Genomic DNA, 57,671 nt, shown 5'->3' on the forward strand with positions numbered 1-57,671 from the left:
TTCAAATAAGAGAAACCCGTTACAGCAATGTGACGGGTTTTTTGCTATCTGCTACTTATCAAAAGCCAAGACCCAAGACCCCATGCCGAACTCAGTAGTGAGACAAAACAGCGCGAAGGCGAGCTTCGTACAAGGCAGAGCGGCACAACGTAGCATCCCATTTGCTATGTGAATTTTTACCGCTGTGGGCACCATGACATTCTACTGCGTAGCCACCGACTTCAAATACGAGAAAGCTGCTTCAGAAATGAAGCGGCTTTTTTACTGTCTGGGGTTTAGTAAACTCACTATCCCTATACTTAACAACTATTTTTCGTGGCTACCTGATAAACAATATAATTAGATATAGAGTATTACCCTAGTAACCTCATTTTGCCCAATTCTCTTAATACACGGAGCTAATAACCTAGACGGTATTCAGAAATACAGCCCCTGTCTTAGATAGCATCATTTAGATTTCAGCAAGTTCCTTATATCTCTCATCGACTCTTAGCAGTTATTGATCTAAGCTAATTAAAAAATAATCTTGCGTACTATATTTCAAGAGTATGTTTGATATAAAAATAACAAAGGCTTTTATATGGATAATTATCCTCAGGGTATTTTTTGTTGGTCAGAACTTTGCACACATAATTGGAAAGAAGGTAAAGCCTTTTATACCTCTCTATTTGATTGGGGATATGATGATCAGCCAATTGGCGATGGTATTTTTTACACTATGCTCCAGAAAGAGGGTGACGACATTGCCGCTATGTACGAAATGCCAAAAGAGCAGATTCAGGAGGGTGTTCCAAGCAGTTGGTTAACTTACATTGCTGTAGATGATGTAGATCATTGTGCAATTAAAGCGAAAGAGCTTGGGGCTAAAATAATTGCGGGTCCGCACAATGTTATGGATGCAGGTCGTATGCTTATGTTTACTGATCCGGGGGGAGCAACCGTTGCATTATGGCAAGGAAAAGATCATAAAGGATGTAAACGTTTATCAGAGCTATCAACGCCTTATTGGCATGAGTTAGCGACGCGAAATAGCAAAGTAAGTAATGAGTTTTACTGTGCTTTACTAGGTTGGAAGAGCGAAATAAAACCTATGGACAACATGGATTATACTTTATTTATGGTAGACGGTAAGCCAATTGCTGGAATGCTGGAAATGAGTAGCGAATGGCCTGATGATGTCCCACCTCATTGGATGATTTACTTTGCAGTTGACGACTGTGATTCTGCCCTTAATAAGGCGAAAAAGCTGGGGGCCCAAGTATGTGTACCTTCTACTACAGTACCAGACGTTGGCCGATTTGGTGTTCTTTGTGATCCTCAAGGTGCTGTTTTTTCGGTGATCCAAACGAAGGATTAAAGCGTTTACAATATGCTGATAAGTGCATGAGAGAGTTGTCTTGCACTTAGCTACTTTGGTTATTGGCATTAACGTTTAATTTTTTGTTATTTTGTTATAATGCCAGTTATATAAATTATGCATGTTGAGTAGACAATGGAATTTGAACAAGATAGCAATTTAACGCTCCCGTTATTTTTATTAAACGAGTCCTTAAGTGAAAGGGATGTAGAGCAGCCTGATTTTGAAATATCAGTAGCGCTCGATGATGAGTTACTTGCTCAAATTTGCCAAAATCCCTCAGAGGACAGCAGCATAGCTATTACAATAACAAGTTATGAGCTGTTAATAGCCGATCCTTCTTACAAATATATGTTAGAACAATCACACCACGCGCAAATAACTTTAAATCATGGTCCTGTATTGAGTGTTGTACTAAATACTGAGAATCAAGATGTATTTATATCTCCGCAAATGGATATGATGCCGACCTTTGATTTAGGTGATGAAGGCGAATGAATAAACTCATAGGCATCGTTACATTAGTTATTTTAAGTGGTTGTGCGTACTTAGGTAATGCTCATTACAATGAGCTATTTGGCACTGAGCAGGCCCAGCAGCGTATCGTATCTCATACTACTGGCGAAGGGGCAAATTTTTTACAGAATGTGAAACCGGTGCTCGATACTCGGTGTGTTGTGTGTCATGGTTGTTACGATGCACCTTGTCAGTTAAAGCTATCATCCCCTGAAGGAATAGATAGAGGGGTAAGCAAAGACCTTGTCTACGACGGAACTCGCTTACTTGCTACAACGCCGAGTAGATTGTTATTTGATGCTACAGCCACAGAGCAATGGCGAGAAAAGAACTTTACTCCTGTTTTAAATGAGCGAGTACAAACTGAGGAAGCTAACTTAGCTGGTAGCGTCTTGTTTAATAGTTTAGTACTGAAACAAAGCCATGAATTGCCTGCAAATGAAATATTAAATAATGAATTTGATTTTTCGCTGAGCCGCTCTCAAACCTGTGCCACTATGGGAGAATTTGATCAATTAGCGGGTGAGCAACCTCATGCTGGTATGCCTTATGGATTACCGGGCGTATCCCGTGATGAATTTAATCATTTGCAGAAGTGGCTCAAAGCAGGCGGTAAAATGGCGCATATTGACCCGCCAACAGAGTTTGAACTTGAGCAGGTAAAGCGTTGGGAAGCATTTTTAAACCAAGATGATTTGAAGTATCAGTTATCGGCTCGCTATATATACGAGCATTGGTTTTTAGCTCACATATATTTTGATCAAAAGACCCCTGATAACTTTTTTAAGCTCGTCCGTTCGAGCACACCTCCAGGCGAAAAAATAAAATTAATAAGCACACGTCGACCTTATGACGACCCTAAAGTTAACCGTGTTTACTACCGATTTTTGCATGATCGCAGCACTGTTTTATCTAAAACTCACTTACCTCTTAAGCTAAATGATGAAAAGTTGACGCGCTTGTACCAACAGTTCATTGCACCAGAGTATACGGTTAAAAGTATGCCTAGCTATAAGGCAGAGTCTGCATCTAATCCGTTTAAAACGTTTGAAGTGATCCCAATTAATTCTAAATATCAGTTTATGCTTGATGAAGCTGAGTTGATTATTATGGGCTTTATTAAAGGGCCTGTCTGTCGTGGTCAGATAGCGTTAAATGTGATTAACGACCACTTTTGGGTTGCTTTTGCTGATCCAAATAAAGTGGCCACCCCAGCGGTTGGACAAATGATAATGCAGCATGAAGACGCACTTGAATTGCCAGCTGCAGAAGAAAGTAATGCGTTCCCTATTGCTAATTGGGTTAAATACTCAGCTCTGGAGCAAAAGTATTTGAAAGCAAAGGTCAATTTAGCAAATGAGATGTTTAAAGGCGGTGAGCATTTAACAACAGATTTATTGTGGAAAGGAGATGGTCATAATAAAAATGCAGCACTGACTATTTTTCGTCATTTTGACAGTGCCACTGTGGTGAAGGGTTTCATTGGCCAAGAGCCAAAAACAACTTGGATTTTAGATTATGCCTTATTCGAGCGTATACATTATTTACTGGTTGCTGGTTTTGATGTTTACGGCAATATTGGGCACCAGTTAGTTACGCGTTTATATATGGACTTTTTACGTCTAGAAGGAGAACAAAACTTCTTAGCATTATTACCAGAAAACAAACGAGATAAAATCAAAGGCCAGTGGTATCGTAAATCACCACCAAGTCTTGCTGAGTTTTTTAAAAATAACCGTGAGTTTAGTCAGCCAAGCGGAATAACTTATAAAACAAACACCCCTCAAAAAGAATTGTATGCACTAATGAAGGAGGCGCTAAGTCCAGTGCTAAGTGAGCACTACGATTATAAGCAAGTACCTAAATCGTTAAGTGCCATTAATGCTATGCCGGCAAAAGCAGTAAATTTATTACCGCAGTTATCGTTTGTATTAGTAAAGCAAGATGACGATAGCCATAAGGCTTACACGATTATTCATCATAACGCGCATTACAATATTTCGAGCTTGTTAAATGAAGACGGCCAACGAGCTTTTGAAGAAGACACGGCAACAATCGTCCCTGGTTTTATAGGTGACTACCCAGCTTCCATTTGGTATTTGAATAATGAACAACAAGTTGAGGCTTTTGCTGAACAGTTACCTATGATGCAAGTAGAAGCTGATTACGCAGCCTTAAAAACTAAATTTGGAATTAGACGTTCTCATCCACAGTTTTGGCAATACAGCGATATTTTACACGCTACAGCAAAAAAATACCGTGGTGTTGAATATGGCTTGTTCGATTACAACCGTTTAGAAAATAGATAGTAAGCCCTCTTATATAGCCCAGCTCTGAGTTGGGCTTTTTTATATTTATAGATTAAGCATAGATATTGATGTAATTGGACTACACTTAAACCAAAAAGTTAGGCTAACTATGTTTGAAGTTGTCGCAAATATTCGCCTACGTAATCGGTGGGCATTAATCGCTATTGCGCTATTAATTAGTGTTTCTGTATCACTAATGCAGTACTTTTTTTCAGTACAGAAAAATGATGCAAACATTATTAACATTGCTGGTAAACAGCGAATGCTGTCGCAAAAAATTGCATGGCATGGTGATAAGTTATTAACCTCGCAAGTTCCTAGTACTAGTCATCAGCAGTCTTTAGATGCATCGCTCAGCCTATTTAAAGCAAACCATCAATATTTATTGTTAAAAAACGATAATGGTCAATATAAATACCTCAGCCCTGAGCTTATAAAGTTGTATATACAACCGCCTGTTGAGCTAGATTTGCGCGTGCAAAAATTTATCCAACAGGTAGAAGGGCTGCTGTATAAACAGGAAAAAATAAACCCCGGTGTGTTTTCTGTTAAGCGCATGGAAGAGTTACTAAAGTATTTAGATCAAGCTGTTGGCTTATTTGAAAAAGCGTCCGTTAAAAAAGTGGCGTGGGTGTCTTCAGCCGAGCTATTTTTTTGGTTGCTAACTATGTTATTGCTTATTGGTGTATTACGTTTTGTGTTCATACCGATGGAAAAGCAGATCACTAAGGCGTTATCAAAGTATCAACAGCAAAAAGATTTTGCGCAGCAAGTGAGTAAAAATAAAGAACACTTTATAGCTCGAGCAAGTCATGAGTTTAGAACGCCCCTACAAGGTTTTGTTACCTCGATTGATTCGTTAGAGGTCAGTAATAGCCAAAAATCGATTAAAACACAGGCCTCTTATTGCGCATCAAGAATAATAGCAATGCTTGACGAACTTCAAGATTTACAGGCGCTTAGTTTGGGTCGTTGGGCATTAAAACCGTCAAATGAAAATTTACTTCAGTCATTCAATAAAGTGCTTTTAGGGTATGAATTTGGTTACAACCAAAAAGACATTGCCTTAGTTAGAGCACTTGATTCGACACTTGACCAAGCTATAAAACTAGATCATCAACGCTTTCAGCAAGTGTTAGCTGAGTTAGTTGGCAACGCATTAAAGTTTACAGAAGAGGGGTCTGTTACTGTTAAGGCTTGTGTTAACAATAAGCAATTAACAGTAACAATAACGGATACAGGTTCAGGATTAACCAAGCCAGTCAGCAGGTTAACCTTTGATTCATCTAATCAAAATAATCACTTTCAAGGGTTAAGAACAGGCCTTGCAAGGGTGCAGTACATTGTTGATGCTTTTGACGGAAATATTGTGTTTGAAAATACATCGCTAAATGGGGTGTGCGTTACGCTGAAAATGCCCGTTGTGATTGATGTAAGTCCACCTTCGTTAAGTGCACTGTTACCTAAAAATATGCATTGTTTAGTTGTTGAAGATAACCCGTTAAACATGCACATTTTAACCCGTATTCTTTCACAGCTTAACTACAGCTATGAATGTGCAAAAAACGGAAAGGTCGCATGCGAGATGGCAACTAAAAACGAATACCAAGTCATTTTTATGGATTTAAATATGCCAATAATGGATGGCTTTGAGGCTATTAAAAAAATACGCATTTTTGACGCTAATACGCCTATTATTGTGGTTACCGCTAATACATCAGAAAGTGATATTGCAATTACCACTCAATTAGGTGCAAATGGGCATGTTTTTAAACCTATCAGCACGCAAGCGTTAGCTGAAGTGTTAATAGGTAGCTTAAACCCTAAATAATAAATTGATTATATAGCGTTATTTTCAGCGTTAATTTAGTAAAAATTATTTGCAATAGGTAATCTAAAACGCTCAATTGGTCTTTTTCAAAGAGAGGTTCTATTTGAGAAAATTACATGTATTTTTTCTGTAAGTGGGATACCAATCCGCCATCGTACTTAATCATCTTGTGGGGCTAAACGTGTCGCCTTCTGCGCTATAAAACGCCTATTTAGAAAAATTGAACAACGAAAATTCAACTTGTTATCAACAGTGTTTTTTAAATCAAAATCGGTTTCTTAATTAGTATTTGTTGAACTTAGCGCATTGATTTACGTTTTTTAATAGAGCTTAAACTAATAATATTAGCAACCCTTAGGGCAATTAATATCACCCTAGGTATAACAATGAGGTTAAAGTCGAGTAACACTGAAACCTTTATCTTTTAACTGCTTTATTAAACCATGCTGCTCTGGTAAGTGCAGCGCGCCTACTGCAATAAATAGCTTTTCGTTATTTAAGCGAGGAACAAGTTGCTCTACCCATTTGTTATTACGATTTATTAGCATGACTTGTTCGCTTATTTCACCATAATTACTATCATCAAAGCTCATGTTGTAATACTCAGTAAGCGTATCCATATCGCCATTTTTCCATGCGTTTACTAGCTTAATAAAGTATGTATTAATATCGCTAAGCTGTTCAAAGGTTTCTTCAATCATTTCATTACTTAATAACGCCATACCATCAAACATTTGTAACTGCTGCTCTAGGGTTTCTAGTTCACCAATTTTAATGTTGTGCTTTTTAGCGTAAGCAAGTACTTGCTTGTCTATGCCTGTTTGATCAGAAAAGCCTGCATTTTGAAACTCAATTTGCATCATAGTCACCATTACAGCCCAAGGTTTGAAGTTGCTAAACATAGCAATATCAATCGATTTTTTTGCAAAGTAATTTTTAAGCTTATTGTAGTTTTGTTTTGATAGTTCTGTTTGTAATGTTTTACCATTTTTTAGCATCATTAATGGCATTGAGCGCTGTTGCATTTGAAATGGAGTCAGTTTGCTAATATCCACTTCTACAATAACGTGTTCGCTCTCATCAATCGCTTTGGTAACGTTTGATGGTAAGCCTTTCATGCTGGCGTCACCTACATGTACGGTACCAAACAAATACGAGCTAGTGCCATTTTTTTCTACTTTATATAAAGCCGGTGCCGCAACGCTATTAAAACTAAGTACTGTAAATAGCACCATAATAAAAAAATGACTAATACGAGGTATCGCTTTCATGGTTTGTCCTTCAAATCCTGTTGTTGAGTTAAACAAATACTAACCTAAATTTGCCTATACAGCAGTGCTAAATTTAGTATTTATCAATCGTCTTTTGTGAGGTTATTGATACTAATATGTGCGCTCAGTGGAGTATTTGTTCTATTTACGTTTTTTGATTTAGTACAGTCGCAAACCATGATTATTAAAACTATTCGGAAGGTCTAAACATTATCTGTATAAAAAATTAATTTAATTTTTACTAAAACTCAAAAATTAATCAAACCATAAATGGGGAATATAAGAATAGTGAATTTCTATACTTTAAATTAAAACATAAAAATTCCGTTATGGTTGTATTTAGTGAATTTTAAAACCACTTAATTTGGTTTTTCGTGCTTTTTTTGAATTGAGTTTGGTGTTGACTTAAGCCGCTCAGCGCGGTACTAATACATAACAGAGCGAAAGATGAACTTTCGCAACAGATTATTTAAATTTGGTGTCAATTACATGCTTACAACTGCACTTAAACTAGTCCTGATTATTATCGTGGTGATTATTCCCGCGAGGGCTTTGTAGTGCTATAAACTTGAGCATTAAAAAGCCCTCCGCACTTAACAGTTCGGAGGGCTTTTTAGTTTTAAGGGTAAAAATTAATTAGGTTGTCACTGAAGAATGAGGATTTATTAATGACAGGCGCAGAACTCACAATCGACTTATTAGCCAAACACGGCGTAAAAGAGGTATTTGGCTACCCTGGTGGAGCCATTATGCCAATTTACGATGCGCTGTATGGTGCGCCAGTCAAGCATTACCTCACTCGCCACGAGCAAGGTGCTGGTTTTGCTGCTGTAGGTTATGCCCGCAGCACAGGTAAATTAGGTGTATGTTTAGCAACATCAGGCCCTGGGGCTACTAACTTAATAACAGCACTTGCAGATGCAATGATGGACTCAGTGCCATTATTAGCAATTACCGGCCAAGTACCGACTGCCGCTATTGGCTCAGATGCATTTCAAGAAGTCGATGTACTAGGTATGTCGCTTTCATGTACTAAACACAGTTACATGGTAGAGCGAGCAGAAGATTTAGCCGAAATACTACAAGAGGCCATGCACTTAGCCCAAAGTGGTCGCCCAGGTCCTGTGCTTGTTGATATTCCAAAAGATATTCAAATGGCGCAAGTGCCGTTTAAACCTTGGTTAGCCGCTGATGAGTACTTACCGCAGCTTGATTTAAACCAAGTAGCCATTGCCAATCAGTTATTAAGCGAAGCAAAGCAACCTGTGGCGTATGTAGGTGGCGGTGTACAAGCCGCTGATGCGCAAAATGAGTTAATGCAGTTTTTAAATAAAACGCAGATGCCTGCGGTATCAACACTTAAGGCATTAGGCAGCGTATTACCAGATTACGAACATTACTTAGGCATGCTAGGCATGCACGGTACACAAGCGGCTAATATAGCAGTGCAAGAGTGCGATGTATTAGTGTGTATAGGCGCTCGCTTTGATGACCGCGTAACAGGTAACTTAGCTAAATTTGCAGCCAAAGCAAAAGTAATCCACTTAGATATTGACGCGGCTGAAGTAGGTAAACGTAAACCAGCTAAAGCCTCATTAATTGCTGATTTAAAAACCTCATTACCGGCACTTGAGTGCTTTGTAACCTCTAAAGCATGGTGCGATATAAATAAGCAGTTAAGCGTAAAACATGCGTGGCGCTACGATTACCCAGGCGAAAAAGTATTTGCCCCGTATTTATTGAACCAATTAAGCCAGCGTATGCCAAAAACAGGCGTAGTGTGCTGTGATGTGGGTCAGCATCAAATGTGGGTAGCGCAACACATGAAATTTAGCCACCCGAGCAACCATTTAAGTAGTGGTGGCGCAGGCACTATGGGCTTTGGTTTACCAGCGGCTATTGGCGCACAAGTAGCACGCCCAGACGATTTTGTAATAACGGTGTCGGGTGATGGCTCAATCATGATGAACATTCAAGAGCTTGCGACTATTCGCCGTAACAATTTACCAGTAAAAATACTAATATTAGATAACCAACGCTTAGGTATGGTTCGCCAATGGCAGGAGCTATTTTTTGAAGGACGTTACTCTGAGACAAACCTTTCAGATAACCCTGATTTTGTTCAGTTAGCCGCTGTATTTGGTATTCCTGGGCAAACAATTACACATGCAAATCAAGTTGATGATGCAATAACAGCATTAGTTAACAGCAAAGGGCCGTACATAGTACATGCCTGCATAGACGATAAAGAAAACGTATGGCCACTTGTACCACCAGGGGCTGCAAATGACGAAATGATTACGGAGAAAGCACAATGAAACACAGCCTAACTATTGCATTAAAGAGCCAAAGTATAGCGGTCGAGCGTTTTTTACGTGTAGTGCGTCACCGTGGTTTTGATCTTACGCATTTTCAGCTCAATATGGATGATGGCCACTACAATGTTGCAATGACGGTAGACAGCGATAAACCAATCCATCTTTTAACAAGCCAGTTAAATAAGCTGGTGGACGTTAAAGAAATCACTTTACAAAATTTACAGCAACAAGCTGTGTAATTGCTAACAACACAAATTTACGAGTAATTGAATAACTGTTACTCACCAATTTTAGAATGAGGAATGCCCGCTTACACAGCGGCAAAACAGAGGTAACTATGGCTAAATTAAGAAGTGCAACAACAACTGAAGGACGTAAACGCGCAGGCGCACGTGCATTATGGCGCGCAACAGGCATGACCGACACCGACTTTGGTAAACCAATTATTGCTGTAGTTAACTCGTTTACGCAATTTGTGCCAGGGCACGTACACCTTAATCAGCTAAGTGAGCTAATGGCTGAAACAATCACGCAAGCGGGTGGTGTACCAAAAGAATTTAATACTATTGCAATTGATGACGGTATCGCAATGGGCCACGGGGGTATGCTTTACTCACTGCCTTCGCGCGATCTCATTGCCGACTCTGTTGAGTACATGGTTAACGGCCACTGCGCCGATGCGATGATCTGTATTTCTAACTGTGACAAAATCACCCCAGGGATGATGCTTGCAGCGCTACGCTTAAACATACCGGTTATTTTTGTATCGGGCGGACCAATGGAAGCGGGTAAAACGAAACTTGCTAACATCGATATTAAATTAGATTTAGTCGATGCCATGGTAAAAGGCGCTGATGAAACAGTAAGTGATGCTGATTCAGAACAAGTAGAGCGCTCTGCGTGTCCTACTTGTGGGTCGTGTTCAGGTATGTTTACTGCAAACTCAATGAACTGTTTATTAGAAGCTATTGGCCTTGCACTACCGGGTAACGGTACAACGCTTGCAACCCATAAAGATCGTAAGCAACTGTATGTAGAAGCGGGTGCTCGCATTGTTGATTTATGCCGTGAGTACTACCAAAAAGATAACCAAGACGTATTGCCACGCGCTATTGCTAACAAAACAGCCTTTATGAACTCTATGGTTGTTGATATTGCCATGGGTGGTTCATCTAACACCGTACTGCATTTACTAGCAGCCGCACAAGAAGCTGGCGTAGATTTTGACATGTCGCACATTGACGAGCTATCTCGTAAAACCCCATTTTTATGTAAAGTAGCTCCAGCAACAGCGCAGTACCACATTGAAGATGTTCACCGCGCTGGTGGCATGATGGCAATTGTGCGTGAGCTAGGCAAAGCCGGTTTAGTTGATTTATCGGTAAACCACGTTGCAGGTATGACTATGGGTGAGCTTGTTAAAAAATGGGATGCGACAGATCCTAAAAACGAAGCGGCACAAAAGTTTTACCGCGCGGGACCAGCTGGCATTCGTACTACAAAAGCAATGAGCCAAGAGTGTCGTTGGGATGAAGGCGATAACGACCGCGAACATGGTTGTATTCGAAGTGTTGAACACGCATTTAGACAAGATGGTGGCTTAGCTGTACTTTCAGGAAACTTAGCGGTTGATGGCTGTATTGTTAAAAGCGCAGGCGTAGTTGACGAAATGCTGCATTTTGAAGGCACTGCAGTGGTATACGAATCACAAGATGATTCAGTAGAAGGCATTTTAAACGACGAAGTAAAAGCCGGTGATGTTGTGGTTATTCGTTACGAAGGCCCTAAAGGCGGCCCTGGTATGCAAGAAATGCTTTACCCAACGAGCTACTTAAAATCAAAAGGTTTAGCTGAAAAGTGTGCGCTGATCACAGATGGACGCTTTTCGGGCGGCACGTCTGGTTTATCTATTGGCCACGTATCGCCAGAGGCTGCAAGCGGTGGTGCTATTGCGTACGTTGAAAATGGCGACAAAATTATTATTGATATTGCTACCCGTGAGATCACGCTTGCACTAAGCGAGGAAGAGCTTGAAGCGCGTAAGCAAAAGCAATTAGCGCGTGGTAAACAGGCGTATAAGCCCCTTGACCGTGAGCGTTATGTTTCGTCGGCATTAAAAGCCTATGCACTACTTGCAACGAGTGCAGATAAGGGCGCAGTGCGTGACTTAGAGAAACTGGAGGAGCTGAGCTAATTATGGTTTCTCAAGAGCTCGATTATTTTCGTGCAATTATTCAAGCAAATATGGAGCCCTTGGCTAAAGTCACTGAGGTCAGTGAAATGCCTGACCTTAGCGCTAAACTTGGCAACCATGTATGGCTTAAACGTGAAGATCAACAGCCCGTGTATTCGTTTAAATTACGCGGCGCATACAATAAATTAAATAAGTTGCCAAAAGGGTCTGTTGTAATTACTGCATCGGCTGGTAACCATGCTCAGGGTGTTGCATTAAGCGCTTCGCATTTAGGGCATAAGGCAACGATTGTAATGCCTGTTACAACGCCAGAGATAAAAGTTAACGCCGTACGCGCTTTAGGCGGTGAGGTCGTATTGCATGGACATCAGTTTGACGTAGCTAAAGCGCACGCGCTAGAGCTTACAGAGCAGCGTAATGGCATTTTTGTCCCACCATTTGACGATCCTGACGTTATTGTTGGGCAAGGTACTGTAGCGCGAGAACTCATGCAGCAGCTCAATGAGCTTGATGCGGTATTTATTCCCGTTGGAGGCGGTGGCTTACTGGCAGGCATGGCTGTTTATATAAAGTCACTTCGTCCTGATATCAAAGTCATTGGCGTAGAAGCTGATGAGAGCGCCTGTTTACAAGCTGCACTTGTAGCGGGTGAACCGGTAGAGCTTGACCGAGTAGGCAGTTTTGCCGATGGTGTAGCGGTTAAAATTATTGGCAAGGAAACATTTCGCTTGGCACAAAAGTTTTGCGACGAGGTAATCACCGTCACTAGCGATGAAATTTGCGCCGCCATGCAAGATATTTTTGTGTCTACTCGTGCAATTGCAGAGCCTTCTGGCGCACTTGCAACGGCAGGACTTAAAAAGTGGAGCCAACAATCGGGCTTAAAAGGGTTGCATTTAGCAGCGGTTCTTTCGGGTGCTAATTTAAACTTTGATCGCTTACGTTATGTCGCTGAACGCACTGCGCTAGGTGAAAAAAACGAAGCGTTATTAGCCGTTACCATCAAAGAAGAAAAAGGCAGTTTTAAACAGTTTTGTGCATCTTTAGGTGGCCGTGCTATTACTGAGTTTAACTACCGTTATGCAGGGCCTGGTGAAGCGCAAATATTTGTAGGTATTGCTCTGCGCCAAGGAGAGCAGGAGCTTAATGAGCTCAAGCTTGATCTAACTAAAAATGATTACGCATTTTGCGACTTATCAGATAATGAACTTGCTAAATTGCACGTACGTTATATGGTTGGCGGTAAAGCACCCGAAAAACTGCATGAACGTTTGTTACGTTTTGAGTTTCCAGAATACCCCGGCGCACTAGCGCGCTTTTTAGATACGCTAGGCAACGATTGGAATATCACATTATTTCATTATCGGAGTCAAGGCGGCTCAATGGGCTATGTATTAGCCGGTTTTGCCATTGAACCTGAGCAATTTGAGACTTTTAACGAGCATCTAAATGACTTAGGCTATAGCGTGCAAGATGAAACGCATAATCCGTGTTTTACACAGTTTTTAACGACGCAACCTCTTTCAGAGAAAACCGCAAAGCTCGCTTCAGTTTAACAGCCATTAAAGAGCAAGTACCTTACAAGGGTGCTTGCTTTATCATTTGTTTTACATATAGTTACTGATACCGTCATTAACTTGAGGAAACTTGGTTGTTACTTAAAGGATTAATACTTGGATTGTGTTGTTTTTGTGGCCAAATTGCGGCGCAAGAATCGGTCACTCTACAATTAAAATGGACGCATCAGTTTCAGTTTGCTGGTTACTACATGGCCAAAGAAAAAGGGTTTTATAAAGATGTGGGTCTTGATGTAACCATAAACCCGGCAGATCTAACAATGCCCGATGCGTTTAGTGCTGTGGCTAATGGCGACGCCGAGTTTGGTGTAGGTCACTCGGGTATTTTACAGGAACGTATAAACGGCCAATCTTTTGTAGCAATGGCGCCTATCCTGCAATATTCACCTTATTGTTGGATGGTCAAAGACACCTCTGATATTTTTCATCCTCGTGATTTTGTAAATAAGCGTATTAGTAAAGTGAGTCACAATGATAGCAATGAGTTAATGGCTATGCTGACACGCAGCGGAGTTAATACGCGTTTGCTTAGTGTATACAACGGTGACAACCCAAGCCAAGCCTGGATTGAAAATAGGCTCGATGCGATGCAAGTTTATTTATCTACAGAGCCCTACAATATGACTCAAAGAGGTATATCACATCGCCTAATATGTCCTCAGCGTTACGGTATAGACGTTTATGCAGATATCTTATATACCACTGGGAAAATGTTAAGCACATCCCCAGAAACCGTTGAAAAATTTTACCAAGCCAGCCTAAAGGGGTGGCGCTACGCAATGATGAATATGGATGAGGCCATTGCGGTTACCCAAATACTTTATGCACCTAAAAAAAGCTTCCATGAATTAGCATACGAGGCTGAAGTATTAAAAGAGTACATTATGCCAGCAACAACTAGCCTGGGGCATATGTCTATTCCAAAATGGCGCCTAATTGCAGACTTGTACGGTATTCACCAAACTGAGTTTGATAAGGTTAAAGCCAGTTTTATTTATAAATATCAGCGACCAGAAAAAATGGAATTATCGTGGATGTTAATTGCAGCGATGATTGTGAGTGTTATCTCTATACCGTTGTATTTGCGCTTAATGTTTAGTAAAAAAATAACCGTTTAATGGCTGTTAATGTTACTGATACAATTGGCTACCTTTCAATAAATTAAGCTGTTATGACATTAGCCGAGCAATTTACTTCACTTGACTCTATTTTAAAGCGTACTCGCATCTATTGGCAGTGCACCGCTTTTGACTTTGATGCGATCCCTTGGCCCGAACTGCGAGGCATATTAAATAGCTTAACAGATGAGCAAGTAGCAACGCTTGACACTAAGCAGAATGAGTTAATAGACTTCTTTAATCCACACATTAAGTTACTTGATGAATTACAGCTATTATGTAAATTACCTCAGGCAAATACCCCCCGATATGATTACCCTTTTTGGATTAGTAACGGCATAAAAGGGCGTAAATTCGAACAACTCCAAGACTTTGTATCTGCGTTGCCAAACACAAAATTACCGGTATTAGAATGGTGTGCGGGTAAAGGGCACTTAGGTCGTATGCTCGCATTTAACGGTGCCACGCAGGTCAGCAGTGTTGAGTTGCAATCAACATTATGCGAACAAGGCCAAAAAGCAGCACTGCAACAAGGCTTGGCAATGCAATTTAGCCAAGTTGATGTATTAAAAGATGATACTACATCACTTTTTAATACACAGATGCATGCTGTGGCGCTTCATGCATGCGGCGCTTTACATCAGGCTATGATGCGCAAAGCAATAGCTGCAAACGTGCAGCAAATTAGCTTTTCACCTTGTTGCTATCATTTATTTACACCTAACGATTACTTACCAATGAGCGAGCTTGCCAAGCAAAGTCAGCTTAGGTTAACTCACCGTGATTTAAAACTGGCTTTGCAAGAAACAGTAACCGCGCCAACTCGTGTTGATAAAATACGAAAAACAGAACTTGAGTGGCGATTGGGCTTTGATGCACTCAGGAGGTCAATTACTAATGAATTACACTATGTTAGTGTTCCCTCTGTTAATAAGGCCGTGTTCTCAGGTTCATTTAAATCATTTTGTGAGTGGGCGGGCGATAAAAAAGCTTTAAAAATACCGCAAGATATTGATTATGAATATTTTTTATCTGTGGGTATGGCTCGAAAAAAGGTCACTGACAGAGTTGAACTGGTTCGACATGTGTTCAGAAGAGCAATTGAGGTTTGGCTTGTGCTCGATCGTGCTTTATATTTGCAACAGCATGGCTATCAAGTAAGTATTAAAACCTTTTGTGAAAAGCAGTTAACGCCTCGGAATATTTTAATTCTTGCCAATACTAACCCTTCAACCAACAACTAGTCGTTTTGGCTTAATAAGAGATGCAATGAGAAAATTAAAAAATTTGTTCGATAATAATAAAAACTGGGCTGCGCGAACAAGCGAAGCGAATCCAGAGTTTTTTAAAATTTTATCTATGCAGCAAAACCCTGAGTACTTATGGATTGGTTGTTCAGACTCTCGTGTACCCGCAAACCAAATAGTTGATTTATTACCCGGAGAATTATTTGTACATCGTAATGTAGCAAATGTCGTTGTACATACCGATCATAACTGTTTATCTGTTATGCAGTATGCGGTAGAAGTACTAAAAGTTAAACACATAATGGTCGTTGGCCATTATGGGTGCGGTGGCGTTCAAGCTGTACTAAGTGATGCAAAGTTTGGTTTTATTGATAACTGGCTTCGACATGTTGGCGATGTAAAAGAAAAGCACATAGAGCAACTTAACAGCATTGACGAAGAGCAGCGCTTAAGTCGCCTTATTGAGCTTAATGTAATAGAACAAGTACGCAATGTATGCCGTACCAATATTGTGCAAGATGCATGGGAGCGCGGCCAAGATTTAACAATACATGGTTGGGTTTATGGTTTAGAAAACGGCCACTTACATGATTTAGAAGCCGTTGTTACGTGCGCGGAAGAAGAGTCGGACAGTTATAAACGTGCAATACAACATGTTTTTAAAAAAGCTGGTTGTGAGTAAATAAATGACAAAAACGGCGGTTGTTATTGGCGCAACAGGTTTAGTTGGGTCTGAGCTTTTAACGGCATTACTCAGTTGCGCTGAGTATAGTCAGGTTGTCGCGATAACACGCCGAGCGTTACCACTTTCCCATCCTCAGTTAACTAATCACGTTATTGATTTTGGAAAGTTGACTCAATACCGCGATTTCTTTAAAGGTGATGTATTTTTTTCGTGCTTAGGGACAACGCTTAAGCAAGCGGGCTCTGTAGATGCGCAGCGTAAAGTGGATTTTGACTATCAATTTATCGCCGCACAACTTGCAGCATGCAATGGCATAAGCCATTATTGTTTAGTGTCATCAAGTGGTGCTAACGCAAACAGCAATAGCGCTTATTTAAAAATGAAGGGGCAGCTAGAGCAACAGGTTGTGCCATTAGCATTTAATAAAATAAGCATTTTTCAACCGTCGTTGTTAATAGGTGAGCGAGATCACTTTAGGTTAGCTGAAAAAGTTGGCAGTGTGATTTTACCATTGCTTACAAAAATTGGTTTTTTAAAGCGTTATAAACCTATAACAGGAAAGCAAGTTGCTTTAAAAATGTTAGCGGTAAGCTTAGAGCAAAAAGAGGCGCAAAAATATTATGTGCTTGATGAGCTATTTATCTAGATTTTTGTTACACATAAAAAGCAGCTCAGGCTGCTTTTTTATGCGTTGAATTAATTATTCTGCGTTTGTATTTTCGTTTAGTTGCTGTTCAAGAATAGCGACTTTAGCTTCTAGCTCAGTTAGTTTTTCGCGTGTACGAATAAGTACTTGGCTTTGAATATCAAATTCTTCTCGGCTAACAAAGTCCATCTCAGCAAGTTTGTTTTGTAAAACTTGCTTTGTTTTACCTTCTAGTGTGTCTGCTAAATTTTTTACACCTTGTGGCATATTACTCGTAATTTGCTTAGCAATTTCTTCTAGTTTTGCTGGGTTGATCATAATTGTCCCTTCGGCCTTGCCTAAAATGAATATAACTAATATTACCTTATACCCACCTCATTTAACACATGATCATGTTTAGGTAATTAATTATGGCAATTGCTATGCCTGTAGTAATGGTTACGTTAAAATTGCGCGTCTTTTAAATCTTTCTGGTCGTTATGAAACTCAATCCAAAACAAGATGAAGCAGTAAAATACATTAGTGGTCCATGTCTAGTACTTGCTGGTGCCGGTTCTGGAAAAACCCGCGTTATTACAAACAAAATTGCTTACTTAGTGCAAAAATGTGAATACAAAGCACGTAATATTGCAGCGGTTACTTTTACTAATAAAGCGGCTAAAGAGATGCGTGAGCGTGTATTACAAACGCTTGGCAAGCAAGAAGCAAAAGGGTTATGGGTATCAACGTTTCATACACTGGGTTTAGAAATAATAAAAAAAGAAATAACTACACTTGGCTTTAAACCTGGTTTTTCGTTGTTTGACGATCAAGATACCAACCAGCTGTTGTCGGAGCTCACTGAAGATGAATTAAAAAAAGACAAAGATTTACTCAAGCTACTTAAAATGGAAATTGGTAGCTGGAAAAACGAATTAGTATTGCCAGAGCAAGCAATACGTGAAGCGCGTGATGCGCAAAAGGCGTTATTCGCGCAGCTATACGCGCGCTATCAAACACAATTGCGTGCTTATAATGCATTAGATTTTGACGATCTAATAATGATTCCTACGTTACTACTTACTAGCAATGCAACATCTCGTGAGCGTTGGCAGCAACGCTTTAAGTATTTGCTGGTGGATGAATACCAAGATACCAACACCAGCCAGTATCAGCTTGTAAAGCTACTCGTAGGTGAGAGAGCACGCTTTACTGTAGTGGGCGACGATGACCAATCGATTTACTCATGGCGTGGTGCACGTCCGCAAAACCTTGTTCTTTTGAGTAAAGATTATCCCGGACTTAGGCTTATAAAGCTTGAGCAAAATTACCGGAGCGCGCAGCGAATACTTAAATCTGCCAATATACTCATTGCTAACAACCCGCACGATATAGAAAAAAAACTATTTAGTGAGTTAGGGTACGGTGAGCCGATAAAAGTTATTGGGTGTCGTGATGAAGAGCATGAGTCGGAGCGTGTAGTTGCTGAAATTATTTCGCATAAATTTATGAAGCGCACCAGCTACAAAGACTACGCTATATTGTATCGTGGTAATCACCAAGCACGTGGCTTTGAAAAGTCATTAATGAGCAACCGCATTCCCTATAAAATAAGTGGCGGTATGTCGTTTTTTGCGCGTTCAGAAATTAAAGACATCATGGCGTATTTACGTTTGCTCGTAAACCAAGACGACGATAACGCATTTTTACGTATAGTAAACACGCCTAGACGAGAAATAGGCACGGTAACACTTGAAAAACTGGGCACTTTAGCCAACGAAAAACATCAAAGTTTGTTTGCTACTTGTTTCGATAACGACCTGAGTTACAGGCTAAAAGGGCGTGGTTTTAACGCTTTAGCTGGGTTTGCTCGATGGATTGTCGAATTGTCAGATAACGCGGTACGCAGTGATACGTTAGAGGCAGTGAAAGACTTAGTGCGTAATATTAATTACGAAGCCTACCTATACGAATCATCGCCCAGTGCTAAAGCGGCCGAAATGAGAATGAAAAACGTCTCTGAATTATATCGTTGGATCACAGACATGCTAACCGGAGACGCTGACAATGAACCGATGACGCTTGCCGAGGTGGTTAGTAAACTTACACTGCGCGATATGCTTGAGCGTAACGAGGAAGAAGATGAGTCCGATGCAGTTCAGCTACTTACATTGCATGCTTCTAAAGGCTTAGAATATCCGTATGTGTTTATGGTTGGCATGGAAGAAGGGTTATTACCTCATCAGGTAAGTATTGATGAAGACAATGTAGATGAAGAGCGTCGACTCGCTTACGTGGGTATTACTCGTGCGCAGCAAGAGTTAACACTTACATACGCAAAAATCCGCCGCCAGTTTGGTGAAACCTCTGAAACAGAGTTAAGTCGATTTGTGCAAGAGTTGCCGCAAGATGATTTGGCATTTGAAAACAAAAAAGCGCCAAGTTCTCAGGCAGAGCGAATGGAAAAAGGGCAAGCCAGAGTCGCAAATTTACGAGCTATGTTTAAAAAACCTGAGTAAAATCAGGCTTTTTTATAACCAAAGCTGGGCTTAAACTGATTGACTGACGTGTTCTGGCTGTGACTCAGGGCAAGCTAAAGTGTGCTGTTTGCCAACAAAATATGACAAGCCATGTTTCTCCAATAAGGCTCTAAAATTAAGAATAGAGGGTCCTTTTGCAATGACCTTCATTTTTTTGAGCTTAGTGATAGGAAGCACACCTTGTAGTTGCAGGTCGTAACTATCTTGTTGCAATATTCGCTTGCTAAAGGTGGAGCTAAGCAATAGATAGTCAAAATTTACATCGGTTAATAGGTTAAGTTCACATCTGTCTTTAGCAAAATTATTTAAGCCAATTGAGTAGCCTAACAAAGATAATTGCTTAAGATTTTCTAGCTGAGTAGCACATGCATGGCGAATTTCTTGCTCATCAAAAAGTAAACAAAGTTGGCTTGGGCCACGTTGTTTATTTAACACATCAACAAATAAAGTAAATTCGTGTTTTTCAAGTAATAAGCAAGAGCACGGTACTAATGCCATTGCCACATTTGCATTTATGGCCTGCGTGTAAGCACACGCTAGCAGTTGCAACTCTACTTTTAAGTGTTGCTCTTTGTCGGTAGCAAATTTTTTCAAAACCTCAAAACTGGTAAACCCTAAAATTGGGTGCTCACCGAACGCTTCAAATAGCGATTCAGATTGCTGTTGCTCGTTTAGTGTAATAATTTCTGAGCTTCTAAAGCTCATTGGCATGACATCAAGATGATGCAGTGCTTTTTGCCCTACATCAGCTATTGATTGAGTGAGTAACGGATGAAACAGCTCGTAACGATTTTTTCCAGAATTTTTTGCATGATACATCGCGGCATCAGCATCACGAATAATTTCGTCGGTATGTTTATAGCTTTGTTTTGAGTAGTTTATCCCAATGCTAGCACCGCTTTGCAGCAAAGTACCTTTAATATTAAAAGGCTTTTTCATTAAATCGATAATACGATTAGCCACATCTTCGGCCTGTTGTGGTTCGGTTAAATGCGTTAGTAAAATAACGAATTCATCTCCACCTAAACGGGCTAATAAATCATGTTCACGAATACATTGTGAAAACAGCTCACTCACATTAATTAAGAACTGATCGCCAGCTTGGTGACCTAGTTGGTCGTTAATATCTTTAAACTTATCTAAATCAATAAACAGAACAGCAAATTGACGCTCTGGAAAGCGCTGAAAATGTTGAAGTGTTTTTTCTAATTGGGTTAAAAATAAACTGCGGTTTGGCAAGCTTGTTAACGAATCGTGATGGGCGTCATGATAAAGCTGCTGCTCTATTTTTTTTCGTTCTTCAATTTGCATTTGCAAATGCAAATTAGTTTGCTGTAGTTCTTTCGTTTTTTCGTTTACTCTAAATTCAAGCTCTTGGTGACTTTTAGCTATAGCCTGATTTGCTAGCTTAGTTTGTAAAACAGCCGCTATTTGGTGCGATACAAACGTAATTAATTCGTTATCGTCTTGACTAAAAATATGTTTATTGTTGTATGCTTGGCACACAATAAGGCCAATAACACCCTGCGATGTTTTTAAAGGTGCACCTAGCCAGCTCGTCGCTTTTTGTTTGTTAGGAACGGGGGCTGAACGTTGTACCACGCCACTATTTAATAATGCTTGTGCTTTTTCTGGGTTAATAAGCTGCGTTTCTTCGGTGCTTATTACTAATTCGCTGTAGCCTTTGGCAAACTGACGGGGCTGAGTATTTTCCTTATATTCATCAACACAGTAAGGGAATGTTATCCAGCCTGAGTCTTTGTCATAGAGTGCAATATAAAGATTTTCTGCGTAGGTAATTGTTTTTATTATGCCATGTATTTTAACGTAAGCATCATCAAGGTTTTTAGCTTGAGTGGCGATTTCAGATACTTTAAATAAAATTTGTTGACGTTGCAGCGCGCGTTTACGATTAGCTACTTCAAGATTAAGTGCATCGTTACTTTGAGTCAGTGCTCGAGTGCGAATTTTTACTTCTGACTCTAAATACTCACGTTTTTTTACACGTTCTATCGCCGTCGCTAAATACAGCGACATCACTTCAAGAAGTTGTACTTGCTGGGAGTTATAACTTTGATTTACGTCATAGCTTTGAGCGGCTAACACACCAATAATATTTTTTTCTTGGTACACAGGTACACCTACCCAATGTTCGGCGGGTGTGCCTAGCGCTTTGAATAAGCCGTTAGCAGCAGCGTCTTGCATTTGTTGCTTTGTAAAGTATGTGGTTTTACCTTCTTTAAATACGTAACCGGTAGCACCTTCATCAAAACTATTAGAGTGGTTTAGTGGTACTGCAATGCCATCTTTTTCATCTGAAAAATAAGAAAGCTCTAATGTTTGGCACTGCTGGTTTTGTAAAACGACATAAAAACTTTTACTGGGGACATACTTTTGTAAAATATCGTGTATAGCGGGATAAAGTAGTGTTAACTCCGCAACCGTACTCGCGCGCTCAGAAAGTTGGATAAGCGCATTTTGCAAATGGTGTGATTGCTTGTACTTTTTGAGTAGGGTTTTGAGGCGTTTATTTTGATACGCTAATCTACGCGATGAAGGGAGTTTATCTTCCAATGATGTAACCGATATTATTATTGTATAGTTATTAGACTTATACTTTCACTTTTAGTGCTTAGCGTCAAGCTGATATTCTAATAAAAATAATGGTTAACGCGGTATTTTGGGCATAAAAAAAGGCTTAACAAGTTAAGCCTTTTTTTATGTATAACTGAGCGTTATTCTGCTGTCATGAAATCGATTGCTGCGCTTATTTCATCGTCAGAACAATCCATGCATGTGCCTCTAGCTGGCATTGCATTAAAGCCGTTAATTGCATGCTCAAGTAGCGTATCTTTGCCTTTGGCAATACGCGGTGCCCAATCGTCTGCAGATTTAGGTGCACCTAATGCGCCTGTACCATGGCATGCAAAGCACGCAGCCTGGTAAACTTGCTCACCAGAGCGAGGCCCTGTTGGCGCGGCAGCTACTGCAGCTTTATCACCTTCAAGGTACACAGCACCAACAGGTGCTAAACGCTTTTTAATTGCATCTTCAGTCATAGAGTTATCATATGGCTGTGCGTATGCTGTAGTTGCTAACACTAATAATGCTAATGCTGTTAATTTTTTCATTTTGCCTTGCTCACTTCGATTTGAACGTGATCAATCACGATATAGATGACGGAAATTACGCCGATTATAACTCTCTGAGGCAATTTATAAAATGCTAAGAGGTATTTTTATTACTAAAAACTGGCTACTTTTTGCGTTAGCTCAACAAAAATAAGTGCCTTGGCGTATTTATTTAGCCAATATACCTGGTCATCCAATAAATAACCTTTGTTACAATCAATTTAATGCTAATACGGATTTAACAAGTTTTTCGATCCCCGCATCTGCTTCAACAATCGATTGCGCTAGCATGTAAGCAGGTGTAGTCACAATTTTATTGTGTTGATCAATTACAACGTCATCAACGTCACAATTTAAGTGTGTTGCGCCAAGCTTAGTGAGTGCGGCTGCTGTGTCTTTATCGTTGCCAATAGTGATTTTTGCATCGTCGTAAATAAATGGAATTAACGCAGGCGCGATACACATATAGCCGGCTGGTTTATTGGCATTAGCGAATTTTTTACAGGCGTTTAATACGTCGTTGTTAATGGTCGCTTGTGCGCCTTTGACCGCAAAGTCACATAAGTTTTTCGCAGCACCAAAACCACCTGGAACTATTAATGCGTCAAATTGATCACTATTAAGGTGGTTAAGCGCTTTTATATCACCTCGGGCAATACGTGCAGCTTCTACTAATACATTACGCTTTTCACTCATTTCCTCACCCGTTAGATGATTAATAGTGTGAAGTTGCTCTATGTCTGGTGCAAAACACTGGTAGGTTGCACCATTTTTAGCTATGTGTAAAAGAGTCAAAATGGCTTCATTAATTTCGGCACCATCGTATACACCATTTCCAGCTAATAACACGGCTACTTTTTTCATGCTTTTGTGCTCCTTGATTTAATTTATTCAGTCTATAGTTTGAAGTTTAACACGGACGAAATTGCCTATTTAAATTAATTTTTGTGTAAAAATTATCCGCTAAGTAAGTTGCAATGCGGCATATGCCATTTCACAATTAGCACCAATAAAAAAAAGTATAAAGGATCGCTATGATCTTCGATCCATTATGCTAGAATACTCCTCCGGTTATTTAATTGGACACGAATAACCAAAGTAGATGATGGCACTAGTAGCCATACAAAACCTTTTTCCACATTGGTTTAAAAATAATAAAAAAAGAACTTCGCATTATCTTTTTTAAATTAAAACATATAGTTAATCATTTTTCTAGGCGTTTAAATAGGCCTTGGAAGAATTATTTGTGCCTGTTATCTACATACTTATCCACAGCTTGCTCTTATTTTAATAAAATACCGAATATCAATTGATAGTCGTTTTATTTTAACCCTTATGGCATGCTTACAATTATCATAATTTTTAGCATTTAGGATCCAAATTCACCATGGCTCAGATCCCCGAAAATCCACTTATTTTAGTTGATGGTTCGTCGTATTTATTTCGTGCTTATCATTCTCCTCCACATCTAACTAATTCTAAGGGTGAGGCAACGGGCGCTATTTATGGCGTTATTAATATGCTGAAAAGCTTGATCAGACAGTATGATCCCTCGCATATGGTGGTTGTATTTGACGCCAAAGGTAAAACATTCCGTAACGACATGTACAGCGAATACAAAGCTAATCGCCCACCTATGCCTGACGACTTACGCACCCAAATAGCACCTATCCACAGTATTATTAAAGCAATGGGGTTTCCGCTTATTAGTATTGAAGGGGTTGAAGCAGACGATGTCATTGGAACCTTTGCGCGAATTGCCTCTGAGCAAAAACGCCATGTACTGGTTTCGACCGGCGATAAAGATATGGCCCAGCTTGTGAATGAGCATGTGACACTCATTAATACGATGACCGACAGTATTTCAGATCCTGACACTGTTGTTGAAAAGTTTGGTGTGGGCCCAGATCTTATAATTGATTACCTAGCACTGATGGGCGATAAGGTTGATAACATTCCTGGCGTAGAAGGCTGTGGCCCTAAAACAGCTGTAAAATGGTTACAAAAATATGGATCTCTGCAAGGTGTAATGGATAACGCAGGCGAAATTAAAGGTAAAATTGGTGAAAAATTAGCAAATGCATTAGATCATTTACCTTTAAGCTATGAGTTGGCGACCATTAAGTGTGACGTTGAGGTTGAGTCAGATCTTGATACGTTTAAATTGCAGGAGCCAAATAAAGACGAGCTAATTGCTTTATATGGTGAATGCGAATTTCGTCGTTGGTTAGCTGAGCTACTAGATAACCCAAGTGATGCACAAACTCACTTAGCAGTTCCATCGCAAGAAACAGAATTACCAAAAGTTGAAGAGGCTCATTACGAGACTATTTTAACAGAGGCGCAGTTTGATACGTTAATAGAGCAACTTAATGGCGCTGATCTTTTTGCTTTTGATACAGAAACAACTAGCCTCGATTATATGCAAGCGCAATTAGTAGGCATGAGTTTTAGCGTTAAAGCAGGAGAAGCTGCATATTTACCTGTTGCGCACGATTACCCCGATGCACCAGATCAACTAAGCCTTGAATTTGTGATGCAAAAGCTTGGGCCAATTTTAGCTGACGCTAATAAAGCGAAAGTAGGGCAGAATCTTAAATACGACAAAAGCGTATTAGCTAATGCCGGCTATGAACTCAATGGTATTAAATTTGACACTATGCTTGAGTCATATGTATTTAACAGCGTAGGTACGCGCCACGATATGGATTCGTTGGCATTAAAGTATTTAGGTCATAAAAATATTAGTTTTGAAGATATTGCAGGCAAGGGTAAAAAGCAGCTGACGTTTAATCAAATTGAACTCGACAAAGCAGCGCCTTATGCAGCAGAAGACGCGGACATAACTCTTCGCTTACACGAAGTACTGTGGCCTAAAATTGAGGCAGATGAAAAGCTTAAATCAGTATTTGAAGAGATTGAAATGCCATTGGTAAGCGTCATTTCAGATATTGAGCGCACAGGGGTTGCGATTGATAGCAACATGCTTGGCGCGCATAGCCAACGTTTAGGTGAGCGCTTAATTGAACTTGAAAAAGAGGCGTTTGAAATTGCAGGTGAACCTTTTAATTTAAGTTCACCAAAACAGTTACAAGTATTATTGTTTGAAAAGCTAGAGCTGCCAATAATTAAAAAAACGCCTAAAGGTGCACCTTCAACCGCAGAAGAAGTACTTCAAGAACTCGCTCATGATTACCCGTTACCTAAGGTTATTATTGAACACCGTGGTTTATCAAAACTTAAATCAACATATACCGATAAACTACCGCTTATGGTTAATGAAAAAACACAGCGTGTACATACGTCATATCATCAAGCTGTAACAGCGACAGGGCGTTTAAGTTCTACTGATCCTAATCTGCAAAATATTCCTATTCGCTCAGAAGAGGGTCGTCGTATTCGAGAGGCCTTCATTGCTGCCGATGGTTATAAAATAGTGGCAGCCGATTACAGCCAAATTGAATTACGCATAATGGCGCATCTTTCACAAGATAAAGGTTTGCTTAATGCTTTTGCAAACGGTTTAGATGTTCATAGTGCGACCGCGGCCGAGGTGTTTGGTGTTGATTTAGATGACGTAACAACAGACATGCGCCGTAAAGCAAAAGCCGTAAACTTTGGTCTTATTTATGGTATGTCGGCTTTTGGCTTAGCACGCCAGTTAGATGTACCACGCCATGAAGCTCAACATTATATTGATAAATATTTTGAACGTTTTCCAGGCGTATTAGAGTACATGGAAACAACACGCGAAAAAGCAGCAGAAAATGGATATGTTGAAACAATATTTGGACGCAGATTGCATTTACCTGAAATAAATGCCCGTAACGGAGCCCGTCGTAAAGGCGCGGAGCGTGCTGCTATAAATGCGCCTATGCAAGGCACTGCTGCTGATATAATTAAAAAGGCTATGTTAAGTGTTAATAAGTGGGTGTACGAACAAGCTCCAAATACCGTGAAGCTGCTTATGCAAGTGCACGATGAATTAGTATTTGAGATTAAAACTGATTGTGCAGAGGCTTACACAAAACAAATTTGCGAGTTAATGTCACAAGCTGCTTCACTCGATGTACCGCTAATAGTAGAGGCTGACGAAGGTGAAAACTGGGAACAAGCCCACTAAACTTTATAAATAATAAAAGCGCCAATAGGCGCTTTTTTTATGTGTATTAAAAATAGTAGTACCTTAACGGTCAATTTTATATAAACAGAATTTAGTTAATAATTGGTTAAAATAGGTAATTATTTATGCCAAATGTTTACATGTTCGTCAATTCTAACTATTAATGCAGAATATGATTGTATTTTTATGCGCGCTTTTGTTAAAGTCCCGCCCGTCCTACTCTGTAGGACATCCTGTTGATGATGCGTCTGTAAAGATGCAACAAATTGTTAGCGACTCCCCAGTTTGCTATATCGGCCTAATAACCTTTTATTAGGCCGTTTTTTATTCCGCACTTTTCAGTATTCTCGACCTAATTATTACTGCTATTGTGATCACCTTTACGTTTAAACTCCGTAATTATAGCGAGTATGAGTTACGATATTACAATCTCATATTTTAGTATGGTTTAAGCTATTTCTAAATGATAGTATTCAATAAGGTTTTACCTTGATCTATGTATTTAAAGGAGTGCGTTATGTTTAAAGCGTTAGTGATTACAGGCCTTTCGTTATCAAGTTTATTTATGTCTAATTTTGCCTTTGCTAATTGGCTGCTAGACAACGATAAAAGCCAAGTAAGTTTTGTTTCTATAAAGAAAGACACGATTGCTGAAGCCCATCACTTCACTGCAATCGAAGGTAAGCTTAACGATAAAGGTGAGTTTAATGTTTATATAGATTTAGCATCAGTAGAAACGTATATACCTATTCGTAATCAAAGGCTTACAAGCCTGTTATTTGAAGTAAATACATTCCCAAAAGCCGTGCTAACAGCTAATTTGAAGCCATCGTTAGCAATAATTAAAAAACCGGGTAGTTACGTATTAAAAGGTATTAGCGCAGAGCTTGATTTTCATGGTAACAAAAAAACACTTTCAATTGATGTGCTGGTAAATAGCAATAAAAGTGGTGATTTGACGCTTGCTTCATTTTCGCCAGTCATCATAAATAGTGGCGACTTTGGTGTGACAGAGGGAGTTAAACAGTTACAAGAGCTTGCTGGTTTGCCTTCGATTGCAACGGCTATCCCAGTTTCATTTGCATTAACGCTTAATAAACAGTGATTTCGCTTAATGAGCTCAGTAAACAGTTAAGTGAGCCGAGTAAGCCCTTTGATAGTTGGCAACCCTCTCATTGTGGTGAGTTGCCAATAGTTATTAACGACCAAGGGGAATGGTTTTACGATGGTAGTAAAATAACAAGACTACCTATGGTCAAATTGTTTGCTTCTGTATTGTGTAAAGAGGGTGCACATTTTTATTTAAAAACACCTATCGAAAAAGTAACGATTACAGTAGAAGATGCGCCGTTTATTATTGTTGATTGGTTTTTAAAGCAAACTAATGAAGGCGAGGCTTTGTGTTGTATTGATAATTTAGCCAGGCAGTGGATTGTTTGCCAGCAGCAGCCCTTACGGGTAAAAAATTATAAGGGCGCTAAAGTACCTTATTTAATATTACCTTTTGGTTGTAGTGCACGTATAGCAAGAAGTGTGTTTTATCAGTGGGCAGAAAAAGCCGAGTCTGATGAGCTCGGCTATTTTATTCAATCTGCAGGTGAGGTGTTTTACTTAAGTTAGCTTGCAGTGTTTGTGTCTGAACTACTTTCGTCAGATACTTTTTCTACAGGTGGTACCGCGATAACGGGGCCTAAATACCATTCGTCTAGTTTTTTAGCTACTTCTGGTAATCCAGTGCCTTTTAAAGATGAAAATGCATGGACAGTAATATCACCGTCCAGCTCGCTTAGTTCGCGGCGAACTTGTAGTACTTGTGCTTTTCTTGCACCTTGCTTTAATTTATCAGCTTTTGTTAGCAGGGCCAATACTGGAATCTCGCTTCCAATCGCCCAATTAATTAAGTCGCGGTCTAAATCTTTTAATGGATGACGAATATCCATTAAAACAACTATTCCTTTTAAGCTTTGGCGTTTTTGAAGATATTCACCTAATGACTTTTGCCATTTCTTCTTCATTTCAATTGGTACTTTGGCAAAACCGTAGCCTGGTAAATCTATTAGGCGCATGTTATCAACATCAGCTAACTCAAACGTATTAATTAACTGAGTTCGCCCAGGGGTTTTACTCGTACGTGCTAATTTTTGATCGGTTAATGCATTTAGCGCACTTGATTTACCAGCATTAGAACGACCCGCAAACGCAACTTCAATTCCCGTATCAGCAGGTAATTTAGTAATGTCTGGAGCGCTTGTAACGAAAGACGCGGTATTATATTTGATACGAGATTTGAGCACAGGCTCTCCTAAAACTTTAAAAATAACGTTAAGTAAACCAAATTTACTTAGGGCACGTATTTTATACTATAAAAGATGTATTAAAAAGCGTATTTAAATACCTTAAATCAGTGTCTGTGGTACATTTAAAGCATATTAAAGCTTCACCTTAGTCAAAACCCTGTAAATTATAAGCTTAATATGTGTAGAAAACGTGCCAGAGAATTTATTATCGTGTAGAATATATGTATTGCAACATCATGATTGTAGATGATACAGGGTCGGGAACAGAGAATTCACCATGAAAAAAATAGCACTATCTTTAACAATATTGCTTGGTGCGTTGTCAGCAAGCAACGCAACAGCATTTGATGGCGATGTAAACGCAGGTAAACAAAAATCAGCAACGTGTGCGGCATGTCACGGCCCAGACGGTAATGCACCGATTACTATTTACCCTAAAATTGCAGGCCAACACCCAGATTATATCCTAAAGCAACTTCAGGATTTGAAACTAGGTATGACATCAGGCGGGAAAGAAGGCCGTATGGATCCTGTAATGAGCGCAATGGCAATGCCACTAAGCGAACAAGACATGAAAGATCTGGCAGCTTACTTTTCGTCACTAAACATGTCAGAGGGTTCAACACCTAAAGACGTCGTTGAAGTTGGCGCTATGCTTTACAAAGCGGGTGATGCAGAGCGAGGAATTCCTTCATGTGCTTCGTGTCATGGTCCTCGTGGTAATGGTTCATCGTTAGCTAAGTTTCCAAAAGTGTCTTTTCAGCATCCAGAGTACATAAAGTCTCAACTTGAAAAGTTTCGTAATGGTACACGCCATAATGACCTAAACGGTATGATGGGTGACATCGCTAAAAAGCTAACAGATAAAGACATCGAAGTGCTTTCTAAGTACTTAGGCGGTTTACACTAAAGTCGTATTTATCTAAATTTAGATACCAACTACAGTGTAATATGAAAAAAAGCAGCCTAGGTTGCTTTTTTTGTGTCTTAAATTCGAGATATCGTCTTTCACTTTGTAAGACATTGACCATGCGGGTGTATGGTAAAAGTCTTATTTTAAATGTCTTTTATTCGTTAAGTTGTTGTTATTTAAATAGGCTTTTAATTATGTATGGCTGTAATGTAAGAAAAAAGATATAAACCAGTTGTAACAAAATTATTAACGAGTAAATTAACAGCTGTCGCAAAGAACAATAAAAAAATGGAAACAGCTATAAGGAAAGTAGCGCGGCACGACTACATAGCACAAAGATTGTGCTACTAAAGGAAATACTACAAAAGAGTCAGGATGACCGAAAATAATAAAATAACTCATGGAAGTTTAATAATAAAAACAAAATGGAATGAAACAAGGAACGTAAAAATAATAACAATACGGACTGATAATAATAAAAATAACAAAGACTAAAAAAGTCGAAGGGAGAAGTGTCCATTTTATGGCGCTCAGATTAGTAGGCGGTAGAGATGTTTTCTCTACCGCCTTTTTATTTGTCCTGTTACAATACCCACCGTTTAGCAATATGCTAGTGCGTCATGTTAAAGAGAAGCCCAACCTCTAAAGCGCAAACTGAATTCTTCTGGCTATGCCAGCATTGCGATGCCTATTAATATACGCCTCGCTCAAAACCTCTTAAGTGAGATGATCAAGATATGAGTAGAAAGAAAAAGTCACGCAAAATCCCCTCAAATGGACCTGTTCGCTTAAGCCAAGATAAGCTTAAAGAAATGCGTGCGTTAAAAGAGCAGCGTGTTAAAAAAACCAAAGGTGCTAAGCCTGGTTCTCGTAATGCGCCAGATTTGGTTGAAGAACAAAACCAAACATCGCATTCAGGTTCGAGAGATAAACGTATTGGTAGTAAAAAGCCGGTGTCTTTAGTGCCTGTTGCTGCTGAACCAAAAGTAGAAATGAAACGTAACTTAAAACCAGTGGTTGAACTTAAAAAAGTAGTTCAGCCAGAGCTTACACCAGAACAAGAGCTTGAAGAGCTTGAAAATGATGTACGCTTACTTAAGTTGGTTGAGCGTCATGAAGGCGGTGAGATGCTGACTGGTAAAGATGCTAAGTACTTTAATAGTCGAATTGCTCGCCATCAGGTTCTATGCAAATTATTAGGCCTTGAGGATGAAGACGAGTTTGATGATGAAGATGACTTTGGCGAAGAGAGTAATTCAGACTTCGACCAGTATTTATCAAACGATCTTGCCAGTGAATGGCTAGACGATGATGAAGACGAAGATAAGTAATTAAGGGTAATCAATGAGTACTGCTGTGATCGTTGCCTTGTGTTTAGGCGCTATTATTATAGCTGGTTTGGCATTTTATGCGGGTCAGTTGTTGTACAAGTTAAGTGCACAAAAAAAGTTAATAGCTAAAAAGCAAGCAGAGCAAAAGCAAAAGCTTGCAGCATCTCGTTTAAAGCGAAATGCTAAGCTTGCCGACAGTATTCATCTAATTGCGCGTGCAATGAAAGAAGATCAATGTGAGTTTTCAGAGGGATGTTTGCGCGTGTGGGTGCTTATGTCGCAATATGGCTTTGAAGACGAGCGAGATTTAACCATACAGTATCCTGGTATTTATAAGATGTACCAAGTAGTAAAAGAAATGCCGACACACGATGCCCGCAAAAAATATTCTAAAAAAGAAATATTTAAGCAAGACACGGCGCGTTGGCGCGCAGAAGAAAGCTACAGTGATGAGATTAAGGCCGATTGCGTTAAAATTATCTCTGAGTTCAAAGCTGCTCCAGGTAGTGAAAACGTAGTTTTTAACTAAATCTCGTATATAACATTAAAAAAGCATACCTAGGTATGCTTTTTTTGTGCCCAAATAATATTTAATTAGGGGGCTAAATGACTCGAGAAAAACGCGTTGCGTTGATTTTATTTTGTAAGTGGGCATCAAAACACATACAAATTATACGAATGAATAAGTTACCCCGTGGTGTGACACTGACGTGATTGTTTTCAATAATCACCATGTTATCGTCTATAAGTGGTTTAAGAGAAACCAATGCCTCCGCAAAGTAGGTATCAAATTCAATATGATACTTTTTAGCAAACTCGTCTATATTTAGTTCAAACTGACAAATAAGCTGCTTAATAGCATCCGCTCGAATAACATCATCATGGGTTAAATGCATACCTTTACTGAGTGCGCAGCCGCTTTGCGTTTCAATGCTGTGGTAGTAATGCTTTAGCTCTTTTTTATTTTGTAAAATAGCGGTGCCAATTTGTGAAATAGACGATGCACCCAGCCCTAATAAATCACAATTACCATGCGTTGTATAACCTTGAAAGTTTCGATGCAATTGGCCTTCATTTTGTGCGATAGCCAGCTCGTTGTCTGCTTTCGCAAAATGATCCATACCAATAAACTGATAACCTGCTTGTGTCATCTGCTCTAAGGTATTTTTAAACATGGTTAACTTGTCGTGAGCGTTTGGTAAGTCGTGCTCTTTTATTTTGCGTTGTGCGGCAAATCGCTCTGGTAAGTGAGCGTAGTTAAATACCGAAACACGATCGGGGCTAAGCTCAATGAGTTGCTCTATTGTTTGTTTAAAGCTTTCGGGGGTTTGCAGTGGAAGCCCGTAAATCATATCGGCGTTAATTGATTTGAAGCCCAGTTCACGTGCCTGAGTAATTAACTGCTTAACGGTATCGGCATGTTGAGGGCGATTAACTGCAAGTTGCACGTCGTCATTAAAGTCTTGAATCCCAAACGACACTCGGTTAAAACCAAGCATTCTTAAATCAACCAACATATTTTCAGCAAGCGATCGTGGGTCAACTTCAATACCGCGCTCTGTTGTGCTGGTAAAATTAAAGTGCTGTTCGAGCAGGGTAATTAAGCGTTTCATTTGTTGAGGGGTTAAAAAGGTAGGAGTGCCTCCACCTAAATGCAGTTGCTCAACGCTGTAGTGCTCAAACAAAGGCGCTTGTGCGGCAATTTCTTTTGCTAAAAAGTCTATATATGTATCGGCTTTAGATTGGTGGCGAGTGATTATTTTATTACAACCACAGTAGTAGCAAAGCTGACTACAAAATGGAATATGAACATATAGAGAAAGCGAACGAGATTGAGATGATTCTACAGCGCAGATTAAATCGTGTTTATCGTATCCCTCATTCAAAGATAATGCGGTAGGGTAGGATGTATACCGCGGACCAGAGACATTGTATTTATTAATGAGAGCTTGGTCCCATTGAGGAAGTTTTATCATCACACGCACCTAAGTTTTAACTAGAGCCGTGATTATAAAAAAGTAACGAAGGAGATATGTTGATCTATAACAAAAAAGGTGCCGAAGCACCTTTTTATCGCAACGTATTACGCGTTAATACGTGACGGTATGCGCATCTTTTAAATACTGAAAAAGCTCTTTATAGCCTTTACCTGGCTTTTCGGCTTTGACCTCTTTTGCTGCATTACGTACTAATTGACGCATTTTTTGACGATCAAGCGATGGGAACTGCTCAATAGTCTCGTTTATAAGACTATCACCTTGTTCTATTAAGTCTGAGCGCAGTTGCTCTATTTTTTTAACCAATACTTCAGCCTGGTTATTTTTATTAAGCATTACATCGATAATAGCTTTAATATCTTCAATGTTTTCTACTGTGCGAAGCGTTTTTGCAATGTAATTTAAATGACGACGATATGCATCACTTTTGTTACTAATTTTATCAGCAACAACCATCGCTTCTTTTAAATCGTCATTTAATGGTAGGCGCTCACGCTGCTTTTTACCCATTTTGGCAATTTCAGAACCTAACTGATGAAATTCTTGTGCTTCGCGCTTAAGCTCTGTTCTTGATACGTATTCAATTTCTTCTTCAATTTCAGCAGGCTTGCCTTTTTTCTTCGCCATGGGGTGCTCTTAAATAAAAATAACTGGCAACATTATACGCCATTCTTTTAGTGATTAATATTAGCTGATGTGGTGCAGTGAGTGTGTTAGCATTTAACTATAAGAAATGCATGCATTATGCCGCTAAGGCTCAGGACTTAATTTATGAAAAGCCAACAAAACGATCCAATTTATTCTCAAATATCGCAGGTTAAAGATGCGGTAGCTGAAGTACTCGAACATGCTAAAAAATTAGGTGCTACAGCAGCTGAAGCAGCAATGTCTAGCACGTCGGGTTTATCGGTGAGTACACGAATGGGTGAAGTAGAAACCATTGAGTTTAACCAAGATGGTGGCCTGGGTATTAGTATTTATGTTGGCAATAATAAAGGGTCTGCCTCAACGGCTGATTTAAACCCTAAAACATTGCGCACAGTAGTAGAAAAAGCCATTGATATTGCAAAGTTCACATCAGACGATCCTTTCAATGGGGTCGCCGATAAAGAACTACTTGAGTTTAACCCACAAGATCTCGATTTATACCACCCTTGGGATGTAAGCCCAGAGCAAGGTATTGAGCTTTGTCATACAGCTGAGCAAGCGGCATTAAATGCTGATGAACGTATTGTAAATTCTGATGGCGCGAGTTTTTCATCGCATCAAGGGCTTCGTGTTTATGGGAACAGCCATGGTTTAATTGCTGGCTTTCCTCGCACTCGTCATAGCATCAGCACCATGGTAATTGGTAAAGATGGTGAACAAATGCAACGCGACTCAGCATACACGGTTGCCCGCGATCAAGCAGGTCTGACTGATGCAGCTGCGGTTGGGCTTGAAGCCGCATCAGAAACATTGGCTAAATTAAACAGCCAAAAATTAGGAACAATGAAAGTCCCGGTTGTATTTAGGGCTGATATTGCAAACTCATTGTTTGGTCACTTGGTTTCGGCAATTGGCGGTGGCGCACTTTATCGTAAGTCGAGCTTTTTACTCGACAGTTTAGGTACGCAAGTATTTAGTCATTGTGTAAATATTGCTGAACGCCCGCATATTTTAAAAGGATTAGCTTCATCACCGTTTGATAGCGAAGGTGTTAAAACGGTTGATCGTGAAATAATTCAAGGTGGTGAGTTACAAACTTATTTATTAGCAAGTTACGCCGCGCGTAAAATGAATATGACCCCGACAGGTCATGCCGGCGGTATTCACAACTGGTTAGTAGAACAAACGCATAATGATTTACAAGCATTGTTAAAAACAATGGGTACCGGCTTGTTAGTTACCGAGCTTATGGGGCAAGGCGTAAACACAGTAACAGGTGATTACTCTCGAGGTGCTGGTGGTTTTTGGGTTGAAAATGGAGAGATCCAATATCCAGTAAGTGAAATTACGATTGCCGGTAATTTAAAAGATATGTTTAAAGGAATTTCTGCTATCGGTGGTGATATTGAGCGCAGAGGCGGCATTCAAACTGGCTCTGTTCTAATCGAGCAAATGCAAATAGCGGGTGCTTAATACCTAATTTAGGCTTAATTATGGACACACTTAAGTTTACTCTAATGGTGCTAAATTTAAGTGTGTAAATAAGTACGAGTTGAGATATTTAATGGCTAAAGATAGATACGCACCAAAACCACTCACCGATATTATGGCGGGCCTAAACAACCGTCTGTCGGCTTACGCAGGTAAAAGCCAAGCTCTTGATACTCAGCAAACTTTACTTAAAGATTTTTTAGGTCCTAAATTAGGGGATAAGTGCCGCGTAAGCAATTATCGCGATGGCACTTTAATGATTGAAGCGGTATCGGCCCCGATAGCGCTTCGGCTTAATTATTTAAAAATGGATATGCTTTCGCACTTTAGGGCGGCAGGTATGGCCGAATTAGGGCAAATTAAAATTACAGCTAATCCACAGGCAACTCAGCGATTAAGTTCGGCCAACAAACCCGCATCAGCCGCCGTCACAAATTCACGTAAAATGAGTGAACAAACAGCCGATTATTTAAATGCGATTGCCGACTCAGCACCACCTTCATTAAAAGAGAAGTTACAACGTTTGGCCCTACACGGTAAAAATAAGGGTTAATTGCCGGCTGCTTTATTAAGTTATTAGTAGGGCAATTTAGAACGCTTATCTCATTCAAAATACTTTGTTACATAATCTATTTCAATGTTCTCAAAATCAGGTTTATCATAGCGTTATTGCACTCAATAATTAGTGTAAGTTGATGCCCATTCCATTAAGTAATAGCTGACTGCTATCTTGTTAAAGAGCTTAATGGAGTTGGTATGAGCAATTTATAAAATTGACTAACAAATGGATTAATTATGAATAAAGTAACAATGGCCGCTGCAAGTATTGCACTTGCGCTTGGCTTAGTGGGTTGTGGCGAAAAACAACAAGAAACCCAAGTAGCCGACACTCAAGCAGCAACAGCACCGGCAGAGAAACCGTTAGAGCTAGGTATTGAATTGGCTAATATGGACAGCTCAGTTCGCCCGCAGGATGACTTTTACTACCATGTAAATGGCACTTGGTTAGCAACAACCGAAATTCCAGGTGACAAGTCTAACTATGGTTCTTTTTCGCAATTATATGATGAGTCGCAAAAAGCGATGAAAACGGCGCTTGAGAACGCCGCGGCCAATAAGTCGGCTGAAAAAGGCAGCGACGAGTATAAAATTGGCGCGTTTTATAAAAGCTATATGAATAAAAACGCCCGTAATGAGCTAGGTGTTACACCGCTGCAACCGTCGCTAGATAGTATTGATAGTGTGGAATCTAAGTCTGATCTAATTAGCCTTATGGCGTCTATTCAACAGCAAGGCGGCACTTTACCGTTTGGTTGGTTTATCAATAACGATGCTAAAAATTCAAGCGAATATGCTTTGTATTTATCTCAATCTGGCTTGGGTTTACCTGATCGCGATTACTACTTAAAAGACGATGAGAAGTTTACTAAAATTCGCGCCTCTTATGAGCAATACATAACTGATGTATTAGCTAAAGCGGGTGTCAAAGAGGCCGCACAAGCAGCAGCAAGCGTACTTGCCTTTGAAAAAAACATTGCTGATGCGCAGTGGAGCCGTGTACAAAGCCGTGATGCAACTAAGTCATACAATAAAATGACCCTAGCAGAGGCTGATAAACTTGCTGGAGAGCTTGATTTATCGACGTTTTTTAAAGAGGCAGGTGTAAACACCGCTGATATTATTGTGCGCCAACCAAGCTTTTTAGAAGCGCTGGGTGGTATTTATCAAAACACCGACTTAGCAACCTGGAAAAACTACCTTAAGTTTCATTTTGTTAGTGGCTATGCGCAGCTATTAAATGATGATTTGGTTGACCTTAAATTTAACTTTTACAGTACTACATTACGTGGTGTAGAAGAGCAAGCACCACTTTGGAAAAAAGCCGTAGATGCGTCTAACAGTGTGTTAGGTGAAATTTTAGGTAAAGTGTACGTTAAAGACAATTTTCCGCCTGAAGCTAAAGCACGTATGGAAGAGCTAGTTGATAACGTAATTAAAGGTTACAGTGTTGCAATTGAAGGTCTTGATTGGATGGGACCTGAAACAAAAATTGCAGCACAGGAAAAACTAGACAAATTTATTCCTAAAATTGGCTACCCAGATAAGTGGAAGGATTACTCTGAGCTTGAAATTAATTCAGACGAGCTAGTAGGTAACTACATCCGTTACAGCCAATGGGCGTATAAAGACATGATTGCCAAATTAGGCAAACCTGTTGACCGTTCAGAATGGTACATGACACCGCAAACAGTGAATGCCTACTACAACCCGGTAAACAACGAAATTGTATTCCCTGCTGCTATTTTACAACCGCCATTCTTTAACTTAGAAGCGGATGATGCGGTAAACTATGGTGCTATTGGTGCGGTAATTGGACACGAACTTGGTCACGGTTTTGACGACCAAGGTTCTAAATACGACGGCGATGGTAATTTACGTAACTGGTGGACTGAAAGCGACCTTAAACAGTTTGAGGAGCGTTCAGGTGCGTTAGTTGAGCAATTTAACAAGTACAAACCGTTTGACGATGCGAATGTAAATGGTGAGCTTACGCTTGGCGAAAATATTGGTGACCTAGGTGGGTTAACAGTCGCATATAAGGCATATCAGCTATCATTAGGTGATAATAAAGCGCCAGTTATTGATGGTTACACAGGCGATCAACGCTTCTTTATGGGGTGGTCGCAAATTTGGCGTCGTAACTACCGCGATGAAGAATTACGTAACCGTTTAATGACCGACTCGCATTCACCAAGCCATTATCGTGTAATTGGTATTTTGTCTAATATGCCAGAGTTTTACGAAGCGTTTGATGTAAAAGAAGGCGACAAAATGTATATCAAACCAGAAGACCGTGTAAAAATTTGGTAATCAGATAATGTTATACCAATCCGCAATAATACTTGATTATTTTTAGGGGCTAAAAGTGTCGTTATCTGCGTTAAAAAATTCTCATTTAGAATAACTAAATAACGAATTTTTTGCCTAGCTATCAACACGTTTATCTATCCTCAAAATAGATCACTTAATTAAGCAGATTGGTATTAGTTAACTAAAAACCAGTTAATAAAAAAGCCAGTAAGTTTAACTTACTGGCTTTTTTGATACGAAATTTTAAACGCTTACTTTATTGTTTCATTAGGGTTTCGTACATCCATGCTTCGTTAACTAAAATGTTTTTATATAAAGCGAGTTGGTTTTGAGTGCGTACTAAATTGTGTTCGGGGTATGCGGTTTTAAAGTACACGTCGTTATTTAAGTAATCTGTTAAAAAGCGCACACTGAGCATCAGGGGCATTATTTTAGCACCTAAAAGTAAACTGCGCTGTTCTTGTTTACTCAATATTGGTTTGAGTGGTGCTAAGTAACCTTTAACGAGTGCTTCAAAAACCTCTTTTCTAATAACAACCTTATCAAGACGTGTCGAATCCTCTGCTTCTGCACAGCAAAATGTACGTACCATATCGCCAAAATCGTGTAATAAAAAACCAGGCATGCAGGTGTCTAAATCAATAACAGCTTTCGCTTTATGAGTTTTACTGCAGTAGAGCATATTATTGATTTTAGTGTCGTTGTGGCAAACTCGAATAGGTAAATGCTGAGTTATAGCTTTAAGTTCATTCACTAAGTGTTGTTGCGATAAGCAAAATTCAATGTCTTTTTTACAGCGGTTAAGCCTGCTTTCATCACTATGCGTCATTGCTGTTTTTAGCTGCTCAAAGCGCATAGCCAAATTATGAAAATCATCAATCACAGTATGCAGTGTGGCAGTGTCAAAATCGTGTAAGGCACTTGCAAAAGTACCAAAGGCCAAAGCAGCTTGATGCGCTTGCTCTGGGTTTTTAACAACATCCTCGCTGTAACTGTGCTCAATATAGTTAAGTACGCGATATGGCTCTTCATTAAGTATGGTTAAATACTCGTTGTTGCCTGTGTTAATGTGTTTAACAATATCGAGCGGATAGTTTTTTTGCTTCTGCTTAGTATTTAGGTGTTGCTCAATAAATTGTGCGTTACTGACAATTTGAGCTGGGTACTTAAATACATGAGTGTTAAGTTTTTGCACAATAAATCGCTGATCAAAATGTGTTAGTAGCCATGTGCTATTGATATGGCCGCTGCTGATGGTACTCAACTGAGTTGCTTCAGGGTTGAGTTTTAGCAGTTTACTCAACGTATTTTGTACAGTGTTATTCATTGTAACTCACTTAATCAAGCGTATCGAGATTGCAGTTTTTCAATTATTTCAGCATTAGCGGCAGGGAAGTCATAGTGAGTTAACTCACTAATATTTACCCATTCACTAGGTTGCCCTTCAGCGCCATGCGCTTCACCGCTAAAGTTACTGACAACGTGAATATCGAGTTTTACGCATTTGTCGCCATAATCATGTTCGATCACCATGAGCTGGCTAGAGCTGTGAATAGTAATACCTACTTCTTCAGCCAACTCACGTTTAAGCGCTGCAAATACACTTTCATTCGCTTCAACTTTACCACCAGGAAACTCCCATAAGCCACCTTGATGTTGGTCATCGGCACGTTTGCAGATAAATATTGCATTATTTTTTTTAATTACACCAACGGCTACATTTACTATTTTTATTGTCATATTTTTATCCCATAAAAAAAGCGACGCAAGCGCCGCTTTTTAATTACTTACAATGCGTGGTTATTTTAATTTACCACAACATTGCTTGAATTTTTGACCTGAACCACAAGGACACGGATCGTTACGACCAACTTTTGGCTCTGTTCTGGCCATTACCGTCGCACTTGGAGGTGCTTCGCCGCCTACATGCTCAGCTTCTTCATGTTGGTACTCGCGAGGGGCATTTTCACTCTTACGGTGTTGCTCTTCTACTTTTTCAACATCTTCTTCTGCACGTACTTGTACTTTACTTAAAATGCTAACTACATCAACTTTTAAGTTTTCAAGCATTTCAGAGAACAGTTCAAACGACTCGCGTTTGTACTCTTGCTTTGGATTCTTTTGCGCGTAGCCACGTAAGTGAATACCTTGGCGTAAATGATCCATCGCCGCAAGATGATCTTTCCAATGTTGGTCAAGACTTTGAAGCATAATTGCTTTTTCGAATTGACGTAGAACTGAATCACCAACTTGCTGCTCTTTTTGCTTGTAAGCTTGATCAACAGCTTCTTCAATACGCTCACGAAGTTTTTCTTCGTATAGTTTATTGTCGTCTGCTAACCATTGAGTAATTGGTAGCTCAATTAAGAAGTCTTGTTTTAAGCGCTCTTCAAGACCTGGTACATCCCACATTTCTGCAAGGCTTTGTGGAGCAATGTATTGATCTATTGTATTGCTTAGTACGTCACCACGAATTGCAGTGATAGTTTCTGAAATATCACCTTCTTCAAGTAATTCATTACGCTGAGAGTAAACAACACGACGTTGATCGTTTGCTACGTCATCGTATTCAAGTAGCTGTTTACGAACATCAAAGTTACGTGCTTCTACTTTACGCTGTGCATTTTCAATTGCGCGGTTAACCCATGGGTGTTCAATTGCTTCACCGCGTTGCATACCTAGTTTACGCATCATGTTAGTCATGCGCTCGCCGGCAAATATACGCATAAGCGCATCGTCCATCGAAAGGTAAAAACGGCTAGAACCAGCATCACCTTGACGGCCAGAACGACCACGTAATTGGTTATCTATACGGCGCGATTCATGGCGCTCAGTACCAATAATGTGCAAACCGCCAGCATCAATAACTGCATCGTGGCGAAGTTTCCATGCTGCTTTAATTTCAGCAATTTTTTCATCAGTTGGATTATCAAGTTTTTCAACTTCGCTATTCCAGTTACCACCTAGCACAATATCGGTACCACGACCGGCCATGTTAGTTGCAATGGTAACAGTACCAGGTAAACCTGCATCTGAGACGATATCAGCTTCTTGTGCGTGGAATTTAGCATTAAGTACATTGTGCTTAATTTTTTCTTTGCGTAAAAACTGTGATAAGTACTCGGAGCTTTCAATTGAGATAGTACCTACTAGTACAGGCTGTCCGCGTTCTTGACAGTCTTTAATATCAACTAAAATAGCTTCGTACTTTTCTTCTTGCGTTAGGTAAACTAAATCAGCGCGATCATCGCGGATCATTGGCTTATTAGTTGGCATAACAACGGTATCTAGGCCATAAATTGACTGAAACTCAAATGCTTCTGTGTCGGCAGTACCGGTCATACCCGCTAATGTTTCGTACAAACGGAAGTAGTTTTGGAACGTAATAGACGCCAATGTTTGGTTTTCGTTTTGAATTTTAACACCTTCTTTAGCTTCCACAGCTTGGTGTAAACCTTCAGACCAACGACGACCTTCCATTGAGCGACCAGTATGCTCGTCAATGATGATAACTTCGTTTTCTTTAACAACGTAATCAACATCTTTTTGATATAATTTGTGCGCGCGAAGTGCAGCATATACATGGCTTAACAAGGTAATACTTGCGGCAGAGTACAGCGAATCGCCTTCTTCAATTAAGCCGCGCTCGCTAAGTAAATCTTCTACTTTAACTTGGCCGCGCTCAGTTAAATGAACTTGCTTAGACTTTTCATCGATTGTGTAATCGCCGTCACCTTCAACACCTTCCTCGTCTTCTTTTTCTTGTAATTCAAGTAAAGGAACGATGGTATTTATTTCAGTGTATAGCTGTGAGCTGTCCTCGGCTGGACCTGAGATGATAAGCGGTGTACGCGCTTCATCAATTAGGATTGAATCAACTTCATCGACTACAGCGTAAAATAATGGACGCTGAACGCGCTCATCAATACTAAATGCCATGTTGTCACGAAGGTAATCAAAACCAAACTCGTTGTTTGTACCGTAGGTAATGTCAGCAGCATACGCTTGCTTTTTTTGTTGTGGCATCATGCCAGGCACATTGCAGCCAACCGTTAGGCCTAAAAATTCAAATAACGGACGGTTAGTTTCAGCATCGCGTTTTGCAAGATAGTCATTCACGGTAATAACGTGAACCCCTTTACCTGTTAAGCCATTTAAGTAAGCAGGTAAGGTTGCAGTAAGTGTTTTACCTTCACCGGTACGCATTTCTGCAATACGGCCTTCGTGTAAAACCATGCCGCCTAGTAACTGTACGTCAAAGTGGCGCATGCCATTAACGCGTTTAGATGCTTCACGAACTACTGCAAATGCTTCAGGTAGAATATCGTCAAGGCTTTGTCCGTTATCGTAACGTTCTCTGAATTCTGCTGTTTTAGCGCGTAAATCTTCATCAGAAAGGGCTTCTAACTGCGTTTCTAGCGCATTGATTAGCGCGACCGTCTTTCTAAAGTTTTTAATAGTGCGGTCGTTGCGACTACCAAAAATCTTGGTAAATAAATTAGATATCATGATAAAACCGTTACAATCAATTCGTTGTTAGCCGCGTATCGGCTAACCCATTTTTAACAATTGGTAATTAATATGTGCTTTTAAGTAACACTTAGTACATATTAATTAGCAATTTTGTATTAAACCATTCAAAAAGCACTGTTTATTACGTGCGCTACTATACCAGACTCTGCCAAACAACAAACTATCTCAGCCAAAAGATCTGTATATAAAATAGAAAAATTTGATCTGCATTCTAAAAAAGCCGTGGTATTAACTCATTACTATAAAAATAGTAATGAGCTATGAATATATGGTGCTTAAAAAATTAAAAACAAGGGGGGCGTTACATTTGTGAACTTTAGAAAATTATGCTCAGATAACAGCATTAAACAATGGTGCGCTTAACGCGAAGGTGTGTTTCAACATGCAAAATAAGGTGAATAAATTAGTTGTATTGGGTGCTGGCTGGTTAGGTCATGCGCTATGTGTTAATGCACAACAGGCAGGTTGGAAGGTGCAGGGTACTCGTCGGTCAAATACACGAGAATTTGATTTTGAGCGCCAGTTTAAATTAGAAGGTAATCAGCTAATACATCAGGTTGATTTAGACAATGCGTTTTGGGTCTGTGCTATTCCACCACGAAGTCGTCATAGCGAGAGTAATTACCCAGAAACACTTACTGCAGCCTTGGCGTTGTCTAAAAAGTTAAATGCAAAAGGGTTTTTATTATGTTCATCCACAGGGGTTTACGACCAAGAACCCGGTGTATACAGTGAAAGTAGCGATATTGCTTGCGCCAATCCAAGGCAAACAAAATTATATCAGGCCGAAGAGCAAGTCCTTGAGCAAAACGGCAAGGTACTGCGTTTAGCAGGATTACTTGGCCCAAACAGAGAGCCGGGTAAGTTTGTTGCGGGTAAAGAGCTTAATACTTCAAGTCAGCAAGTGGTTAACATGGTGCATCAGCAAGATGTAATAAATGCTATTTTTGCGGTAATAGCGCATTGGCAAGTAGGACAAAATATTTACAATATCGTTAACCCCGAGCACCCAACAAAAGCCGATTACTATGCATTAAAGTGTAAGCAGAATGGTGGCGAAATGCCAAAATTTACGAGCGATGAAAAAGCTGAGCGCAAGGTTATTGGCTCAGCGATAGAGGCGTTAGACTTTACTTACCAGTACGGTATTTAACACTTATTTTAATAAGAAGGGAGTGGGTTGTGGTCAATAAAGTCGCACAATTTACCTTCGCTCAATAGGGCGTTAGTTTGTTCTATATCGGGTGCAAAATAGCGATCTTTATCGTAGTAGGTCACGTATTCGCGTAGTAAATTTTTTGCCTTTAATACTTTTTCACACGGGCTTAGCGGTTTTCTAAATTCTAAGCCCTGTACTGATGCAAGCCACTCTATAGCCAAAACACCTTGTGTATTATTTGCCATCTCTTGTAACCGCCTCGCGGCAAACGTAGCCATTGAAACGTGATCTTCTTGGTTGGCAGATGTTGGTAAGCTATCTACAGACGCGGGATGCGCAAGCGATTTATTTTCAGATGCCAATGCTGCTGCTGTTACTTGAGCAATCATAAAGCCAGAGTTTACGCCACCGTTTTCAACTAAAAAGGGCGGTAATTTTGATAAGTTAGAATCAATAAGTAGAGCAATTCTGCGCTCTGCTAAAGCGCCAATTTCAGCAATTGCAACAGCGAGGTTGTCGGCGGCCATAGCGACAGGTTCAGCGTGAAAGTTTCCGCCAGAAATAATATCGCCTACATCGGCAAATACGAGTGGGTTGTCGGTTACACCATTTGATTCGCACAGCAATACATCAGCAGCTTGGCGTATTTGTGTTAAACACGCACCCAATACTTGAGGTTGGCAACGTAAACAATAAGGGTCTTGTACTTTTTCGCAGTTTACATGGGAGTCGCTAATTTGTGATTGAGTATCAAGCAAATCTCTAAACACTTGTGCGGTATCTATTTGACCACGTTGCCCACGAATTTCGTGAATACGTGAGTCAAAGGGAGCGCGGCTCCCCATTGCTGCTTCAATACTTATAGAGCCTATTACACAGCTTTGCGCATATAAATCTTCTGCTCTAAATAACCCCTGTAATGCAAAAGCGGTAGACGCTTGAGTACCGTTAAGCAGCGCTAAACCTTCTTTTGCTGCAAGCGTAAGCGGTTCAAGCCCTGCTATTTTCAAACCTTCAGCCGCACTGATTATTTTACCCTGATGGCGCATCTGGCCTTCGCTTAGCAAGGGTAAGCACATATGTGCAAGTGGAGCTAAATCACCCGAAGCGCCAACAGAGCCTTTTTTAGGAACGCATGGGTAAACTTCACTATTTAGCAACTGTATAAAAAACTCGATGACTTGTAAGCGAATGCCAGAAAAGCCACGAGAAAGTGAGTTGATTTTTAGTGTAATCATCAATCTTACTGTGCTGTCGTCCATGTACTCGCCAATGCCAGCGGCATGAGAAAGCACAATTGAACGCTGAAGTAGCTCAAGCTCGTCATCGGCAATTTTGGTATTAGCAAGCAGGCCAAACCCGGTGTTAATCCCATACACTGTGCGTTGCTCATTAATGACATTTTGAACGGTTTGTGCGCTGGCAGCGATTTGAGATTCGGCATTTTTTTCAAGGTTTATTTTTACACTTGATGCATTAATCTTTCTTAGACTATTTAAATCAAGTGAGCCGGGTGTGAGAGTTAGTTCGACCATGATTATTCCTCGTTCAGCATTGGTAAGTCTAGGTTTTGCTCTTTGGCACAGTTTTTTGCGATGTCGTAACCGGCATCTGCATGGCGCATTACACCGGTAGCGGGGTCATTCCAAAGCACGCGACCAACACGTGCTTTCGCTTCGTCTGTACCATCGGCAACAATAACAACACCTGAGTGTTGGCTAAAGCCCATTCCTACACCACCGCCATGGTGAAGTGATACCCACGTAGCACCGCTTGCAGTGTTAAGCAACGCATTAAGCAATGGCCAATCAGAGACGGCATCTGAACCATCTTTCATGCTTTCTGTTTCACGATTAGGGCTTGCTACTGAGCCAGAATCAAGATGATCACGGCCAATAACAATAGGTGCTTTAAGCTCACCATTTTTTACCATTTCATTAAATGCCAGTGCTAGGCGTGCTCTGTCTTTTAAACCCACCCAGCATATACGAGCCGGTAGGCCTTGGAATTGAATGCGTTCGCGCGCCATATCAAGCCAATTGTGCAAATGCGCATCATCAGGGATTAGTTCTTTTACTTTAGCATCTGTTTTATAAATATCTTCTGGATCGCCCGATAAAGCGACCCATCGAAACGGGCCAATACCTTGGCAAAATAATGGGCGGATATAAGCTGGAACAAAGCCAGGGAAATCAAATGCGTTTGTAACACCTTCTTCAAATGCCATTTGGCGGATATTATTACCGTAGTCAGTGGTTGCTGCGCCTGCTTTTTGTAGGGCTAACATGGCATTAACTTGTACAGCCATTGATTGTTTGGCTGCTTTTACAACCGCTTTTGGATTTTGTTCACGCATTTTTGCGGCGTGCTCCATAGTCCAACCTTGTGGTAAGTAACCATTAAGTGGGTCGTGTGCTGATGTTTGGTCAGTCACTATATCGGGTGTAATGCCACTGCTTACAAGTGTGCTAAATATATCTGCAGCGTTGCCCAGCAAGCCAACCGAAATTGCTTTGTCGTTAACGCATGCGTCAGTAATTAACTGCAGTGCATGTTCAAGATTTGTGGCTTTTACATCAACGTAGCCAGTTTTAATGCGAAAATCGATGCGGCTTTCGTCACACTCAACAACTAAGGCGCAAAAGCCCGCCATAGTTGCCGCCAGTGGCTGCGCGCCGCCCATGCCACCAAGGCCACCTGTTAACACCCATTTACCTTTAGCTTGACCATTAAAGTGTTGTTTAGCCATGGCTACAAATGTTTCGTATGTGCCTTGTACAATGCCCTGAGAGCCAATATAAATCCAAGAGCCAGCCGTCATTTGGCCATACATCATTAAACCTTTTTTATCTAGCTCGTTGAAGTGCTCCCAGTTAGCCCAGTGGGGTACCAAGTTTGAATTTGCAATTAAAACGCGAGGAGCATTGCTGTGTGTTTTAAATACGCCAACAGGTTTACCTGACTGAACAAGCAATGTTTCGTCATCATTTAATCGGTCTAGGGTTGCTATTATTTTATCAAAACTTGGCCAATCACGTGCCGCTCTACCAATACCACCATAAACAACTAATGCGTGAGGATGCTCTGCAACCTCAGGGTCTAAATTGTTCATGAGCATGCGTTTTGCCGCTTCAGTTTGCCAGCTTTTTGCGCTTATCATATCGCCATGCGGTGCACGTATTACGCGACTTGTGTCGAGTCGGTTAGTCATGTGTTGCTCCTGTTGTATATACAAGGTGATTTGTCACAAAATAAGCGCATGATGCGCAATCTTGTTTATCTTATTTTTTAAACGTTAAGTGTCCGCCCAAGCGGTATTTGCTACCAGGCGATACAAGTCGTGCAAAACTTACAATACCGTTAACTGACCATGTTCTGCGAATAACTTGCAGGCAAGGCTCTTCGTTATATAGGTTTAACCATTGGCACATTTCGTTGTTGGGCATAATGGCTTCTACTGTGTGTCTAGCTTGAGTAAGAGGTGCAACACTTGAAAGATACTCATGAGGAGTCGTTGCACTAAAATCTTGTTGTAAATAGCCGCTAGCAAGCGCAGGGTTTACAAAGCGTTCTTCAAGCTGTATTGGACTGTCGTTTTCGTTATGAACCAGTACGCTTCGGTACACGACGCTATCTACTTCTACTCCTAGTGCGATAGCAATAGGGGCCACCGCGTTTATTGATTCAAGTATAAGCACGCTACAGGTGTAGTTGCCGTTACGTTCTTTAACTTCATCGGCAATATTTTTAATTTCAAGTAATGAAGACTGCGACTTAAACGAAGCAACAAATGTTCCAAGGCCTTGGCTACGCGTAAGTATTCCAGCTTCTGTTAATTCGCTAAGTGCGCGGCGAGCAGTCATTCTGCTAACGCTAAATTGTGTGCTTAGCTCGTTTTCAGAGGGAACGCGTTGGTTTTCTTGCCACAAACCGCTGCGAATTTTATCAACAATAAATTGTTTTATTTGCGCAAATTTAGGTGTTGTCATTAACTGGGTAGCTGTATTAGGAGTAATTTATATTAAATAAGATGACACAATCCTCTTGTATATACAAGATGTGTTGTTAGACTATATTTCAATCATGTCAGGGTATGTATGGACTGCAATATGCAAAACACTCAACAAAATAATAACTTAGAAAATATAGATTTACTTTTAATCGATGCAAATATTGCCACAATGGATCCTACTAGAGATACACCTTATGGGATTATCGAAAATGCAGCGTTAGCCATTAAAAACGGAGAAATCGTGTGGCTAGGTGAGCAAGCATCGTTACCGCCATTTGACGCTTTTGCAACGCCAACTTTGAGCATAAAAGGGCAATGGCTAACACCTGGTTTAATAGATTGCCATACACATTTGGTATTTGCTGGTTCTCGTGCGCAAGAATTTGAGCAGCGATTACAAGGCGTAAGCTATGAACAAATTGCAGCGCAAGGCGGAGGCATTGCAAGTACAGTAAAAGCAACCAGAGCTGCAGATAGAGAGCAACTATTTGTTGATGCCAAAGACAGGCTCAATACACTGTTAAAAGAAGGCGTAACAACAGTTGAAATTAAGTCGGGTTATGGGCTTGATACCGAAAACGAAATTAAACTATTAGAAGTGGCAAGACTACTGGGTGAGCATCACCCTATTGATATAAAAACAACATTTTTAGGCGCTCATGCATTACCCAAGGAATACAAAGGCTGTGCAGATGAATATATTGATTTGGTGTGCAACGAGATGCTTGAGCAAGTCGTTGCAGGTGGCCTTGCCGACGCCGTTGATGTGTTTTGCGAAAATGTAGGGTTTAGTTATGAGCAAACTAAGCGCGTATTTGCGGCGGCGGCTAAACATAATTTGCCAGTAAAATGCCATGCAGAGCAGTTATCTAATCAGCATGGTGCTGAGCTGGTGGCCGAATTTAATGGGTTATCTGCAGATCATATAGAGTATCTTGATGAACAAGGTGTAGAAGCCATGGCAAAGGCCGGCACTGTGGCTGTGCTTTTACCGGGGGCATTTTATTTTTTAAGAGAAACTAAACAGCCCCCCATAGAGCTACTTAATCAATATAAGGTGCCAATTGCGATTGCGAGCGACTTTAATCCAGGTACTTCACCGCTGTGTTCGGTGCAATTAATGATGAATATGGCATGTACACTCTTTAGATTAACACCAGAGCAAGCACTGGCAGGTGTTACCAGTAACGCAGCTAAAGCTCTGGGATTAAATGATAGAGGAGTGTTAAAAGTGGGAGCCAGAGCCGACATTGCACATTGGCAAATAAGCCACCCATCGCAATTAAGTTACCAATTCGGCGTAAATAAACTGTCAAATTTATGGATTTTGGGTAAACTTAATTAGTTTGTATTATTTTTGTTCATATTTAACATGTTGTTGTTAAAGTTTTTTTACGAATACGAGTGCCGTTAACTTGAATATATTAACCGACAGTAATTTTCCGATTTTTTTTAGTGGAGCGCTTTTAATGGCGATGATCACCACTTTATTTTCGGTTAAAAATACCAGCATTAAATTTAGTTATTTATGCACAGGTGTTGTAGGTTTAGCTATTTTAAGTAGCGGTGAAGCATGGTTATCTATTTTATTGGCCTTTGGTTTTTGTTTTCATTTATGGCAATCATTCGAACGTAATAATTGGAGTATGATTATTACCAGCTCTGCCGCGGGACTGTTGTTTGTGGTGTTGTTTTCAGCACATTTGTTATTGGATGTGCCGTTATTTTGGGTTGTACTAGCTATATTACTGTGTGCTGTAGTTGGTTTGCTAAATGATGAAAGTGACGAGCCCAAGGTTAGCATGGCCCCAAAGCAGGTCGACGACGCCTTTGTAGAAGAGTCACCCCTTTCAGTATTTGCTAGCAAAAAAGAGTTACGCCAAGGTTACTACGTGTGGTGTGATGATACTCAAGTTGAAGCCGTGCTTATTATTATTCGACTTGAAGGCTTTGAGCAAGTTAATCAGCATATAGGCCGTGGCTTTGGCGATATTTTATTAGCGCAATCAGCAAATAGAATACAAGAACAATTAGAAAGCGAAGAAGTGATTACTTTAGTTGGTAATGAAAAACTTGCTCATTTAGGTGGATTAAATTTTGCGTTTATTTGCAGCTTAGCTAATCACAAGCATTTACACGAACAAATTATTGATACCATACTCGGTGCAACACTTAAGCCTTTTAATGTCGCCAATTGCACGGTTGAGGTGAAAGCGAGAGCAAGCTATGTTGCCTGTAACGAGCAAGATACTAACTTTGACGATTTAATTTCCTATGCCTACTTAGCCCTTGATAGCCAGCCTACTCAAAAAGTGGTGCCTTATCACCAGCAAATGATGATTGAGCAATTAGAACAGCAAGCGCGTTTAAAAGAACTTGCTAACATTGACTTTGCAAGTGAGCTTGAGTTGTATTTTCAACCGGTTATTTGTAATAAAAATGGTCAAATTGAATTTTTAGAATTGTTATTGCGTTGGCAGCATCCTAAACAAGGGATTTTATCTGCTAATCGTTTTATTGATGATATTAGAATTGCAGGGCTTGGTTACCCACTTGCTAAGTTTGTTATAGAACGGGCTGCAGAACTTGCTATGGCACTTAGAATGGAAGGCATAGCTATACCGCTAAGCATTAACGTATTTGGCCCAGAAATGCTTAATGAAGAGTTTGTTGAGTTTGTTGATAATGTAATAACAGAGCACAACTTACAAATGGGGGATTTAATTGTTGAGTGTCCATTACATATATTTACGGGGCTCGATGATAAAGGCAGAGCGATGATCGCAAGGCTGAACAATATTGGCTTAAAGCTTTGTGTTGATGGCTTAGGTGATAACCCTGTACTGCTTTCTAAGTTACCTAGCTTAGCGGTGGAATATATAAAAGTAGCGCCGTCATTAACGGCTGATTTTAGCAACCAAAATAATATCCGCAGTTTAGTTGGCGGTATGGTTGAAATGCATAATCAGCAAAAAACAAAAGTCATTTTTGAAGGGGTGGAAACCCTTGAGCAACTTAAATTTGTTAAAAGTTTAAATGCCTATGCTGCCCAAGGTTATTACTTTGGGCATCCGCTTAGTAGCATAGGCTTAATGAGCTGGTTAAAAGAGTGGCAACAAGCACAAGGTTAATTAGAGAGAGCGCAAAGGGCTTCTTTTTGCGCTACCTCACTGACGTTTCAAGGTTGTAATACAGGAGAGTAATGCAGCTAAGGTTACATTATCTATTAATTTATAGCCCCACATCACGATCAAATTTATTTGAATGAGCACTCGCTTTCTTTTGCCAGTAAGTAGCTATTTACCAATGCACTGATCACTTGTCCTACATGTGTGGCACCTATTTCAGGTCCGTTTGGGTGTTGGCTCGGTGATGCCTCACATAGGTGTAAGTATTTAGCGTTTCGGTTACTTGCTGCTTTATATATAAAATGTTCAGTGTCGCTGACACTAAACCCACAGCACGTATAGGCACTTACAGGCATAAATGTAATACTGTCTAGATCTACTTCAATGCCTAGGGGTAATGAATCAAAACCGTTAATAGCCTTATCAATAGACTGAGTAAGCGTTATGTCGCGTTTTACTTTGAGTGACTGGTAGCTATCAAACGTGAAGTTTGCCTGCGTCATGGCATCAATAATTGCTTGGTTATTTTTCTGCTCGTGTAGGCCAATAACATGGTAATTATTCAGTAGCTTCTCGTTATAAGCATATCGAAACCCATTGCCACTGTGGCGTCCTTCGCATTCTCTAAAGTCAGCATGAGGGTCAAAGTTTATTGCATTAACTGGTGTATACTGTGAACCACTAAGCGCACGAATAATCCCTAAGCAGTTATTATGCCCGCCACCAATCACAATTGGCTCAAGACCCGCTTTAAATATTAGATTTAATACACTTTCTACGCGCTCATCTAACTGTTGGCATAGCAAACGTAATTGCTGAAGTTGTTCAGGGTTTTTGTTGTTTAATTGGTTACTTTGCGCCATTAGGTCATCAACGTGGACTTCGCCAAGTAACAACACTTTTTGAGTGGCAATAAATTGATTATGAGGTTGGTTTAAAAACTTAGATAAAAAAGCAGGCCAGGCTTCACTTGCTCCACCATTGCCTAAATTTGCTTTAGGGCCAATGTCTTCACATATGCCTAAAAGCACATAGCGCATACCAAACTCAGCGGCATCAACAAGGGCTTGTTGAACATCTACGTGAGTGTCGAGTAAAGACATGGCTTGCCATGCTTTTTTTTCGTTTGCGCGGGTAGAGCATAAGGCTTTAACCGCGCTTTCATCATATACTTTTAACTGAGTGGTCACGTTATACTTCTACAACTTCCAACTCAAGTTCCTCAGCAGATAACACAATACCCGTGCTATCGGCATAGATGAAGTCGTCATCGAAAAACGACACACCAGCAAAGTTAACACCAATGCCATTTTCGCCAGCGCCTTCGCTGTCGGCAGCCACAGGGATTGATGCTATGGCTTGAATACCTACATCAAGCTCTTCTAGCTCATCCACATGGCGGACAGCTCCGTACACAACAATGCCATTCCAATTGTTTTCAAACGCTAGTTCAGCAAGTTCAATATCAATAAGTGCACGGCGAGTAGAGCCACCACCGTCAATTAATAGCACTTGTTCTGTACCGTCTTGAGATAGTATTTCGCGGATCAGTTCATTATTTTCAAAACATTTAACCGTTTTAATGCGGCCACCAAAACTGTGTCGACCACCAAAGTTGATGAACATTGGTTCTAGCACGTCAACCACGTCAGCAAAGTGGTCACATAAATCAGAAGTGCTGTAATCCATTATTTTATCCTCAAAAGGTACATTAATTTATAACTCAGTATACCTGCCTTATAACCAATAACAACGACTTAATCGTAGTAAATTTAAGCAAAACAAGGAGTAAATCAAGAATGGCAACAATAGTGTCTTAAAAGCGTCACTCAATTGTTATTTACAACACCTAAGCTAAATCAGTGTTCATATATTATGCGATGAGGAATAAGCAATGGGAAATAATAATATACTTAAAAAAGTAGCTCAGTTTGACGAGCGATTATTTTTAACTTTGTTTAATTGTAACTCACCTAAGTGGCTAAAAAAAATGGCGTTTGGATTATCTAAAAGTGGTGACGGCGGATTGTATTTAGTTATATGTGCAGGTGTGTGGTGGCTTAGTAAAAACGAGCTGCACCAGCTATTACCAATCGCAATAATGCTTGGCTTTATTATTGAGCGGCCCATTTACTTTTTAGCTAAAAAGTATTTTGCACGAATAAGGCCATGCGATTGTTTAGTAACCAATGCCTATATAGTACCGAGTGACAAGTTTAGCTTACCGTCAGGTCACAGTGCTGCCGCTTTTTTAGTTGCTATTATTTTGTGTCACTTTTTCCCTCAGTATGTATGGCTATTTTTAGGCTGGGCTGGTGGTGTGGCAATATCGAGAGTGGTATTGGGGGTCCATTATCCTGCTGATATTATTATTGGTGCACTGATAGGTAGTTCATGTGGGTTATTTGCATTGGCACTAGTGGTGCCAGCATGAAAATATTATACGGTATTCAAGGTACTGGGAATGGCCATATAACACGGGCCCGTGTTATGGCTAGCTGCTTTAAAAAACTAAATATTGACGTTGATTATGTTTTTTCAGGACGTGCAAATAAAGATTACTTTGATATGCACGACTTTGCGAACTATAAAAGCTTTAGAGGGCTGTCGTTTAATACTAAAAACGGGCAAGTAAAAAGCCTTCAAACCGTTAAAAATGCGCGTATTTGTAAGTTAGTGAAAGACATTAAATCGTTCGATGTAAAGCAGTATGACTTTGTGCTTAATGACTTCGAGCCAATTACTGCATGGGCAGCTAAACGAGCGGGTGTTCCTGTGGTTGGTATCAGTCACCAGGCGGCTTTTTTATCTAACAGTGTTCCTATGTTTAGCCGAGGTATTTTACGTAAGTCGTTAATAAAATATTATGCACCTGCTGATACGTATTTGGGGGTTCATTGGCAGCCATTTGCTGAAAACATTATTCCACCATTTATTGCACATCATGAACATAGTAATCCTGTTGCGATTATTAACAAAGTGTTGGTGTACTTACCCTTTGAAAACCTTGCTAGCATTATTGACTACCTAAAGGACTTTCCCGAAAAAGAGTTTTATTGTTATCACCCCGATGCGCAAAATAGATCGGTGGGTAATATACATTTACGTTCGCCTTCAAGATCTGACTTTTTAAATGATTTAGCCAATACAAGCGGCGTGATTGGTAATGCCGGGTTTGAACTTGCCAGTGAGGCATTAAAGTTGGGTAAAAAGTTATTACTAAAGCCGTTAGATGGCCAGTTTGAACAAAGTGAAAATGCACAAACATTACTCACTATGGGAGTGGCTCATGTAATGAATTACTTAAATCCACAAGCATTAGATGACTGGAATAATGCACCTCAAAACAGGCAAATTAATTACCCTAGCGACCCTGAACCACTTGTAGATTGGTTATTACAAAAACAGTGGCATAAAACTCAATTACTACACAGAGGTTTATGGGGCAGTGTTAATTTGTAATGCCATACATTTTTCAGGTATGACCAGTTTGCAAAAAGCTAAAAAAAATAAAAGCAGATTAGGACATTAGTCTATAATAAGGTTGCATATTAACCAAAGGTGTTTGAAATGAGTTTTTTAGAAAATTTAACGATTAAGAGGCGATTGCAACTTAATGCTTTGGTAGTTGGTTTAGCAATGGTTATTCTATTATGTGTAACTATTTTTGAGGCAAAGGAAAATCTTAAATTAAATCAGACTATACAGCTAGCGAAAGAGCTGAATATTCAGCAATTAGAGTTAAGAAAGCATGAAAAAAACTTTTTGTTTTACAAAACAGAGAGCTCTTTAGAGTCGTTCGAAAAAGAGTATGCAGTCCTGGATACAAAGTTAGCTGAATTACAGGCTTTAATGTCTAGTTTAAATATTGATACTCAAAAAGCAGCGCAATTAAAAAGCTTAGTTGCTAAATATAATAGCGATTTTAATAACGTAGTCTCTTTTCAAAGAAAAATAGGCTTAAATCCAAAAGACGCTCTTTATGGTGACCTAAGAAGTGCAGTGCATAAAGTAGAAACCTTACTTAACGAGCAGCAAAGCGATGAGTTGCTAGTACTTATGTTGCAATTAAGACGTGCTGAAAAGGATTTTATGCTGCGTTTAGATATCAAGTATCTCCCCCGTTTTGACGACACAATTACTAAGCTTGAACAAAGCCTTTCTCGTTCAACAATAGACTCAAACACCAAATCACAACTCAATAGTTTAATTGCTACTTATCAAAGTTCTTTTCAGGCGCTGGTAAAAGCCCAAGTTGAATTAGGAGTAAACTTAGAGTCAGGAGCTCTTGGTAAAATGCGAGAAAGCGTGTCAAAAAGTGACACTGTTGTTAGCCAAATTGTTGAGGAAACAGTAACTCATGTTAAAAACAGCGTAAGTGAGGCACAGTTTTTGGCAATTACTATTTTCGTTATTGCAGGCGTTATTGTTTTAGTATTGGTCTATTTTACTAGCCATTCTATTATTGTGCCTATTGAACGCGTTTATCACAGCATAAATGACATTAGGCGCAATAACGACTTAAGCGTAATGATAGAGCAAACAGGTAAAGATGAAATCACTATCATGACGACTGACTTTAACAGTTTAATAGGTGACTTTAAAAACCTGATTTATGAGGTTAATGGCGCACTAAATACTCTCAATGTAGCAACAGATCATTTATCTGAGAGCACAGCAGCCACAAGCTCAGGTATGCAAGAGCAATTACACGAAGCTGACATGGTTGCTACCGCAGCAACAGAAATGCAAGCGACTATTCAGGATATTTCGCACAACACTGAAGCGGCTGCTAAAAAAGCGGAGTCTACAAACTTGAGTGCTCAACAAGGCCGTAGCGAAGTTGAATCAACCGTTAACCATATCAGAGAATTGTCTGGATCTTTAGGCAGTGCATCTGATGTAGTGTCTCAATTAGAAAAAGACGGTGAAACGATTGGCTCGGTGCTTGATGTTATTCGTGGTATTGCTGAACAAACTAACTTACTTGCGCTTAATGCTGCAATTGAAGCTGCTCGTGCTGGCGAGCAAGGTCGCGGCTTTGCGGTGGTTGCTGATGAAGTGCGCTCATTAGCCCAGCGTACGCAAGAGTCTACTAGTGAAATAGAAGGGATTATTAATACCCTGCAGCAACGTACTCAGGAAGTTGTAAGCATTATGCACCAATGTCGCTCACAAGGTGATGAAAGTGCATCCCAGGCAATTAAAGCGGGCGAGTTGTTGGGTGCTATTACTGAAGATGTACAAACCATTATGGAGATGAGTACACAAATTGCCGTTGCTATTGATGAGCAAAGCCAAGTTGCATCAGAGGTTAATAAAAACGTGGTACGTATTAGAGACATAGCACAAGATGCATCAGAGCATGCATCGCGTAACGCGCAAACTAGTGAAGAGGTATCTGAGCAAGGTCGCGTACTATATGCTGCGATAGATAAATTTAAAGTCTAAATTTATTAAAGAGCCAATAAAGTTTAAGGAATAAACTTTATTGGCACACTGTCTTTGTTTTTTGTGTTTTCGCTCACACGTTCTAAATACTCATTCCATAACTGAGTCTGCTGTTCTTGCAGCTTAGCAAAATAGTTCCAGCTAAATAACCCGCTATTATGGCCATCGTCAAAATCTAGGCGCAATGCGTAAAGCCCAACCGGGACTATTTTTTTTATCCCGACTGATTGCTTGTTTAAAACCAGCTTCATAGGGGCAGAGCCATGGCCTTGTACTTCTGCTGATGGAGAGTGAACACGTAAAAATTCACAACTAAATACGGCTTTACTATCATCGTCAAAGTAAACATCTAAATTTTTGCTCACGCTATGATAATGCACTTTTGTTACGTGTTTCATGTTTTGTATCCCATTAAAAAAGCCCCCAATATGGAGGCTTTTAGTATAACTACTTATAGTACCAATTAAAGAATAAAGCGGCTTAAATCTTCATCTTCAACTAGTGCACCTAAATGTTTTTCAACATAAGCCGCATCAATAACTACCGACGACCCAGCTTGCTCAGACGCATCGTATGAAATCTCTTCCATTAGCTTTTCCATCACGGTATGAAGACGACGAGCACCAATATTTTCGGTTTTCTCGTTAACTTGCCATGCCGCTTTTGCAATACGCTCAATAGCGTCATCACTGTACTGAACATCAACTTGCTCTGTTTTAAGTAGCTCGCGCTGTTGCTCTGTGAGTGATGCATGAGGCTCTGTAAGTATACGTTTGAAGTCGTTTGCAGTAAGAGCTTCAAGCTCAACGCGAATAGGTAAGCGACCTTGTAGTTCAGGGATCATGTCTGATGGTTTAGCCATTTGGAATGCACCAGAGGCAATAAATAGCATGTGGTCAGTTTTAACCATACCGTGCTTAGTGTTTACTGTTGAACCTTCAATAAGCGGAAGTAAATCGCGCTGTACACCTTCCCGACTAACATCTGGACCCGATGAA

General features: G+C 40.0%; 46 protein-coding genes (1 of these 46 running past the window's edge). 28 read left to right on the forward strand and 18 right to left on the reverse strand.

The window, feature by feature from the left end:
- The first annotated feature begins 580 nt into the window (after positions 1 to 580).
- The 4 genes from RF53_RS00005 to RF53_RS00020 all read left to right on the forward strand — a co-directional run bounded on the left by RF53_RS00005 (position 581) and on the right by RF53_RS00020 (position 6,013).
- Positions 581 to 1,357, forward strand: coding sequence for a VOC family protein (locus RF53_RS00005; protein WP_039036228.1), 777 nt, complete (start codon positions 581 to 583; stop codon positions 1,355 to 1,357).
- Positions 1,358 to 1,492: 135 nt separating this feature from the next.
- On the forward strand, positions 1,493 to 1,855 hold the full coding sequence (locus RF53_RS00010) for a hypothetical protein (protein ID WP_039036229.1): 363 nt from the start codon (positions 1,493 to 1,495) through the stop codon (positions 1,853 to 1,855).
- Entirely contained in the window at positions 1,852 to 4,182 is a 2,331-nt protein-coding gene (locus tag RF53_RS00015) for a fatty acid cis/trans isomerase (protein ID WP_039036230.1), read from the forward strand. Before RF53_RS00010 ends, RF53_RS00015 begins: the two co-directional genes overlap by 4 nt.
- A 109-nt stretch (positions 4,183 to 4,291) precedes the next feature.
- Complete coding sequence (locus RF53_RS00020) at positions 4,292 to 6,013, forward strand: response regulator (RefSeq protein WP_039036231.1); 1,722 nt, start codon at positions 4,292 to 4,294, stop codon at positions 6,011 to 6,013.
- Between the two features lie 392 nt (positions 6,014 to 6,405).
- Here RF53_RS00020 and RF53_RS00025 read toward each other — a convergent pair whose 3' ends face one another.
- Positions 6,406 to 7,284, reverse strand: coding sequence for a TraB/GumN family protein (locus RF53_RS00025; RefSeq protein ID WP_039036232.1), 879 nt, complete (start codon positions 7,282 to 7,284; stop codon positions 6,406 to 6,408).
- A gap of 668 nt (positions 7,285 to 7,952) precedes the next feature.
- On the opposite strand from RF53_RS00025, the gene ilvG reads away from it, so the two are divergent.
- The 8 genes from ilvG (at position 7,953) to RF53_RS00065 (ending at position 17,069) form a co-directional block, all read left to right on the forward strand.
- Positions 7,953 to 9,602, forward strand: a complete 1,650-nt coding sequence (gene ilvG / locus RF53_RS00030; protein WP_006793048.1) for an acetolactate synthase 2 catalytic subunit — start codon at positions 7,953 to 7,955, stop codon at positions 9,600 to 9,602.
- The gene (ilvM, locus tag RF53_RS00035) at positions 9,599 to 9,841 is read left to right on the forward strand and encodes an acetolactate synthase 2 small subunit (protein WP_006793049.1); all 243 of its coding nucleotides are present in this window, start codon (positions 9,599 to 9,601) and stop codon (positions 9,839 to 9,841) included. Before ilvG ends, ilvM begins: the two co-directional genes overlap by 4 nt.
- A 98-nt stretch (positions 9,842 to 9,939) precedes the next feature.
- Positions 9,940 to 11,796: a dihydroxy-acid dehydratase gene (gene ilvD, locus RF53_RS00040; protein ID WP_008133264.1), complete on the forward strand. Its 1,857-nt coding sequence runs from the start codon at positions 9,940 to 9,942 to the stop codon at positions 11,794 to 11,796.
- A gap of 2 nt (positions 11,797 to 11,798) precedes the next feature.
- A complete protein-coding gene (gene ilvA, locus RF53_RS00045) occupies positions 11,799 to 13,352 on the forward strand; it encodes a threonine ammonia-lyase, biosynthetic (RefSeq protein ID WP_039036233.1) in 1,554 nt (517 codons plus the stop codon).
- A gap of 95 nt (positions 13,353 to 13,447) precedes the next feature.
- Positions 13,448 to 14,491 (forward strand): ABC transporter substrate-binding protein, encoded by a 1,044-nt coding sequence (locus tag RF53_RS00050; protein WP_052242848.1) that lies wholly within the window; start codon positions 13,448 to 13,450, stop codon positions 14,489 to 14,491.
- A gap of 53 nt (positions 14,492 to 14,544) precedes the next feature.
- Complete coding sequence (locus RF53_RS00055) at positions 14,545 to 15,735, forward strand: methyltransferase (protein ID WP_039036234.1); 1,191 nt, start codon at positions 14,545 to 14,547, stop codon at positions 15,733 to 15,735.
- A gap of 25 nt (positions 15,736 to 15,760) precedes the next feature.
- Positions 15,761 to 16,420 (forward strand): carbonate dehydratase, encoded by a 660-nt coding sequence (gene can, locus RF53_RS00060; protein WP_039036235.1) that lies wholly within the window; start codon positions 15,761 to 15,763, stop codon positions 16,418 to 16,420.
- 4 nt (positions 16,421 to 16,424) lie between these two features.
- Positions 16,425 to 17,069, forward strand: coding sequence for an NADH dehydrogenase (locus RF53_RS00065; protein ID WP_039036236.1), 645 nt, complete (start codon positions 16,425 to 16,427; stop codon positions 17,067 to 17,069).
- Positions 17,070 to 17,123: 54 nt separating this feature from the next.
- Here RF53_RS00065 and ubiK read toward each other — a convergent pair whose 3' ends face one another.
- Positions 17,124 to 17,387: a ubiquinone biosynthesis accessory factor UbiK gene (gene ubiK / locus RF53_RS00070; protein WP_006793056.1), complete on the reverse strand. Its 264-nt coding sequence runs from the start codon at positions 17,385 to 17,387 to the stop codon at positions 17,124 to 17,126.
- A gap of 161 nt (positions 17,388 to 17,548) precedes the next feature.
- Here ubiK and rep point away from each other — a divergent pair, with 161 nt between their 5' ends.
- Positions 17,549 to 19,567, forward strand: a complete 2,019-nt coding sequence (rep, locus tag RF53_RS00075) for a DNA helicase Rep (protein WP_039036237.1) — start codon at positions 17,549 to 17,551, stop codon at positions 19,565 to 19,567.
- Positions 19,568 to 19,597: 30 nt separating this feature from the next.
- Here the strand turns inward: rep and RF53_RS00080 are convergent, their stop codons facing one another.
- The 3 genes from RF53_RS00080 to elbB all read right to left on the reverse strand — a co-directional run bounded on the left by RF53_RS00080 (position 19,598) and on the right by elbB (position 23,583).
- Positions 19,598 to 22,162 carry a bifunctional diguanylate cyclase/phosphodiesterase gene (locus tag RF53_RS00080; protein WP_039036238.1) on the reverse strand — a complete coding sequence of 855 codons (2,565 nt, stop codon included), beginning with the start codon at positions 22,160 to 22,162 and terminating at the stop codon, positions 19,598 to 19,600.
- Positions 22,163 to 22,323: 161 nt separating this feature from the next.
- Complete coding sequence (locus RF53_RS00085; protein ID WP_006793059.1) at positions 22,324 to 22,719, reverse strand: c-type cytochrome; 396 nt, start codon at positions 22,717 to 22,719, stop codon at positions 22,324 to 22,326.
- Between the two features lie 216 nt (positions 22,720 to 22,935).
- Positions 22,936 to 23,583 (reverse strand): isoprenoid biosynthesis glyoxalase ElbB, encoded by a 648-nt coding sequence (gene elbB / locus RF53_RS00090; protein WP_039036239.1) that lies wholly within the window; start codon positions 23,581 to 23,583, stop codon positions 22,936 to 22,938.
- Positions 23,584 to 24,106: 523 nt separating this feature from the next.
- Between elbB and polA the strand changes: the two genes are divergently transcribed.
- The 3 genes from polA (at position 24,107) to RF53_RS00105 (ending at position 28,462) form a co-directional block, all read left to right on the forward strand.
- Positions 24,107 to 26,842 carry a DNA polymerase I gene (gene polA, locus RF53_RS00095; RefSeq protein ID WP_039036240.1) on the forward strand — a complete coding sequence of 912 codons (2,736 nt, stop codon included), beginning with the start codon at positions 24,107 to 24,109 and terminating at the stop codon, positions 26,840 to 26,842.
- Positions 26,843 to 27,359: 517 nt separating this feature from the next.
- Positions 27,360 to 27,947: a YceI family protein gene (locus RF53_RS00100; protein WP_039036241.1), complete on the forward strand. Its 588-nt coding sequence runs from the start codon at positions 27,360 to 27,362 to the stop codon at positions 27,945 to 27,947.
- A complete protein-coding gene (locus RF53_RS00105; RefSeq protein WP_006793063.1) occupies positions 27,944 to 28,462 on the forward strand; it encodes a DUF1285 domain-containing protein in 519 nt (172 codons plus the stop codon). The genes RF53_RS00100 and RF53_RS00105 overlap by 4 nt, the downstream gene beginning before the upstream one ends.
- Here RF53_RS00105 and yihA read toward each other — a convergent pair.
- Complete coding sequence (gene yihA, locus RF53_RS00110; RefSeq protein ID WP_006793064.1) at positions 28,459 to 29,136, reverse strand: ribosome biogenesis GTP-binding protein YihA/YsxC; 678 nt, start codon at positions 29,134 to 29,136, stop codon at positions 28,459 to 28,461. The two genes, RF53_RS00105 and yihA, sit on opposite strands and share 4 nt — an antisense overlap.
- Before the next feature lie 280 nt (positions 29,137 to 29,416).
- On the opposite strand from yihA, the gene RF53_RS00115 reads away from it, so the two are divergent.
- The 3 genes from RF53_RS00115 to RF53_RS00125 all read left to right on the forward strand — a co-directional run bounded on the left by RF53_RS00115 (position 29,417) and on the right by RF53_RS00125 (position 31,912).
- Positions 29,417 to 30,049, forward strand: coding sequence for a c-type cytochrome (locus RF53_RS00115; RefSeq protein WP_006793065.1), 633 nt, complete (start codon positions 29,417 to 29,419; stop codon positions 30,047 to 30,049).
- Between the two features lie 740 nt (positions 30,050 to 30,789).
- On the forward strand, positions 30,790 to 31,383 hold the full coding sequence (gene yihI, locus RF53_RS00120; RefSeq protein ID WP_008133239.1) for a Der GTPase-activating protein YihI: 594 nt from the start codon (positions 30,790 to 30,792) through the stop codon (positions 31,381 to 31,383).
- Between the two features lie 13 nt (positions 31,384 to 31,396).
- Complete coding sequence (locus RF53_RS00125; RefSeq protein ID WP_039036242.1) at positions 31,397 to 31,912, forward strand: DUF2489 domain-containing protein; 516 nt, start codon at positions 31,397 to 31,399, stop codon at positions 31,910 to 31,912.
- Positions 31,913 to 31,985: 73 nt separating this feature from the next.
- Here RF53_RS00125 and hemN read toward each other — a convergent pair whose 3' ends face one another.
- On the reverse strand, positions 31,986 to 33,359 hold the full coding sequence (gene hemN / locus RF53_RS00130) for an oxygen-independent coproporphyrinogen III oxidase (protein WP_039036243.1): 1,374 nt from the start codon (positions 33,357 to 33,359) through the stop codon (positions 31,986 to 31,988).
- Positions 33,360 to 33,473: 114 nt separating this feature from the next.
- Positions 33,474 to 34,007, reverse strand: coding sequence for a ribosome biogenesis factor YjgA (gene yjgA / locus RF53_RS00135; protein WP_006793069.1), 534 nt, complete (start codon positions 34,005 to 34,007; stop codon positions 33,474 to 33,476).
- A gap of 144 nt (positions 34,008 to 34,151) precedes the next feature.
- Here yjgA and pmbA point away from each other — a divergent pair, with 144 nt between their 5' ends.
- The 3 genes from pmbA to RF53_RS00150 all read left to right on the forward strand — a co-directional run bounded on the left by pmbA (position 34,152) and on the right by RF53_RS00150 (position 38,390).
- Positions 34,152 to 35,501, forward strand: coding sequence for a metalloprotease PmbA (pmbA, locus tag RF53_RS00140; protein ID WP_039036244.1), 1,350 nt, complete (start codon positions 34,152 to 34,154; stop codon positions 35,499 to 35,501).
- Positions 35,502 to 35,592: 91 nt separating this feature from the next.
- On the forward strand, positions 35,593 to 36,072 hold the full coding sequence (locus tag RF53_RS00145) for a DUF721 domain-containing protein (RefSeq protein WP_006793071.1): 480 nt from the start codon (positions 35,593 to 35,595) through the stop codon (positions 36,070 to 36,072).
- A gap of 242 nt (positions 36,073 to 36,314) precedes the next feature.
- Positions 36,315 to 38,390 (forward strand): M13 family metallopeptidase, encoded by a 2,076-nt coding sequence (locus tag RF53_RS00150; RefSeq protein ID WP_039036245.1) that lies wholly within the window; start codon positions 36,315 to 36,317, stop codon positions 38,388 to 38,390.
- Between the two features lie 256 nt (positions 38,391 to 38,646).
- On the opposite strand, the gene RF53_RS00155 is transcribed toward RF53_RS00150, so the two are convergent.
- The 3 genes from RF53_RS00155 to secA are packed head-to-tail and all read right to left on the reverse strand — an operon-like array spanning position 38,647 to position 42,899.
- Positions 38,647 to 39,717: a phosphotransferase enzyme family protein gene (locus RF53_RS00155; protein ID WP_039036246.1), complete on the reverse strand. Its 1,071-nt coding sequence runs from the start codon at positions 39,715 to 39,717 to the stop codon at positions 38,647 to 38,649.
- Between the two features lie 14 nt (positions 39,718 to 39,731).
- Positions 39,732 to 40,130 carry an 8-oxo-dGTP diphosphatase MutT gene (gene mutT, locus RF53_RS00160; RefSeq protein ID WP_039036247.1) on the reverse strand — a complete coding sequence of 133 codons (399 nt, stop codon included), beginning with the start codon at positions 40,128 to 40,130 and terminating at the stop codon, positions 39,732 to 39,734.
- 60 nt (positions 40,131 to 40,190) lie between these two features.
- On the reverse strand, positions 40,191 to 42,899 hold the full coding sequence (gene secA, locus RF53_RS00165) for a preprotein translocase subunit SecA (RefSeq protein WP_039036248.1): 2,709 nt from the start codon (positions 42,897 to 42,899) through the stop codon (positions 40,191 to 40,193).
- A gap of 406 nt (positions 42,900 to 43,305) precedes the next feature.
- Between secA and RF53_RS00170 the strand changes: the two genes are divergently transcribed.
- Positions 43,306 to 44,076: an NADP-binding protein gene (locus RF53_RS00170; RefSeq protein WP_039036249.1), complete on the forward strand. Its 771-nt coding sequence runs from the start codon at positions 43,306 to 43,308 to the stop codon at positions 44,074 to 44,076.
- Between the two features lie 8 nt (positions 44,077 to 44,084).
- Here RF53_RS00170 and hutH read toward each other — a convergent pair whose 3' ends face one another.
- From hutH to hutC, 3 genes are all read right to left on the reverse strand, one after another.
- A complete protein-coding gene (hutH, locus tag RF53_RS00175; RefSeq protein WP_039036250.1) occupies positions 44,085 to 45,617 on the reverse strand; it encodes a histidine ammonia-lyase in 1,533 nt (510 codons plus the stop codon).
- A 2-nt stretch (positions 45,618 to 45,619) separates the two neighbouring features.
- Positions 45,620 to 47,293, reverse strand: a complete 1,674-nt coding sequence (gene hutU, locus RF53_RS00180) for a urocanate hydratase (RefSeq protein ID WP_006793078.1) — start codon at positions 47,291 to 47,293, stop codon at positions 45,620 to 45,622.
- Between the two features lie 70 nt (positions 47,294 to 47,363).
- Positions 47,364 to 48,071 (reverse strand): histidine utilization repressor, encoded by a 708-nt coding sequence (hutC, locus tag RF53_RS00185; RefSeq protein WP_039036251.1) that lies wholly within the window; start codon positions 48,069 to 48,071, stop codon positions 47,364 to 47,366.
- Between the two features lie 120 nt (positions 48,072 to 48,191).
- Between hutC and hutI the strand changes: the two genes are divergently transcribed.
- The gene (gene hutI / locus RF53_RS00190; protein ID WP_039036252.1) at positions 48,192 to 49,439 is read left to right on the forward strand and encodes an imidazolonepropionase; all 1,248 of its coding nucleotides are present in this window, start codon (positions 48,192 to 48,194) and stop codon (positions 49,437 to 49,439) included.
- Positions 49,440 to 49,563: 124 nt separating this feature from the next.
- Complete coding sequence (locus tag RF53_RS00195) at positions 49,564 to 51,225, forward strand: EAL domain-containing protein (RefSeq protein WP_039036253.1); 1,662 nt, start codon at positions 49,564 to 49,566, stop codon at positions 51,223 to 51,225.
- 125 nt (positions 51,226 to 51,350) lie between these two features.
- Here RF53_RS00195 and RF53_RS00200 read toward each other — a convergent pair whose 3' ends face one another.
- A complete protein-coding gene (locus tag RF53_RS00200; protein ID WP_039036254.1) occupies positions 51,351 to 52,412 on the reverse strand; it encodes a formimidoylglutamase in 1,062 nt (353 codons plus the stop codon).
- Between the two features lies 1 nt (position 52,413).
- Positions 52,414 to 52,911, reverse strand: a complete 498-nt coding sequence (rraA, locus tag RF53_RS00205; protein ID WP_006793083.1) for a ribonuclease E activity regulator RraA — start codon at positions 52,909 to 52,911, stop codon at positions 52,414 to 52,416.
- A 205-nt stretch (positions 52,912 to 53,116) separates the two neighbouring features.
- On the opposite strand from rraA, the gene RF53_RS00210 reads away from it, so the two are divergent.
- The 3 genes from RF53_RS00210 to RF53_RS00220 all read left to right on the forward strand — a co-directional run bounded on the left by RF53_RS00210 (position 53,117) and on the right by RF53_RS00220 (position 56,673).
- Entirely contained in the window at positions 53,117 to 53,656 is a 540-nt protein-coding gene (locus RF53_RS00210) for a phosphatase PAP2 family protein (RefSeq protein WP_006793084.1), read from the forward strand.
- Complete coding sequence (locus RF53_RS00215) at positions 53,653 to 54,684, forward strand: MJ1255/VC2487 family glycosyltransferase (RefSeq protein ID WP_039036255.1); 1,032 nt, start codon at positions 53,653 to 53,655, stop codon at positions 54,682 to 54,684. Before RF53_RS00210 ends, RF53_RS00215 begins: the two co-directional genes overlap by 4 nt.
- Positions 54,685 to 54,792: 108 nt before the next feature.
- Positions 54,793 to 56,673, forward strand: a complete 1,881-nt coding sequence (locus RF53_RS00220) for a methyl-accepting chemotaxis protein (RefSeq protein WP_039036256.1) — start codon at positions 54,793 to 54,795, stop codon at positions 56,671 to 56,673.
- A 23-nt stretch (positions 56,674 to 56,696) separates the two neighbouring features.
- Here RF53_RS00220 and RF53_RS00225 read toward each other — a convergent pair whose 3' ends face one another.
- Entirely contained in the window at positions 56,697 to 57,071 is a 375-nt protein-coding gene (locus RF53_RS00225) for a gamma-butyrobetaine hydroxylase-like domain-containing protein (protein WP_039036257.1), read from the reverse strand.
- 65 nt (positions 57,072 to 57,136) lie between these two features.
- Positions 57,137 to 57,671 carry the 3' end of an HslU--HslV peptidase ATPase subunit gene (hslU, locus tag RF53_RS00230; protein WP_006793088.1) on the reverse strand. 794 nt of this gene lie beyond the right edge of the window, so the window shows 535 of its 1,329 coding nt (coding positions 795-1,329); its start codon lies beyond the right edge, outside the window; it ends in the stop codon at positions 57,137 to 57,139.

The sequence above is a fragment of the Pseudoalteromonas sp. ECSMB14103 genome, from assembly GCF_000813065.1.
Classification (GTDB): domain Bacteria; phylum Pseudomonadota; class Gammaproteobacteria; order Enterobacterales; family Alteromonadaceae; genus Pseudoalteromonas; species Pseudoalteromonas marina.

Bases quoted from the DNA above. Each gene is read 5' to 3' on its own strand.
- RF53_RS00220 (WP_039036256.1), top strand. From the start codon at position 54,793: ATGAGTTTTTTAGAAAATTTAACGATTAAGAGGCGATTGCAACTTAAT.
- mutT (WP_039036247.1), bottom strand. From the start codon at position 40,130: ATGACAATAAAAATAGTAAATGTAGCCGTTGGTGTAATTAAAAAAAAT.
- hutU (WP_006793078.1), bottom strand. From the start codon at position 47,293: ATGACTAACCGACTCGACACAAGTCGCGTAATACGTGCACCGCATGGC.
- RF53_RS00055 (WP_039036234.1), top strand. From the start codon at position 14,545: ATGACATTAGCCGAGCAATTTACTTCACTTGACTCTATTTTAAAGCGT.
- RF53_RS00100 (WP_039036241.1), top strand. From the start codon at position 27,360: ATGTTTAAAGCGTTAGTGATTACAGGCCTTTCGTTATCAAGTTTATTT.
- yihI (WP_008133239.1), top strand. From the start codon at position 30,790: ATGAGTAGAAAGAAAAAGTCACGCAAAATCCCCTCAAATGGACCTGTT.
- RF53_RS00210 (WP_006793084.1), top strand. From the start codon at position 53,117: ATGGGAAATAATAATATACTTAAAAAAGTAGCTCAGTTTGACGAGCGA.
- RF53_RS00065 (WP_039036236.1), top strand. From the start codon at position 16,425: ATGACAAAAACGGCGGTTGTTATTGGCGCAACAGGTTTAGTTGGGTCT.
- hutH (WP_039036250.1), bottom strand. From the start codon at position 45,617: ATGGTCGAACTAACTCTCACACCCGGCTCACTTGATTTAAATAGTCTA.
- polA (WP_039036240.1), top strand. From the start codon at position 24,107: ATGGCTCAGATCCCCGAAAATCCACTTATTTTAGTTGATGGTTCGTCG.
- pmbA (WP_039036244.1), top strand. From the start codon at position 34,152: ATGAAAAGCCAACAAAACGATCCAATTTATTCTCAAATATCGCAGGTT.
- RF53_RS00125 (WP_039036242.1), top strand. From the start codon at position 31,397: ATGAGTACTGCTGTGATCGTTGCCTTGTGTTTAGGCGCTATTATTATA.
- secA (WP_039036248.1), bottom strand. From the start codon at position 42,899: ATGATATCTAATTTATTTACCAAGATTTTTGGTAGTCGCAACGACCGC.
- hemN (WP_039036243.1), bottom strand. From the start codon at position 33,359: ATGATAAAACTTCCTCAATGGGACCAAGCTCTCATTAATAAATACAAT.
- can (WP_039036235.1), top strand. From the start codon at position 15,761: ATGAGAAAATTAAAAAATTTGTTCGATAATAATAAAAACTGGGCTGCG.
- ilvD (WP_008133264.1), top strand. From the start codon at position 9,940: ATGGCTAAATTAAGAAGTGCAACAACAACTGAAGGACGTAAACGCGCA.
- hutI (WP_039036252.1), top strand. From the start codon at position 48,192: ATGCAAAACACTCAACAAAATAATAACTTAGAAAATATAGATTTACTT.
- RF53_RS00145 (WP_006793071.1), top strand. From the start codon at position 35,593: ATGGCTAAAGATAGATACGCACCAAAACCACTCACCGATATTATGGCG.
- ilvM (WP_006793049.1), top strand. From the start codon at position 9,599: ATGAAACACAGCCTAACTATTGCATTAAAGAGCCAAAGTATAGCGGTC.
- ilvA (WP_039036233.1), top strand. From the start codon at position 11,799: ATGGTTTCTCAAGAGCTCGATTATTTTCGTGCAATTATTCAAGCAAAT.
- RF53_RS00015 (WP_039036230.1), top strand. From the start codon at position 1,852: ATGAATAAACTCATAGGCATCGTTACATTAGTTATTTTAAGTGGTTGT.
- RF53_RS00170 (WP_039036249.1), top strand. From the start codon at position 43,306: ATGCAAAATAAGGTGAATAAATTAGTTGTATTGGGTGCTGGCTGGTTA.
- RF53_RS00005 (WP_039036228.1), top strand. From the start codon at position 581: ATGGATAATTATCCTCAGGGTATTTTTTGTTGGTCAGAACTTTGCACA.
- RF53_RS00225 (WP_039036257.1), bottom strand. From the start codon at position 57,071: ATGAAACACGTAACAAAAGTGCATTATCATAGCGTGAGCAAAAATTTA.
- RF53_RS00010 (WP_039036229.1), top strand. From the start codon at position 1,493: ATGGAATTTGAACAAGATAGCAATTTAACGCTCCCGTTATTTTTATTA.
- ilvG (WP_006793048.1), top strand. From the start codon at position 7,953: ATGACAGGCGCAGAACTCACAATCGACTTATTAGCCAAACACGGCGTA.
- hutC (WP_039036251.1), bottom strand. From the start codon at position 48,071: ATGACAACACCTAAATTTGCGCAAATAAAACAATTTATTGTTGATAAA.
- RF53_RS00150 (WP_039036245.1), top strand. From the start codon at position 36,315: ATGAATAAAGTAACAATGGCCGCTGCAAGTATTGCACTTGCGCTTGGC.
- elbB (WP_039036239.1), bottom strand. From the start codon at position 23,583: ATGAAAAAAGTAGCCGTGTTATTAGCTGGAAATGGTGTATACGATGGT.
- ubiK (WP_006793056.1), bottom strand. From the start codon at position 17,387: ATGATCAACCCAGCAAAACTAGAAGAAATTGCTAAGCAAATTACGAGT.
- RF53_RS00115 (WP_006793065.1), top strand. From the start codon at position 29,417: ATGAAAAAAATAGCACTATCTTTAACAATATTGCTTGGTGCGTTGTCA.
- RF53_RS00085 (WP_006793059.1), bottom strand. From the start codon at position 22,719: ATGAAAAAATTAACAGCATTAGCATTATTAGTGTTAGCAACTACAGCA.
- RF53_RS00215 (WP_039036255.1), top strand. From the start codon at position 53,653: ATGAAAATATTATACGGTATTCAAGGTACTGGGAATGGCCATATAACA.
- RF53_RS00195 (WP_039036253.1), top strand. From the start codon at position 49,564: ATGGCGATGATCACCACTTTATTTTCGGTTAAAAATACCAGCATTAAA.
- RF53_RS00020 (WP_039036231.1), top strand. From the start codon at position 4,292: ATGTTTGAAGTTGTCGCAAATATTCGCCTACGTAATCGGTGGGCATTA.
- rep (WP_039036237.1), top strand. From the start codon at position 17,549: ATGAAACTCAATCCAAAACAAGATGAAGCAGTAAAATACATTAGTGGT.
- RF53_RS00025 (WP_039036232.1), bottom strand. From the start codon at position 7,284: ATGAAAGCGATACCTCGTATTAGTCATTTTTTTATTATGGTGCTATTT.
- yjgA (WP_006793069.1), bottom strand. From the start codon at position 34,007: ATGGCGAAGAAAAAAGGCAAGCCTGCTGAAATTGAAGAAGAAATTGAA.
- RF53_RS00155 (WP_039036246.1), bottom strand. From the start codon at position 39,717: ATGAATAACACTGTACAAAATACGTTGAGTAAACTGCTAAAACTCAAC.
- rraA (WP_006793083.1), bottom strand. From the start codon at position 52,911: ATGGATTACAGCACTTCTGATTTATGTGACCACTTTGCTGACGTGGTT.